Source organism: Chryseobacterium sp. UF-81, assembly GCF_058245105.1.
Map to the genome: position 1 here is coordinate 57,672 of NZ_JBSIBX010000008.1, position 57,671 is coordinate 115,342.

Annotated in this window: 39 protein-coding genes (1 of these 39 only partly in view); 4 read left to right on the plus strand and 35 right to left on the minus strand. The window is 40.2% G+C overall.

Annotated elements, in window-relative coordinates; translation table 11 throughout:
- Positions 1–357 precede the first annotated feature (357 nt).
- Positions 358–498, plus strand: coding sequence for a bacteriocin-like protein (locus tag AC4IFE_RS12440; protein ID WP_490757502.1), 141 nt, complete (start codon positions 358–360; stop codon positions 496–498).
- Positions 499–697: 199 nt separating this feature from the next.
- On the opposite strand, the gene AC4IFE_RS12445 is transcribed toward AC4IFE_RS12440, so the two are convergent.
- The 6 genes from AC4IFE_RS12445 to AC4IFE_RS12470 form a co-directional block, all read right to left on the minus strand.
- Entirely contained in the window at positions 698–904 is a 207-nt protein-coding gene (locus tag AC4IFE_RS12445; protein WP_490757503.1) for an ArsR family transcriptional regulator, read from the minus strand.
- Between the two features lie 26 nt (positions 905–930).
- On the minus strand, positions 931–1,731 hold the full coding sequence (locus AC4IFE_RS12450; protein WP_490757504.1) for an HAD family hydrolase: 801 nt from the start codon (positions 1,729–1,731) through the stop codon (positions 931–933).
- Positions 1,732–1,808: 77 nt separating this feature from the next.
- Positions 1,809–2,858 carry a UDP-glucose--hexose-1-phosphate uridylyltransferase gene (locus AC4IFE_RS12455; RefSeq protein WP_490757505.1) on the minus strand — a complete coding sequence of 350 codons (1,050 nt, stop codon included), beginning with the start codon at positions 2,856–2,858 and terminating at the stop codon, positions 1,809–1,811.
- Positions 2,842–4,026 (minus strand): galactokinase, encoded by a 1,185-nt coding sequence (gene galK / locus AC4IFE_RS12460; protein WP_490757506.1) that lies wholly within the window; start codon positions 4,024–4,026, stop codon positions 2,842–2,844. The genes AC4IFE_RS12455 and galK overlap by 17 nt, the downstream gene beginning before the upstream one ends.
- 59 nt (positions 4,027–4,085) lie before the next feature.
- Positions 4,086–4,703 (minus strand): fructose-6-phosphate aldolase, encoded by a 618-nt coding sequence (gene fsa, locus AC4IFE_RS12465; RefSeq protein WP_490757507.1) that lies wholly within the window; start codon positions 4,701–4,703, stop codon positions 4,086–4,088.
- Between the two features lie 88 nt (positions 4,704–4,791).
- A complete protein-coding gene (locus AC4IFE_RS12470; RefSeq protein ID WP_490757508.1) occupies positions 4,792–5,664 on the minus strand; it encodes an AraC family transcriptional regulator in 873 nt (290 codons plus the stop codon).
- Between the two features lie 156 nt (positions 5,665–5,820).
- Here AC4IFE_RS12470 and AC4IFE_RS12475 point away from each other — a divergent pair, with 156 nt between their 5' ends.
- Entirely contained in the window at positions 5,821–6,417 is a 597-nt protein-coding gene (locus AC4IFE_RS12475; RefSeq protein ID WP_490757509.1) for a hypothetical protein, read from the plus strand.
- 120 nt (positions 6,418–6,537) lie between these two features.
- Here the strand turns inward: AC4IFE_RS12475 and AC4IFE_RS12480 are convergent, their stop codons facing one another.
- From AC4IFE_RS12480 to AC4IFE_RS12505, 6 genes are read right to left on the minus strand one after another with little or no spacing between them, the layout of a single operon-like run.
- On the minus strand, positions 6,538–8,571 hold the full coding sequence (locus tag AC4IFE_RS12480) for an alpha-glucuronidase (RefSeq protein ID WP_490757510.1): 2,034 nt from the start codon (positions 8,569–8,571) through the stop codon (positions 6,538–6,540).
- Positions 8,572–8,598: 27 nt separating this feature from the next.
- Positions 8,599–9,573 carry a glycoside hydrolase family 43 protein gene (locus AC4IFE_RS12485; RefSeq protein WP_490757511.1) on the minus strand — a complete coding sequence of 325 codons (975 nt, stop codon included), beginning with the start codon at positions 9,571–9,573 and terminating at the stop codon, positions 8,599–8,601.
- A 21-nt stretch (positions 9,574–9,594) separates the two neighbouring features.
- Entirely contained in the window at positions 9,595–10,704 is a 1,110-nt protein-coding gene (locus AC4IFE_RS12490) for an endo-1,4-beta-xylanase (RefSeq protein ID WP_490757512.1), read from the minus strand.
- Between the two features lie 11 nt (positions 10,705–10,715).
- Complete coding sequence (locus AC4IFE_RS12495) at positions 10,716–12,161, minus strand: MFS transporter (protein WP_490757513.1); 1,446 nt, start codon at positions 12,159–12,161, stop codon at positions 10,716–10,718.
- 29 nt (positions 12,162–12,190) lie between these two features.
- Positions 12,191–14,095 carry a sialate O-acetylesterase gene (locus tag AC4IFE_RS12500; RefSeq protein WP_490757514.1) on the minus strand — a complete coding sequence of 635 codons (1,905 nt, stop codon included), beginning with the start codon at positions 14,093–14,095 and terminating at the stop codon, positions 12,191–12,193.
- A gap of 34 nt (positions 14,096–14,129) precedes the next feature.
- Positions 14,130–16,502 (minus strand): beta-L-arabinofuranosidase domain-containing protein, encoded by a 2,373-nt coding sequence (locus tag AC4IFE_RS12505; protein ID WP_490757515.1) that lies wholly within the window; start codon positions 16,500–16,502, stop codon positions 14,130–14,132.
- A 505-nt stretch (positions 16,503–17,007) separates the two neighbouring features.
- Between AC4IFE_RS12505 and AC4IFE_RS12510 the strand changes: the two genes are divergently transcribed.
- Together AC4IFE_RS12510 and AC4IFE_RS12515 are read left to right on the plus strand one after the other, a co-directional pair.
- The gene (locus tag AC4IFE_RS12510) at positions 17,008–17,694 is read left to right on the plus strand and encodes an NUDIX hydrolase (RefSeq protein ID WP_490757516.1); all 687 of its coding nucleotides are present in this window, start codon (positions 17,008–17,010) and stop codon (positions 17,692–17,694) included.
- 635 nt (positions 17,695–18,329) lie between these two features.
- Positions 18,330–20,054 carry an RICIN domain-containing protein gene (locus AC4IFE_RS12515; protein WP_490757517.1) on the plus strand — a complete coding sequence of 575 codons (1,725 nt, stop codon included), beginning with the start codon at positions 18,330–18,332 and terminating at the stop codon, positions 20,052–20,054.
- Between the two features lie 501 nt (positions 20,055–20,555).
- On the opposite strand, the gene AC4IFE_RS12520 is transcribed toward AC4IFE_RS12515, so the two are convergent.
- The 23 genes from AC4IFE_RS12520 to AC4IFE_RS12630 all read right to left on the minus strand — a co-directional run.
- On the minus strand, positions 20,556–22,283 hold the full coding sequence (locus tag AC4IFE_RS12520; RefSeq protein ID WP_490757518.1) for a sodium:solute symporter family transporter: 1,728 nt from the start codon (positions 22,281–22,283) through the stop codon (positions 20,556–20,558).
- A gap of 3 nt (positions 22,284–22,286) precedes the next feature.
- Positions 22,287–23,444, minus strand: a complete 1,158-nt coding sequence (locus AC4IFE_RS12525; RefSeq protein WP_490757519.1) for an aldose epimerase family protein — start codon at positions 23,442–23,444, stop codon at positions 22,287–22,289.
- Between the two features lie 27 nt (positions 23,445–23,471).
- Positions 23,472–24,968, minus strand: coding sequence for an L-arabinose isomerase (gene araA, locus AC4IFE_RS12530; RefSeq protein WP_490757520.1), 1,497 nt, complete (start codon positions 24,966–24,968; stop codon positions 23,472–23,474).
- Positions 24,969–25,007: 39 nt separating this feature from the next.
- A complete protein-coding gene (locus AC4IFE_RS12535; RefSeq protein ID WP_490757521.1) occupies positions 25,008–25,718 on the minus strand; it encodes an L-ribulose-5-phosphate 4-epimerase in 711 nt (236 codons plus the stop codon).
- Between the two features lie 33 nt (positions 25,719–25,751).
- Positions 25,752–27,452, minus strand: coding sequence for a ribulokinase (locus AC4IFE_RS12540; protein WP_490757522.1), 1,701 nt, complete (start codon positions 27,450–27,452; stop codon positions 25,752–25,754).
- Between the two features lie 128 nt (positions 27,453–27,580).
- Positions 27,581–29,572: an alpha-L-arabinofuranosidase C-terminal domain-containing protein gene (locus AC4IFE_RS12545; protein WP_490757523.1), complete on the minus strand. Its 1,992-nt coding sequence runs from the start codon at positions 29,570–29,572 to the stop codon at positions 27,581–27,583.
- A gap of 66 nt (positions 29,573–29,638) precedes the next feature.
- Positions 29,639–32,272, minus strand: coding sequence for a glycoside hydrolase family 3 C-terminal domain-containing protein (locus AC4IFE_RS12550; RefSeq protein ID WP_490757524.1), 2,634 nt, complete (start codon positions 32,270–32,272; stop codon positions 29,639–29,641).
- Between the two features lie 202 nt (positions 32,273–32,474).
- Entirely contained in the window at positions 32,475–35,213 is a 2,739-nt protein-coding gene (locus AC4IFE_RS12555; RefSeq protein WP_490757525.1) for a T9SS type A sorting domain-containing protein, read from the minus strand.
- A 125-nt stretch (positions 35,214–35,338) separates the two neighbouring features.
- Entirely contained in the window at positions 35,339–37,861 is a 2,523-nt protein-coding gene (locus AC4IFE_RS12560; RefSeq protein WP_490757526.1) for a glycosyl hydrolase 115 family protein, read from the minus strand.
- Between the two features lie 88 nt (positions 37,862–37,949).
- A complete protein-coding gene (locus tag AC4IFE_RS12565) occupies positions 37,950–39,887 on the minus strand; it encodes a glycoside hydrolase family 97 protein (RefSeq protein ID WP_490757527.1) in 1,938 nt (645 codons plus the stop codon).
- Positions 39,884–41,266 carry a glycoside hydrolase family 43 protein gene (locus AC4IFE_RS12570; protein ID WP_490757528.1) on the minus strand — a complete coding sequence of 461 codons (1,383 nt, stop codon included), beginning with the start codon at positions 41,264–41,266 and terminating at the stop codon, positions 39,884–39,886. Before AC4IFE_RS12570 ends, AC4IFE_RS12565 begins: the two co-directional genes overlap by 4 nt.
- A gap of 63 nt (positions 41,267–41,329) precedes the next feature.
- Positions 41,330–42,700 carry a glycoside hydrolase family 43 protein gene (locus tag AC4IFE_RS12575; protein WP_490757529.1) on the minus strand — a complete coding sequence of 457 codons (1,371 nt, stop codon included), beginning with the start codon at positions 42,698–42,700 and terminating at the stop codon, positions 41,330–41,332.
- A 16-nt stretch (positions 42,701–42,716) separates the two neighbouring features.
- Entirely contained in the window at positions 42,717–45,158 is a 2,442-nt protein-coding gene (locus AC4IFE_RS12580; RefSeq protein ID WP_490757530.1) for a glycoside hydrolase family 31 protein, read from the minus strand.
- A 45-nt stretch (positions 45,159–45,203) separates the two neighbouring features.
- On the minus strand, positions 45,204–46,076 hold the full coding sequence (locus AC4IFE_RS12585; RefSeq protein ID WP_490757531.1) for an alpha/beta hydrolase: 873 nt from the start codon (positions 46,074–46,076) through the stop codon (positions 45,204–45,206).
- Between the two features lie 356 nt (positions 46,077–46,432).
- The gene (locus AC4IFE_RS12590; RefSeq protein WP_490757532.1) at positions 46,433–48,076 is read right to left on the minus strand and encodes a glycoside hydrolase family 43 protein; all 1,644 of its coding nucleotides are present in this window, start codon (positions 48,074–48,076) and stop codon (positions 46,433–46,435) included.
- 51 nt (positions 48,077–48,127) lie between these two features.
- The gene (locus AC4IFE_RS12595) at positions 48,128–49,846 is read right to left on the minus strand and encodes a glycoside hydrolase family 43 protein (protein ID WP_490757533.1); all 1,719 of its coding nucleotides are present in this window, start codon (positions 49,844–49,846) and stop codon (positions 48,128–48,130) included.
- Positions 49,847–50,025: 179 nt separating this feature from the next.
- Complete coding sequence (locus tag AC4IFE_RS12600; RefSeq protein WP_490757534.1) at positions 50,026–51,300, minus strand: MFS transporter; 1,275 nt, start codon at positions 51,298–51,300, stop codon at positions 50,026–50,028.
- A complete protein-coding gene (locus AC4IFE_RS12605; RefSeq protein WP_490757535.1) occupies positions 51,301–51,936 on the minus strand; it encodes a bifunctional 4-hydroxy-2-oxoglutarate aldolase/2-dehydro-3-deoxy-phosphogluconate aldolase in 636 nt (211 codons plus the stop codon). It abuts the gene before it with no gap.
- The gene (locus AC4IFE_RS12610) at positions 51,933–52,946 is read right to left on the minus strand and encodes a sugar kinase (RefSeq protein ID WP_490757536.1); all 1,014 of its coding nucleotides are present in this window, start codon (positions 52,944–52,946) and stop codon (positions 51,933–51,935) included. The genes AC4IFE_RS12605 and AC4IFE_RS12610 overlap by 4 nt, the downstream gene beginning before the upstream one ends.
- Positions 52,936–54,354, minus strand: coding sequence for a glucuronate isomerase (gene uxaC / locus AC4IFE_RS12615; protein ID WP_490757537.1), 1,419 nt, complete (start codon positions 54,352–54,354; stop codon positions 52,936–52,938). The genes AC4IFE_RS12610 and uxaC overlap by 11 nt, the downstream gene beginning before the upstream one ends.
- A gap of 272 nt (positions 54,355–54,626) precedes the next feature.
- On the minus strand, positions 54,627–55,442 hold the full coding sequence (locus tag AC4IFE_RS12620) for an SDR family oxidoreductase (protein ID WP_490757538.1): 816 nt from the start codon (positions 55,440–55,442) through the stop codon (positions 54,627–54,629).
- A 32-nt stretch (positions 55,443–55,474) separates the two neighbouring features.
- Complete coding sequence (gene uxuA, locus AC4IFE_RS12625) at positions 55,475–56,650, minus strand: mannonate dehydratase (protein WP_490757539.1); 1,176 nt, start codon at positions 56,648–56,650, stop codon at positions 55,475–55,477.
- Positions 56,651–56,727: 77 nt separating this feature from the next.
- A protein-coding gene (locus tag AC4IFE_RS12630; RefSeq protein WP_490757540.1) for a RagB/SusD family nutrient uptake outer membrane protein crosses the window boundary here: on the minus strand, positions 56,728–57,671 show its 3' portion. 1,015 nt of this gene lie beyond the right edge of the window; only the last 944 of its 1,959 coding nucleotides appear in the window; its start codon lies beyond the right edge, outside the window; it ends in the stop codon at positions 56,728–56,730.

Below are 57,671 nucleotides of genomic sequence, written 5' to 3' on the forward strand. Positions count from 1 at the left end.
CACAAATGATAAAAAATATCTAGGATCTCTTATGTCCTTAATCATCTTTGAGCCTATACAACTCATTTTGATTACTGTCACAAAAATAGCTCCTAAAATCGAAATCATTTTGATAAAAAAACGTATAAAAAGGGTAAATATGCGAAATAAAGAAATAAAATTATGGTAAAAGCAATGGACGAAGAGAGTATAAGAAACACAAAAGGAATTTACGATTTTAAGAAGTCAATTACCGGTTTGTTGTTTACCGGACAACAATGAAAAACAATGTTTAATTCTTGAAGTTAAAATTTGTTAATTTTACTGTTATCTAATAATTATTTTTGAGATTTGTTTTACAAAATAAATATTATTAATATGAAAAATGTAAAAAAGCTTCAAAAAGCAGAATTAAAAAACATTCTTGGAGGTTCAAATTGTGTCAGGTTATGTTTTGTAAATGATAAATTAACATGCGTTCCGTATAATTCATGTGGAGGTCCTGGACTTGAGCCTTAAAAAGCAAGGAGTACAACAGCATTGTACTCCTTTTAACTATCGTATCAAAAATGGAATTTATCAGTTTAAATACTGATCTCTTTTAAAACACTAAAGATGAACCTTTAAAGTTCATCTTTTTCTGTTCAGAAAGGTACAAGGCATTTATACGCAATGTCTTTCTGGTTTTCCTGCAAAGATTTTTCTCTTCTACTGATGGTTATTCTGCTTTTATTTGTGAAAGGTCGAGACCGAGTTTCGTAAATTCCTCCACTACTTTATCAGTAATGTAATATTGCCGGTCTGCAGGATTATCCTTGGCAATCCACCCTTTCTCTACAAATTGTTCCAGCAGAAGCTGTCCTAATTTTCCGCCGATATGCTCATAGCAGGGTTTGGCGGGTTTTCTTCCGGTGGGTTTGTTCATATATGGGTTAGTTTTTAGAGAAGATATTAATTCAGATGAAGGTAATCCTTAATCGTTTTCAGAACTCCAAAGCTGTCATTGGTACAGGCCTCAAAATTGGCTACCTGCTTTACGTTCGGATGGGCATTCTTCATAGCGTAAGAATATTTGGCATTCTTCAGCATTTCTATATCGTTCATATAATCTCCGAAAGCCATCGTATTTTCAGGAGAGATTCCCAATGATTTCTGAAGGATTTTCAGCGCATTTCCTTTATTGATATCCTTATTCATGACATCCAGCCAATATTCTCCGGAAACTACCACTTCCAGACCGAATTCTTCAAATCTTTTAAGAGCCGGATACAGATATTTTTCAGCTCCTTCAGGATGATAGACTGCTATTTTAAAGGCTGTATCGTCAATTTTTTCCGTAAGATCATCCTTCTTCATGTTTTCAGTATAATACTTAGAGAAAAAATCCACAAACTGCTGATCTCCGGTTTCATAATAAGCCATCTTTTTAGCTGATAATACAGCTTTGGCTCCCGGTATTTCACGGATAGCCCTGATGATCTCGACAATATATTTGTATTCCAGTGTATCGGCAAAAAGCTCCTGATCTTTATAGACTACGTAGCCCCCGTTTTCAGCAATAAAGCCGATTTCGCTTTCAATTTCTCCGAAATAATGGGTAATGCCCGGCATCTGTCTTCCGCTTGCAGGTACAAACAAAATGTTTCTTTTCTTAAGTTCTTTGTAAATCTCCGAAAACTCAGGACTCATTTCATGGCTGGAATTGAGAAATGTCCCATCCATGTCCGTCACAATTAATTTAATCTGCTCCATAATTTTATTGAGAAATGCAATATTCCGTAGGTATCAGAATCACAATTTGCATATTCTTTTTCAAAGATATTGATTTATTATTTTTTTTTGTAATGAATCGTGGGAAGGTTTCTTAATATTGCGGCACTTTGTTCCGGGGTAATGTCCCGCTGAGGTTCTGCCAGCATTTCATATCCTACCATAAATTTTTTAACTTCCGCGCTTCTGAGCAACGGAGGATAAAAATGCATATGAAAATGCCATTCCGGATGTTCCATGCCGTCTGTAGGTGACTGGTGGATTCCTGCAGAATAAGGAAATGATGTTTCAAAAAGATTGTCATAAATCGTGGTCAGATCCTTGAGTACAGCGGCAAGAGATTCTTTTTCATCTTCAGAAAATGCCGCAATATTTTCTCTTTTCTGTTTACTGATAATCATTGTTTCGTAAGGCCACGATGCCCAAAACGGCACCAATGCGGTAAAATGTTCATTTTCTGTGACAATGCGCTCTGCAGCTGAAATTTCCTGTTGAAGATAATCTTCCAGCAATGTTCTTTTATTCTTTCCAAAATAAGATTTCAGCTGATCCTGTGTTTTCTGAACCATAGCCGGAATTGACGACTGTGCCCATATCTGGCCATGCGGATGAGGATTGCTGCAGCCCATGATGCTGCCTTTGTTTTCAAAAATCTGAATATAATTGATAGGGTCCAGTGCCGCCAGTTCATTGAACTGCTTCTGCCATACATCCACTACATTTTTTATGTCTTCCACAGGCATTTCCGGTAAGGTAAGACTGTGGTCGTCAGAAAAACAGACTACCCTGTTGATTCCGCGTTCCGGAAGAAGGGTAAAAAATCCGGAGGATTCTTCAGAAAAATCAACTTCTTCATTCAGCAATGCTCCGAAATCATTATCAAAAACATATGTTCCTTTATAGGCAGGATTCCGGGCTCCGTTAGCACGCTGATTTCCAGAACAAAGATAACATTCCGGATCGTAAGAAGGGCGGTTTTCTTCCGATGTTTCCTCTCTCTGTCCCTGCCATGGCCTGTTTGCCCGTTGTGGAGAAACCAGTATCCATTCATCCAATAGAGGGTTGTATCTTCTGTGGGGATGCTTATTACGGTCAAATGATGTATTCATTGGTATATTCTTTTATTCCGTCGGAAATTTTAACCTGATAAACTTTCATCCGGATGTTGAAATGTTCAAGATATTTTTCACTGATGGCTTTAATCACTTCTTCAGCTTTATTTTCCTGAATAAGGTTGATGCTGCAGCCTCCGAAACCGCCACCCATAATTCTTGCTCCCAATACCCCTTCCTGCTTTAATGTATTTTCCACTAAAAAATCAAGTTCATCACAGCTGACCTCAAATTCAGTTGAGAGCCCGACATGGGTTTCCGTGAGAAGAGTTCCCAGATACTCCATATTTCCTTCTGAAATAGCTTTTGCTGCTATTTCTACCCTCTGAATTTCTTTCAGCAGGTAAAGACATCTTTTGTATGAAATACTTCCCATTTCTTCTTTTACATGCTCAAGCATTGCCAACGTAAAATCTCTGAATTTTTCAATTTCCGGAAAGTTTTTCCATAAGACTTTTTTCCCGTGTTCAACATCTTTACGTCTTTCATTGTAGCCGGATGTCAGATGGCTATGCTTTACACAGCTGTCAAAAAGCAGCAGGCTATATCCTTTAAGATCAGCATCAAAATATTGATGTTCCAGGGAATGGCAGTCGAGCATGATCACTTTATCTTCCTTCCCGAAAACGGAAGCAAACTGATCCATAATTCCGCACTGGACTCCTGCAAAAGTATGTTCTGATTTTTGCCCGATCACTGCAATCTCTTTTTTGGACAGCTGAAGATCAAAAAGCTCATTGAGAATGTAGGCAAAACCACATTCAAGGGCTGCGGAAGAAGAAAGTCCGGCTCCCATCGGGATGGTACTGCTGAAAACAATTTCCATTCCGCAAAACCGGTTTTCCGGCTTCTGCAACTGGCTGAAAACGCCCAGAATATAGTTCATCCACATCTGCTGAACCGGTTTTACCTCCATCGTAACATCAAATGTATATTCTTCTCCGAGGTCTTTCGCGATGATCGTACAAAAATGGGTCTGTGGCAGCTTGCGGACAGCAAAACAGATGTATTTATCTATGGCAGCAGGAAGTACAAATCCGTCGCTATAGTCTACATGCTCACCGATAATATTGATTCTTCCGGGAGAAAGGAAAATATGTTCGGGTTCTGATTTGAACTCGTTTTTAAATTTTTCTACAGTGGGGTTAATTAACTGTTCATGCATAACCATCTTTTCTCTGCCTGGTCTTATTTCATTTTTTGTGAATCTTTGATGAAATGATCCTATCCTGAATCTGTCAGCGGATGTTTAAGCAGAGAAAGTATAGGAGCCAGCGGACAGGTCACGACATCAGCTCCGATCTTTGCACAGTTGATAATATGCATGCTGTGTCGGACTGAAGCAGCCAGTATTTGTGTCTGAAAAACATAATTATTATAAATCGTTCTGATTTCCGATATCAGGTGAAGACCATCTGTAGAAACATCATCCAGCCTTCCCAGAAACGGAGAAACATAGGTGGCTCCTGCTTTGGCAGCCAGCAATGCCTGCCCGGCAGAGAAAACAAGCGTACAGTTTGTCTTTATTCCTTTCTCAGAAAAATAACGGATGGCTTTGATTCCATCTTTCGTCATTGGAACTTTTACAACAATTCTTGGATGTAACGCAGCAAGCTCTTCACCTTCTTTAACCATTTCTTCGAAAGTAATTCCCAATACTTCAGCACTTACATCCCCGTCCACGATTTTACAGATTTCAAGGTAATGATGATGTATATTCTGTTTTCCGGAAATTCCCTCTTTTGCCATCAACGAAGGATTGGTGGTAACCCCGTCCAGAACTCCAAGGACATGAGCTTCCTCTATCATCGCCAGGTTGGCGGTATCAATAAAAAATTTCATAAATGTGACTATTATTTATAAGTGTTAAATTTACACTTATATTTTAATAAATCATCATGAGAATGTAAATTTTATTGCCTGTAGAAAATTATTCTGTGAAATAATTAAATTCTTTCCTGTATTGGGAAGGGCTTTTTTGGATATATTCTTTAAAAGTTTTATTAAAATAGCTGAAATTATTAAACCCGGATTCAAAGGATACTTCCGTAATGCTTAAAGGCTGTTCTGCAAGAAGCTTTAGAGCGTGGGTAATCCTGTACTCGTTCACAAACCGGGTGAAAGTTTTGTTCGTAATTTTTTTAAAGTAGCGGCAAAAAGACGGTACTTTCATATGGGCAAGATCAGCCACTTCTTCCAGCGTAATAGCTTCTTTGAAATGATCTTTCACATAATTAAATATCAGATTGATTCTTTCATTGTCTTCAATCTGGGTCTGCAGATAATATTTTCCTGCATTCAGGATCCTGTAATCCTGGGTAACGGACAGCTCATCTAATATCTTCAGAAATCTGCACAGCTTGTCCAGAGAGGAAGCTTCATGCATCTCAACAATCTCTTTCCCTATTTTTTTCTTCATCTCTTCTCCGAATACGATTCCTGCCTTTGACTTTTCCAGCAATGCCGAAATCCGTTGCATCTCCGGTATATCCCAGATCGGTTCTCCTAAAAAATCGGGTTTAAACTGGATCACCATCTCGTAATCATTATAAGTGTTTTCATTGGTGAGCCCGCAGTGGGGAAGATTACTTCCTATCAGAACCAGGTCTCCATCTGAAAAATAGGTAATGCTGCTTCCGATCTGTCTTTTTCCGGAACCTTTGCAGACAAAAATCAGTTCAATCTCGGGATGGTAATGCCAGACATGGGATTTTATATTCTCATTGGCTAGAAATTTCAGGCTGGTAAAACTGCTTCCTATAGTCGGCCTGATTGCTTCAAAAGAAGGATTTACATGTTTCATAGACCAAAAATAAATAATTTCATATGCAAAATTAACAAATAATACACCAATAACATTAAATAAAGTTAATATAGTGCATAAATATGGGAATTTAATTATAGCCTGAGAAGTATTGCTGCCATAGCTTTGCAATAGTAATTCTAAAAGCCTTAACCCATGAGCACATTATTAAAAGCCGTATTTTTTGCAGGAGCCTTATTGTTCTCAGCAAATGTAATGAGTAAGGACAGAGATTTTTCCCTTTCCTTTGGAAACGTACAAGCCAAAACTTTAAGCTTTGAGCTTTCAAATGCCAGAAGTGTATCTGTTTTTGTTTACAACAGTGCACATGACGAGTTATTTTCCGAAAATCTTGCCGATGGGGACCATGTGACAAAGACCTATGATCTTCAGAATTTTGAGCCGGGAACGTATTATCTGGTAGCAGAATCGGAAGTGAAAATAGAAAAATACAGAATAAAAATCACAGACGGAAATGAAATAGAAGTGGAAAAAACACCAGTAAGCGCAGTCAACAAGCCTGAATATTTCGTTTCTGGGCATATGGCAAAGCTGCGTATGTCTGATGTAAAAGGGCCTGTAAGCATTTCAGTATATGATCTTTCCAATACAACCTATTATACTTCGAACAAAGAATATGCTGACGGCAAAGTGGATCTTACTTTTGATCTGGATCCAAAAACAGCAGATCAATATATCATCCGTGTTGAAGAAAAAGGAAATGTTTTTAATAAAATAATTTCTCTAAAATAAATTCACATTTTCAGACTAATTATATACCCATTCCGTATTATACGGAATACAATTTTCACGTACAGTTTTTTTTATGAGGCAGCTCTCATTTCCGGTCAGGAAAAAGAGCTGCCTCATTTTTTAATTGTGATGGGTCATATCAAGTTTGATATTTTTCAGATCTTCCAGCTCATGAACAGGGCGTTCTATGTCATAAGGAATAGGCTTTTTTGAAAAAGTCTGGAAATACAGCAGGCAGGCATCTTTCCACCATACCGCGTCCCTGGACTGAATTCTGAGCTTGGACTGAACATCAGCAAACCGCTGTTCGTCTATATAAGGCTCCATCTTGTCCCATATTTTCTGATAGCCCCTTACCTTTTTCACTCCTGAATCATACGTATAGCACAATTCATCCCACAACGTTTTTCCGTCTTTCATTGTATAATCCCATGGAACATGATGAAACCACAGAATAAGGTTTTCCGGGCAGGTTGAGATATTTCCATACTTTTCATTGAGTGGCGGAAAATACTGTGAGACAGCATTACTTCCTGTTTTTGTTCTGTCAAATCCTACTCCCTGAGCATCAGCCTGATGGTAATAGACAGGTGACCAATCCGGTCTTCCGCCTTTATAATCTCCCCATGGTTCAGGCCCATAGTGATGTCCTCCGGCGAAAATATGGTGCAGTCCTAAAGGCATCATGTAATCCACGGCAGTTTCTCTGGACGAAAGCATGATTTCCCTGACCGGATTCAGGAAGTTCTGATCATCGGTAAACGTCATTTTAATCCATTCATCTGCAATCTGCTCTGAACTCAGCTCATGATTCCATGCTAATCTGCCGAATGCATACCAGTTGGCCTGGGCAAAATGATGCCCCGTCCAGTTTGTATCTTCCCCGATATTGGCAACGGCTGAAATGGCTGTAATTTCTGCTGGTCTTAATGTTCCGTCCGTAATTTTCGCAATCGTGGATCCCTGACCGTCAGAATAGGTATCACTTTCCAGTGTTTCTTTGAATAAAGGAGCCAGAAAAACAAGATGATTTGAAAAGCCCAGATATTCCTGTGTGATCTGAAACTCTACCATTTCTGAAGTTTTTCTCAAAGCACCGAAAAGAGGATTAAACGCTTCACGGGGCTGGAAATCAACAGGACCGTTTTTGATCTGGATAATCACATTATCTTTAAATTTACCATCCAGAGGAACAAATTCAAGATAAGCCTGTTTGGCTCTGTCGTCTTTGCTCGGACTATAGACAAAGGCTCTCCACATTACGATTCCATGGTAAGGTTTCAATGCATCAGCCATCATATTGGCTCCGTCTGCATGGGTTCTTCCATAATCCTGAGGTCCCGGCTGCCCTTCGGAATTGGCTTTCACCAAAAATCCGCCGAAATCAGGAATCAGTCTGTAAATTTCAGCAGCTTTATCTTTCCACCATTTTTGTACGCCTTTATTCAGTGGATCTGAATTTTGTAATCCTCCCAGAACTTTAGGTGAAGAAAAATTCACGGAAAGATATACCTTTATGCCATAAGGTCTGAAAATATCAGCCAGAGCCCTGACTTTTTTAAGATAATCTTCCCTAAGCATATTGGGAGATGCATTCACATTATTCAAAACAACGGAATTGATTCCCACAGAAGCATTCGCTCTCGCATATTCTTCATAACGGGGAGATATTTTTCCGGGTAAATCTTCCCATTTCCAGAGTGATCTTCCGGCATAGCCTCTTTCAATACTACCGTCCAGGTTGTCCCAATGGTCCAGAACCCTTACATCGTATGAAGGTTTTTCAACACTGTTCAGGTGAGACAGATCGGCTTTTGTCTGCTGTAACCGTAAAATATGATAGACACCATACAATAGTCCTATTTCCTTGCCTGCAGAAATAACGATTTTTTCAGACGTGGAAACAATTCTGTAACCGTCTTTCAGATTTTTCTCTTTATTTTCCGTACGAAGTTCCACCGCCTGCCCCTGCCAGTGGCTGCTCAGCTCTTTTCTGGCAATGTTCAGCGTAGGACTGTTCCCTTTAGAAATGATTTTATCTGCTGATATGCCGTTTTTTGCAGGAAACCGAAGCCATAGCTGACTTCCGTCCTCCGCGAAAACCAGTAACGGAATGGTCAGAAAAAATAGAATGTATAGTCTCAGATATTGCATTGAATAATTTTAAATGATTAAAGATGACTATGACTGTCCTTCCAGACCTTCAATCGTTTTGATTTTGCCTTCATGATCGTATTCCAGTTCAATCACTTTCATACTTCTGAGCCATGTTTTGCCTCCACTTGGCACAGAATCATGGAAAAACAGGTACCATTTTCCTTTAAATTCCACAATGCTGTGATGGGTAGTCCACCCTACCACCGGAGTGAGGATTTCTCCCTGAAAAGTAAACGGTCCGTAAGGATTATCTCCGGTTGCATAGCAGATCAGGTGGGTGTCTCCCGTAGAATAAGAAAAATAATATTTACCGTTGTACTGATGCATCCATGAAGCTTCAAAAAAGCGGTGCTTATCGCCATGAAGCAGTGGCTTCCCGTTTTCATCGAGGATGATAACATCTTTAGGCGCTTCCGCAAATTCAAGCATGTCATCACTCAGCAGAACCACCTTTGAATGAATCGCAGGTTCATCATTTTCAGGAATTACAGCAGATTCAAGGGCTTTATTATCTCTGTAGCGCTGCAATTGTCCACCCCAGATTCCTCCGAAGTACATATAGTATTTGCCATTATCTTCAAAAATGCATGGATCAATGCTGTAACTTCCCATCATCGGATATTTTTCAGGAATAAAAGGACCGTAAGGCTTATCACTTACTGCAACTCCTATTCGGAAGATATCATTCTGATCTTTCAGAGGAAAATACATATAATATTTCCCGTTTTTAAAGGCAACATCGCAATCCCAGAGCTGTCTTCCCGCCCATGGAATATCTTTTACCGAAAGTACTACGCCATGATCTTTAATTTCGCCGCCATCCACATCATCCATTGAAAAGACATGATAATCATTCATGTCGAAATGGTCTCCGTTATCATTTTCTTCAATTCCGCTTTCACGGTCATGAGAAGGATAGATATAGATTTTATCTTCAAAAACGTGAACGGAAGGGTCTGCCATATAATCTTCCGGGAATAAATATTTTGATTTTTTCATTAAGTAAAAATTCTATTGATTTTAATTTTTCTCTGCAAGCTTTATTATTTTTTGTACCACAGGTTTTTCGTGGTCTTTCCTGTCAAACAGTAATGGGTAATCTGTTCTTCCTTTCACCGGAAAATCGTTTTTCCAGGACTGCTTATCGGTAACACCCCATAAGGTTACCCTTCTTATTTTATCTTGGTGTTTCAAAAACAAATCAAAGAAATCAAGGTAACGTTTTTCCCATTTCATTTCTACCTCATTGGGAAGCCCTTTTGTGTAAGGGTTCATTTCTTTCTGATAGGCAACAGTATCTGAAACATTGGCGGAGCTTCCCCATGGAGAAGGCAGTGCACTAATTTCCAGCTCGGTAATATTAACTTTAACGCCTGCATTGGAATAAGCCAGAATTGCTTTCTCATATTCCTCCATGGAAGGGGTGTCCATGCCGACGTGGGCCTGCATTCCTACTCCATCAATACGGATTCCTCTTGATTTAAGATTTTCAACCATTTTGATGACCGTTTTCACCTTTTCAGGATACCATTCATTATAATCGTTGTAATATAATTCTGCATTGGGATCGGCTTCCTGTGCATACTGAAATGCCAAAGGAATAAAATCTTCGCCCAGGATTTCGTAAAATTTACTTTTTCTGTAAGATCCGTCTTCAAGAATGGCTTCATTCACCACATCCCATCCTTTTACTTTTCCTTTATAGCGGGAAACTACTGTTGTAATGTGGTTTTTCATGCGTTGTTTCAATACTTCCGGAGAAACATCTTTCCCACTTTTATCTGAAAAAAACCATTTTGGAAGCTGTGAATGCCAGATTAAAGTATGCCCGATGATGAACATATTGTTTTTCATCCCGAAATCGACAAACTTATCGGCATCATCAAAAAAGAACTTTCCTTCCTGAGGCTGCAGAAACATAGATTTCATGCAATTTTCGGCAACAATAGAGCTGAACTGTTTTCTGATGATCGCTACTGCCTTCTGGTCTGTCCCGTCAATCTGGGGAAGGCTCATGGCGGTTCCGATGTAGAATTTATCCTGAAAAGCTTTTTTCAAGGACCCGTCAGATTTCTGCGCCGACAGACCGGAGACGGCAAAAGCTGCCAAACCAATTAAAATACGTTTCATATTGATAGTTTTTATTTTCTTCTTTCCGCCAGATCCTTTTCAATCTGAACTTCCATTTTTTTGTTGATCTTATACCCTAAAAGCAGTCCGCAGGCAATAAAAAACGGTATGGACGGAAATATACTCACCAGCATTTTGGCTCCTGCAGCCACTGTTTCAGGCTGAATAACCTGTTCGTTCCCGTGTACCGAAATGTATCCGTATTTTCCTATGATCATAGCTACCAGAGAGCTTCCTATGCTGAGACCTACTTTCAGTCCTACCATCATCGCAGAGAAAATAATAGCTGTTGCTCTGCGGTTGTTCTTCCATTCCGAATAGTCGGCCACATCAGCAATCATAGCCCATAAAAGCGGAGTGCTGATTCCGTAAAAGAATCCGTGTAAAATCTGTGATAAGAACATGATTCCTACCGCTTTTGGCGGATAAAATATAAAAGCCAGGATAAACAGTGTAGAGATGAATAATGAGGCAATAAAAGTGTCACGTTTTCCAAATCTGTCTGCCAGTCTTTTAGAGAAGGTAATCCCGACGATCATCATCACAATTCCTCCTGCATTAAACAATCCGAATCCTGCAGACTTTGGATCTTCTCCGAAGAAATTCATTCCGGCAGCATTAAAAAATGCCGTAATGGGTGAGATCAAACTTTTCAGTGCATTTTCATCCACATAATTGTTAAAATAGTATACATAAGATCCTCCTTTCATGGCCAACGTGATAAATATAAATGCTGTCACAGTAAGCATAATAATCCATGGTCTGTTCTGGAATAAATCTTTTAAATCCTCTTTCAGACTTGATTTCTGTTCCGGCTTGGGAATAATTCTTTCCTTGGTGGTAAAAAAAGTGATTAACAACATTACTGATCCGATCACAGCCAACCATGTCATGACGGTTTCAATTCCCTGTGCCTTGTCTCCATGTCCTACATATAAAATAATGGGAAGCATAAATACCTGCACAAAAAACTGGGCAAACATTACTGCTACAAAACGGTAAGAAGAAATACTGTTCCTTTCCCCCATATCTCCCGTAATAACACCGCTCAAAGCAGCATAAGGTAAGTTATTGGATGCGTACAATAAAAGTAATAATGAATAGGTAACCGCAGCATAGATCATTTTACCCTGATAGGAAAAGTGAGGGGTACTGAATGCTAACAGTGCAGCAATACCAAGCGGTACAGCTGTAAATAAAATCCATGGACGGAATTTTCCCCATCGTGAGCTTGTACGGTCTGCCAGTGCTCCGATAAGCGGATTAAAGCCAAAACCGGCAATTAAACCTACGGTAAGAGTGATCACAGAGGCATCCTCTGCTTTGAGTCCGTAAATATCTGTGTAAAAATAGGTTAGATAGGTAACTAAGGTCTGAAAAACAAGGTTGGCCGCCAGGTCTCCCAGGCTGTACCCCACTTTCTCTATTACCGATATTTTTTGTGGCTGATTATCCATTGAATTTGATAAGGTTTTCTATGTTAAATTTAATTTTCTTCTGTTGTAAAAGGTGAAGCAGGAAGTCCGGTTTTGTTTTTAAGGTTTCCATCCGGGTTATCTGCCCAATCGTAGCGTACATTAGCCGGGCTGGTTACCTGATCATTCCATACAATGACTTTATTACCTTTTGCTTCTGCTTTTGCCCATTGGTACCTGCCGTCTTTCTGCTGTATGGCAAAACCTTTCAGTTCTCCCTGTACCAGGTTATCTGTTTCAGGCTTAAAGGATAGAATAATGGTGTTTCCTTCTGTTTTCATCGACTGGTAAACGGGACCGTCAGCAATTATTTTTTTGCCTTCCCCGATTTTCAGGGCCTGTAAAGCCAGCCTGTCACCCACTGCTTTTTTATTGAGCGGATGAATATCATTCCATTCTCCCAGATCAATGGTTACTGCCAGTCCTGCATAAGGAACATGGAGAGAAACCTGTCTCTGCTGTTCTCTCAGCTCAGCCCAATTGCTTTCAAGGGGTTCATCTTTTTTCTCCATGAAATTGGCCAGCTGTACAATGAAGAACGGCAGATCGTTCTTGTTCCATTTTGAACGCCAGTCTGAGATCATTGTTGACAGCAAATCTCCGTATTCTTTTGGTTTTCCTGTATTGCTTTCCCCCTGGTACCAGATAAATCCTTTGATTTTATAATTGATCAGCGGATGAATCATGGCATTATAGAGCCCTACCGGTTTCCAGCGGATAAATGTTTGCCCGGGAGCCATTTTTTCCATTTTGGCTCCGATTTTATATTTCCACTCGCCTTTAAGGTCTGTCTTTTGCCCGTCAATTTCCAGGTAATACGGCTTATCAGCGATAAACTGTCCTTTTCCGCTGCCATTGGTCACTCTTACTGTAATGATATTCTTTCCTTCTTTTAAAACACCCTTCGGAATGTCGTACCAACGTGGCGGATATTCATAGGTGACATTTCCTACTTTGATTCCGTTGATGTAAGTAACATCAGCATCTTTTATCCTTCCCAGATTTAAAAATGCTGTTTTCTGATCTACTCCTTTAGGCAGAATAATTTCTTTACGGAACCATACGGAACCGTCAAACGAACCTTCCTGATCCTCCCATGACCCTGGCACAATTGTGGTTTTCCATCCTGAATCATTTGCGTTATCTTTTTCCCAGTGCTGATTCAGTCCGATATCACTCTGATCAAGCTCTGCATACCATGCTTTGCTCAATGATCTTTCCTGGGATTCCGTAGATTGTATCAGTTCATCATTTTTCCATTTTTCTGCTTCAGCCAGATATTCCGGATATTTTTTCAGTGATTTTTCATCCATCCAGGCCTGAACCGGAGATCCTCCCAGACTGGTATGAATAATTCCTACAGGAACTTTATTTTTTTCGTTCAGTTCTTTGGCAAAAAAATAAGCAACTCCTGAAAAATTAAGAATGGTCTGAGGGTTTGTACTTTCCCATTTTCCTCCGTCAAGATCATTTTGCGGAGTTTTAAAATTATATTTCTGCGGAACCGTGAAGAATCTTATATTCTGATTATCCGCATTTTTAATTTCATTTTCATAAAGAGGCGTCAGTCTGCGCATCGGAAGCTCCATATTGGATTGTCCTGAAGCTACCCATACATCGCCAATAAGAATATCTTTAAGGGTGATCTCATTAATCGTCATGATAAACGGACCGCCGGCATTAAGCTTTGGAAGCATAAGGGTCCAGTTTCCGTTTTGATCAGCTGTGACATTATACGTCTTATTGATAAACTTAATGGTAATTTTTTCTCCTGCATCTGCATAGCCCCAGATCTTCAGGTCCTGGTTCCTCTGAAGGATCATTCCATCTGAAACCAAAGCAGGAAGCTTTACTTTTGCATGAAAACTGCAAATTGCTGTCAGAAAAAATAATAAGTATAGGGTTTTGTTTTTCATGGGAAAAATCTGTTTTTAGATTTTGTTTCAGTATTTATTTCTTTTCGTAATTTCCTGTCAGTAAACGGACTTCAATGACTTTAGCGGTCATTCGTTTTTCCTCTGCCAGGAATTTTACAGTAAGATTTTCTTTATTCTTCTCTGAATCCGGTATCGGAACGACAAGATATTGAGGTGAGCTTCCGGATTTTCCTTCCAGATTTTGAGCCATGACTTTTTTACCGTTGATCTCAATATTCAACGTACGACTTGTATTGGCATCAAAATAAAGCAGATAAAGGTATGAAGCATTTTTCCCGTTATTTTTCATCTGGTAGCTGAACCAGTCTTTGGCATCACGGAAATGGCGGTCTTCCATATACCCTGTGCCTGAGTCTTTGCTTTCTATAAAATGATCTGATTCCGGCTGCTGCTCTCCCAGCTGGATCTTATCTGCGGTGATTATATCCAGTTTTCTGGTTTCCGATTCCTCTTTTGCTCTCTGCTTCAATGTATTTTCTATTCCGTTTTTATCAGCCTGCGGCCAGTACAGGATATATCTTTTTGCCTGAATACTGTAAAACGGCACAAGACGTAAGCCTTCTTTAAATTTTTCAGACGGGTAAAGTCCTGTAAGGGTAAAATTCAGATTTTCATGATCCGGTTCAACATGATTGACAACCTCGGAAGGATTTCCAAGGATAACGGGAATTTCGTTTAAAGGGATCTGCGGACCGTGAGCAATATGGCCGCCTCTGCTGTCATCAGCAAGAAGTCCCTGCTGGTTTTCGGTTCCGTATTCTGCGGCAAGCACTACAGGTCCGTATTTGAATGCATAATAATTGGAGTGGTCAGGTAATTGTTCTGCGGAAAGATGCATGGGTAAAGCCATTTTCACAACATCTCCTTTTTTCCATTTTTTAGTCAGTGTAAAATAGCCGTCGGAACCACGTTGTACTTTCTCCTGTTTTCCGTTGATCATAATTTTCACTTCCGAAGGAGTGGTCCATTCCGGGCATCTCAGTTTTAAATCAAATTCTGACTTTCCTGCAGCATCAAAGATCAATGTTGTTTCAGGAACTTCCGGGAAGTTATTGACCTGACGGAGCACTACTTTTTGCTGTTTCCATGTCAATGTGGAAGGGATAAACAGGTTCACATATAAATCCTTATCCGACCGGGCATAAATCATTTCTCCATATTTCGCATGATTTTCCATTCCGGAACCTACACAGCACCAGAAGCTGGTCTGAGGCTGTGAATAAACACGGTAGTGTCCGGGACGCATCGGCGTAAAATAGACGAAACCTCCCTGATCATGATTTTCCGTAGAAAGGATATGATTGTATAATGCTTTTTCGTAATAATCTATATAGTAAGATTCGGGCAGCGTTGCATAAAGTTCTTTGGTCAGCTTGAGCATATTGTAGGTATTGCAGGTTTCCGGACCTTCAATACTTTTTATCATGCTGCTGAAATCATTGACGGGGTTAAAATGTTCACTGACACTGTTTCCGCCGATGACAGATGATCTTTTCTCTGTAATATTATGCCAGAAAAAATCAGCGGCATTGCTCCATAATTTATTGTTTTCAAGATCAGCAATACGTTTGTATCCGATTACTTTAGGAATCTGCGTATTGGCATGAAGACCTGTAAGCTTATCCTCTCCTTCCAGAAGAGGATTAAGGATAGCCTGATGGGAAAAGCAGTGAGCCAGCTGCAGATATTTTTTATTTTGAGTCATCTCATAAACATCAGCAAAAACTTCATTGAGGCCTCCATGTTCACTGCGCAGCATATCCTGTATCTGTTCATCAGAAAGGCCTGAAACTTCATTCGCCATCCAATCTGTAAGCCTGATAAGCATTGCTTTTGCTTTTTCACTTTTTGCATACCAATAGGCATCGCGTAATCCTGCATACAGCTTGTGAATATTATATAAAGGTACCCACCGGTCGTTCAAACCGAAACCTGAAGCACGTATGTTTCCCTGTTTAATCTCTTTCCATATTTTTTTTCCATCCGGAATTCCTGACATATATCCATCCGGAGATGCTTTCTGGCAGCGTTCCAGTTCACTGATCATATAATCAATCCTCTGTTTTATTGCAGAATCTCCTGTGGAAGCGTACATCAGGGATAAAGCGGAAATATAGTGCCCTCCTATGTGGCCATCAAGTCCTGTATTTTCCCAATTGGGATAATTTCCTGCCTTTGATTTCAGTCCGGCTTCTTTAAGGTAAGGAGCCAGCAATCTATCCGGCTCTATAGCCATGAGATATTTCCGGTCTGCCACCATGGCTTTATTGAAAACACTCTCTGATAACCTGACAGTTTCCAAAGGAAAATAATGAATTTTCTCCTTAACCTGGGCTGAGGTAAATGAAGCAAAACACAATAAAAGAACTGAAAGTTTTGGAGTCATGGATAAATGTTAATTCAACATTTCTAAAATAATAGAAAGAATCAATATACCAAACATTTTTTGAGCCCGTGCCATCCATTTTTTCATTTAAATCCTTTATTAAAGCCCTAAAAATAACAAAAAAAGCACACCCTTATCATAAAAAATAAGATAATCAACTTACAGAAAGATAAAACCATACAATCACGCAATTCCCTATGAAAATGATTTCAGGATACGTTTTAGCAAGAATTTCAACGATATAGCAAATACCTTATCGTATTTTTAACGCTAAGCTATTTTGTTTGATTATTATTAATTCTTATTTTAGTTTTAACACAATTTTAACATTCAATTCATATGCAATTAACCTGATTTCAGTGGTATTTTCCAGTTTTGATGACTGCTTCAACTCCCAAAATATCCTTTAACCATAATTTTAATGAAATAAATGATTCAGATTAAAAAGTGTATGAATCACATTTGTATATCCATAAAAGCTTTACCTTTGTATAAAATATAAAAGATGACTGAGGATTACTCCCAATATCCCAAACACCTTGTTGCCGTTGACTGCATCATTTTCGGTTTTGACGGTGAAAATCTTAAAATCCTTTTGGTAAAAAGAAATTTTGAACCGCAGATGGGTGAATGGTCGCTCATGGGTGGTTTTATCGGTAGTGACGAGACTTCTGATGAGGCAGCCAACAGGGTTTTGTATACATTGACCGGTCTTGAGAATATTTATCTTGAGCAGTTGAAATGTTATACGGAAATTAAACGTGAACCGACAGCGAGAATCATGTCAATTTCCTATTACGCGCTGATCAATATTGAGAAAGATATTCAGATCAATGAGCAGTACAGTGCAAAATGGGTTGAACTTCAGAAAGCACCTGAACTTATTTTCGATCATAATGAAATGGTAAAAGATGCTGTGGCAAGGCTGAGAAGAAGAGCTTCAACAGGGCCTATAGGGTTTGAGCTTCTTCCCGAAAAATTCACGATGAAGGATCTTCAGAATCTTTATGAGGCTATTTTTGATGAAAAATTTGATAAGCGGAATTTCACCAGCAAAATCAACAGCATGGATATCCTTGTCAATACCAATAAAAAGGACATGACCTCATCCAGAAAAGGTTCTTTTCTTTACCGCTTTGACGAAAAAAAATACAACAAAAAAATCTCACAGGGATTTATGTTTAAAATCTAACTGGTATAATCGGTTAAATTTCACAAAAAAGTTTCAGAAAATTAGCAATTCAGAATTGGAAAAACCTCCGAATACACCCTATTAACACTATTAAAAATCTCACTGATCTGAGATTTTTTTTGTGTTATTATAGAAAAATTTCACACAGGATCATAGTCATTCCACCTTTTTTTAAAAAAATCATAATAAAAATTTATGATAAGGTTTTTTATTTTCCCTACCACAAAAAGTATTATAACTATTCGGGTAATTAGTCTATTTATGATATCCAATTTTATGTTAAATTTTAATAAAATATTAATTTATATTTAAAAATATGTTTATTTTTATGCAAAACTAATAACCGTATTTAACTGAAAACCGAATTTTCACAAACTTCATACTTACATCCGTAAGAACCTCAAATGAATAAGAAGATTCCATTGTCCTCCCCAAACTAATGTTAAAGAATAGGTAAAGAAAGCCGGGAGACAAACAGGCAGTTGGTTTAATAGAAAATCGTAACATCAGGCCTCATTCAGATCCACCGTTGACAAAATCAAGAAGTTCACTTATCTGTCCAATATTTTTGTGCGGGATGGGAACCAGGATATTGGCGGCTAAAAAATTAAGACCAAACCTTTAAATATAACAATATGAAAACAAACAAAATGTGGCTACTTCTAGCCTCTCTTCTGTTAATCATCCTTTCAAGCTGCTCCCGGATGGAAGAAAAGTTTTTACAAGAAGAATCTGAACAAAACCTAAGTGCCAACGCCAGCGCAAGAGCATTGGCAGCAACACCAATGCTGCATGTTGGAGGCAGATACCTTAAAGATCCTTGCGACAATAATGTTATCTTACATGGTGTTGCTATAACTCCCAGCCCCTGGTTCAACGGCTGTCAGTATGGTGCTAATTCCGGCTACTGTACCTGGGATAATTACAATGTACAGGGTGCTCTGAACTATAATAAGGCTGTCATGAACAAGCTCAGCAGCGCTGCCGATGGCTGGTATCTCAATTACATCCGCCTTCATATTGATCCGTATTGGACCAATGATCCCGGACCGGCTATCCCTGAGAATGATATCTCAAGATTCAATTATAACCGTCTGGTTACTTATACAGATCAGGTGATAATCCCACTGATCAACCATGCCCGCAGCCTGGGAATGTATGTCATCCTACGTCCGCCAGGCGTATGTCCAAATCGTATTGCTGTGAACGATGCCTATCATAACTATCTTAAAACCGTATGGACCTTTTTGTCGCAACATCCGAGCCTAAAAAATGCTGACAATGTGATGTTCGAATTAGCTAACGAACCTGTTGAGATTCTGGGGACAAACGGCACATGGGGATCAACGGGGAACGAGCACTTTGCAGCACTTAAAAACTTCTTCCAGCCATTAGTCAACATCATTCGCAACAACGGAGCCAATAATGTTTGCTGGATTCCGGGTACAGGCTGGCAATCGCACTATCAAGGCTATGTCAACAATCAGATCACAGGTGGTAATATTGGATATGCTGTTCATATTTATCCCGGTTACTGGGGTGGTCTCAGCAACTATCAATCCTTTCAAAACGCATGGAATGTCAACGTTAAACCGGTTGCAGACATTGCACCGATCGCCATTACTGAAACCGACTGGGCACCGCAGGGATATGGTACCTTCGGCATTGGTAACACCGGTACGGCAGGCGGAAGCGGATTTGGCGCCAATTTAAAATATATTGTGAATCAATCCGGCAATGTAAGCTGGAATGTTCTTGCCTCGGATAATCTCCTCCACAAAGGCGATCCCAATGCAGGAACAGCCTACAACAACGATTGGGAAGCCTGCGCTGCCCCGGTTAAACAGTGGTTCCAGCAATATGCATCCTCCAATTATCCTGTTGGAAACTGTAATACAAACAGTAGCCTGGTCAACAATGGTATTTACGAGATCGAGTTTCAGACCGATGCCAACAAAGTGGTTGATCTGAAATCAGGAGAAGACGCCAATGGTGCAATATTAAGACCATGGACAAGGAATGGCGCTGCTGCACAGCGATGGGTTGCCATTGACGCAGGCAATGGATACTGGCGTTTTGTGTCTAAAGCTAGCGCAACAAACCGCTGCATTGACCTGGCCAGCAACAGCAATACACTGGGGACTTCAATCCGGCTCTGGCAGAACTATGGTAATGATGCACAGAGCTGGCAGGTAGTCGCTGCTTCCAATGGTTATTACAAAATCCTATCCAAGGTAGATGCCACGCGTGGCTGGGATATCCCCAACTGTACCATGGACGGCAATTCAAACTTACACCTTTGGGATTATTACGGTACATCCTGCCAATTGTTCAAGTTCAAATATATTGGGATGAACTGATATCAATAAAAAAACAGGATGCTTTTTAAGCATCCTGTTTTTTTATTATATGTGAAAAGTCAATTTTGCTTCGCAAGTCAATGGTGAATTCTGAAAATTGACAAGTGAAACGGATTCACAATTGACCATTCACTTTTCGTCATGTATTAAAAACTTCACTATACGACAAACACATTTTAATAACAAAATTATTTAAACTTTTTTAATGAAAGTCACAAAAGAAACATACAAAACTGAACACTTAAGTTGTTTTTAGGTAACAGGCTTAGTGCACAAAAGTCCACTTAAGTTTTGAAAATCTTCGATTTTCTTCTTAAGTGAACTTTTAATATAATTTGATTTTAAACTAACTTAAGTGAACTAAAGTGTTTAAAATAAATACTTAATGTTTTTTATGTGAAAAGTCAATTTTACTTCGCAAGTTAATGGTAAATTTTTTAAAAATTGACAAGTGAAACGGATTCACTATTGACCATTCACTTTTTGTCATATATTCAATTTCTACCAAAACCTCACATACAAGGCAGTCAGTAGAAGCAATGTCATCACAATCAAAACCAAAGTTCTGTTGTCCACTTTAAACATTGTTGCATCAATGGCAAAGGCTTTAGGGTTAATTTTAGGACCTGCTAGGCTGATCAGTATCATTGCGATTATGGTGATAAAAAACGACCATCCCATATTGATCAGGAAAGGAATTTCGGTAATGGTATGCACCACACCATTTTCAAGCTTTTCATAAGTAAATGCTGTATACATCCAGGTCTCTTTTCCGAAAATTTCTACGGCAAAGCTGTTGAAGAAGATTGCAAGGACAAATCCTAAAATTACTCCTACCAAAGCAGCCGTGCCAGTCGTTCTTTTCCAGAACATTCCCAAAAGGAACATGGCAAAAACTCCCGGGCTGATAAAGCCTGTATACTTCTGAATAAATGTGAATCCGCCTTCTCCTCCAATTCCCAAAACATCTGTCCAGGTAAAGGCCAATGCTGCCATCATTGCAATAATAATGACCCAGCGGCCTGTTCTCACCATCTGGATTTCGGTAGCATCTGTTTTAAGGTATTTCTTATAGATATCCAGGGTAAAAATGGTTGAGATACTGTTCACTTTTCCTGCCAGGGAAGCGACGATGGCTGCCGTCAATGCTGCAATAGCCAATCCTTTAAGGCCGGACGGTAAAAATCCTAATATGGCAGAGTATGCTCCGTCTTTCACTCCGTTGAATCCCGGAAGGTGTCCTTTGGAATATAATACATAAGCAGCGATCCCGGGAAGCATAACAATAACAGGCATGAATAGCTTCAGGAAACCTGCAAATAAAATCCCTGTTCGTGCCGTTTTCAGATCTGCTCCCAAAGCTCTCTGCGTAATATACTGATTACAACCCCAATAATTCAGGTTAACAATCCACTGACCGGCAAAATACATGGCCAGACCTGGTAACACCACATATTTCTGTACATCCAGATTCTGAGGCATTGCCAAAGTAGTCGTCGTGGTGGTCGGTTTTTCAAGAATCAGCTTAAAATGCTGCGGAGCCTCATTGATCAGGGTATTGAAACCAGCCAGAGCATTCCCGACAACTGCTCCGTTGATTCTCTGGTCCACAATCTGCAAAGCCATATAGACCGTTGCAAATCCGCCGATAATAAGGACTGCGACCTGTATAACATCTGTATATCCTATCACTTTCATTCCTCCAAGGCCGATCAGAAGGGCCATAAGCAAAAGGGCGATCATAATACCGTGAAGATGTTCTCCTCCCAACAAAGTATCAATGGCAAGAGCGCCAAGATAGAGGATGGAAGTAAGATTCACGATAACATACAGAAACAGCCAGAACACCGCCATAATCAGTGAAACAGATTTGTTATACCTTCTCTCCAGAAACTGGGGCATGGTATAGATTTTATTTTTAAGATAGATCGGTATAAACCATACTGCAATGATGATCAGTGCAACGGCAGCAATCCATTCGTAAGCGGCAACAGCAATTCCGACAAAGAAACCTTCACCGCTCATCCCAATAAACTGCTCAGCAGAAATATTAGAGGCTATTAAGCTGGCTCCGATCGCCCACCAGGTCAAAGATCCTTCCGCCAGGAAATAATCCTTGCTTCCTGTAGATTCAGATTTTTTCTTTTTATAGATCCATAATCCGTAGGAAGCGACCACTACAAAATAGATCAGAAATATGATGATATCAATAGTTGCTAATTTTCCCATAGTTTAGTTTTTAACGGAGAATTTATAGATGGTTTTAGACTGGTATTTCTGTCCGGGCTTCAGTTCTGTGGAAGGAAAAGAAGCCTGATTCGGTGAATCCGGGAAATGCTGGGTCTCCAGGCAGAATCCTGTTCTGAATTCATTCTTGCCACCAGTTTTGGTATCAAACTTTCCGTCAAGAAAATTTCCGGAATAAAACTGCACTCCGGGTTCATCCGTGAAGACCTCCATCAGTCTTCCTGTTCCCTGATGATACACTTTGGCGATACTTCTCAGACCTTTTCCATTCAGTATCCAGTTATGGTCATATCCTTTTCCTTTTTTCAGCTGATCGTCGTCTGCATTGATATCTTTTCCGATAGGTTTTGAAACCGTAAAATCAAAAGGAGTTCCTTTTACTGCTTTCTGCTCACCGGTAGGAATCAGGGTTTCATTGACCGGAAGGAAATGATCTGCATTGATCTGCAGTTCGTGATCGGTAATCGTTTTGGTAAAGTTTCCTGAAAGGTTAAAATAAGAATGCTGGGTAAGATTCACCACGGTAGGCTTATCGGTTTCTGCCTCATAGGAAATTTCCAGTGCATTGTCGTCCGTAAGCGTGTAGAAAACGGTTGTTGTTAATTTCCCCGGATATCCTTCTTCACCGTCTGCGCTGGTATAGGTTAATTTCAACGTTGGGAACTTTGCATCTTTTACCGGTTCAATATTCCAGAATCTGGTATGAAATCCTTCTTTTCCTCCGTGAAGGCTGTTGGGGCCATCATTTTTATCAATTTCGTATGCTTTACCCTCCAGTGAGAATTTTGCATTGGCAATTCTGTTGCCATATCTTCCGATCAATGCACCGAAATAATATGGATTGCCATTGAAATACCCTTCAGGTTTTGTAAAGCCGAGTACTACATCTTCGTATTTCCCGTTTCTGTCCGGAGGTGTTAAAGAAGTGATAATTCCTCCGAAGTTGATGACCTCAACTTTCATCCCGTTTTTATTGGTCAACGTGTATTTTTTAATAGAATCGCCTTTTGACGTAACTCCATAATCTGAAGTATGAATCTGCTCCATTTTTTCTGAAATATTCTGTTTATTATTTTCTTTTTTGCAGCCGAAAATAATTAAAAATAATAAAATAAAAATGCTATTATATATTGTTATTCTCATAATTATTTACATATTTTTTAAAATTAATTAACGATAATACATTTCATTCCAACGAAGTGTATTTTTAAAATCACGCATTCTGGTATCTTCATCAATGACTAATGATTCAATCCCTGCTATTTCAGCAAAATCTTCCAGCTGCTCTGCTGAAATATTTTCACTGTAACATGTATGATGTGCCCCACCTGCCAGTATCCAGGCTTCTGCAGCCGTATATAAATCAGGAAGAGGTTTCCATAAGACTCTTGCTACCGGCAGTTTTGGCAGCTCTTCTGTAATTTCCAATGCTCTGGTTTTGTTGATCAGCAGTCTGAAATGGTTTCCAAAATCCATCAGGGCAGCATTCAGAGAATCAATATTTCCTCTGGAGTTAAAAACAAGACGAACCGGGTCTGCTTTTCCTCCGATTCCGAGCGGGTGAATCTCACATGAAGGTTTCCCGGCTGCCAGAACAGGGTCTACTTCCAACATGTGGGAACCTAAAATGGAAGGATTGGAAGGGTCTAAATGATAGGTGTAATCTTCCATAAAAGCATTTCCTCCTTCAAGGCCCTGCCCCATTGTTTTCATGGCACGTACCAATGCCGCTGTTTTCCAGTCTCCTTCTCCTGCAAATCCGTATCCTTTCTGCATCAGGCGCTGAACTGCAATTCCCGGCAGCTGTTCCAGCCCGTGAAGGTCTTCAAAGGTATCTGAAAATCCTTTAAATCCTCCATCTTTTAAAAATTTCTCAAGCCCTAATTCAATTTTTGCAGCGGTGTGGAGTGAACTTCTGTTGGCACCTCCTTCCAAAAGGGATGCTGCCATGTGATAAGAAGACTCATATTCTTCGATAAGGCTTTTTATTTCTCCTTCACTTACAGAATTGATAACTCCGACAAGATCACCAATTCCCCAGGTATTGACGGAGAAACCGAACTTTGTTTCCGCTTCCACTTTGTCACCATCTGTAACGGCTACAAATCTCATATTATCTCCGAAGCGTGCAAATTTAGCACCCTGCCAGTCGTCCCAGCCGGCAGCAACACGGCTCCAGTCACCGATCTGCTTCTGAACTCTTTCTTCTGACCAGTGTCCTACGACCACTTTTCTGCTCTTTCGGAGCCTGCTTACCATAAAACCAAATTCACGGTCCCCGTGAGCGGCCTGATTAAGGTTCATAAAGTCCATATCCATGGTAGACCACGGAATATCCCTGTTGAACTGGGTATGCAGGTGCAAAAGAGGCTTCTGTAAAATTTTTAATCCTCTGATCCACATTTTAGCGGGTGAAAAGGTGTGCATCCATGTGATCACACCTATGCAGTTTTCTGCATGATTGGCGGCTGCAATGGTTTCAAATATCTCTTCGGTAGTTTTTACCGTTGGCTTTACAATGATTTTTACCGGGATGAAAGAAGATTTTTCAAGTTCTTCCACGATTTTTTTTGAGTGGTCCGCTACCTGCGCCAGTGTTTCAAGTCCGTATAAATGCTGACTTCCTGTGATGAACCAGATTTCTTTGGTATTGAGAGGTGTTAACATAATTTTGTTGATCGTTAATAGTTGTTTATGTTGAAGTGTTTAGTGTTTCAATTCCTGCCCGTAGTAGGCATTCTTGCCGTGTTTACGTTCATAGTGTTTTTTGATGAGTGAGTCTTTCAGACGTTCTGCATCAGGATTTATCTGCCTGGTGAGATAAGCCATTTCGGCAATGGTTTCAAGCACTTTGCTGTTGTAGACTGCTTTTTCTGCATTTTTCCCCCAGGTAAAGGGCCCGTGATTTCCAATAAGAACCATTTCCACTTCTTCAGGAGAGAGTTGTTTTTCTTTAAAACAATCCAGGATCTGTATTCCCGTATTGTATTCGTAGTTTCCCTCGATCAGATCATCACGCATGGGTGGTGCGCAGGGAATATCTGTCGTGAGATGGTCTGCATGGGTGGTTCCGAAAACAGGAATGTCCATTTGCGCCTGTGCCCAAGCTACAGAATAGATAGCATGAGTGTGGGAAATCCCACCGATATTTTCCCAGTTTTTGTACAGGTAAGCATGTGTTTTTGTATCGGAAGAAGGTCTGAGCCTGCCTTCAATGACATTAGCGTCAAAGTCTAAGATCACCATATCTTCCGGCTTTAAAATGTCATAAGGGACACCACTTGGTTTAATAGCGAAAATGCCCTTCTCACGGTCTACAGCGCTTACATTCCCGAAGGTATAGACAACAAGCTTCAGCGCATCCAACTGCATGTTGGCTTCATAACATTCTCTTTGAAGTTCTTTATAAGTATTCATTTTGAGTGTAATTCAAAAGGTTAAAATGGGAGATCAGGAGTTCTGAAGTTCTTTCCTGTTATTTTTCAATCGGGTATTATGTTCTACAAAATCAGCGAGCTTCTGGTATTGCTGCATTAATTCTCTGTAGTTCTGTACTTCATCAGCTTTCGGCTGGTATTCCGCTTCAAAACCGGAGCCCATTTTCATGCTGGCTTCCTGAACGGTCGGATAAATTCCTGCTGATACGGCAGCATAAACAGCAGCCCCAAGAGCGGGAGTCTGGTCTGAAGCGGCAACAGCAATTGGCATATCCAGAACATTAGCAAGTGTCTGCATGATAAACGGTGATTTCCTTGCTACTCCTCCGATCCCGATCACTTTATTGATTTTCACACCTTCTTCTTCAAAACGGTCAACGATCTTTTTAGCTCCGAAACAAATGGCATTGACCAAAGCTTTGAAAATATGAGGCGCCTTTGTTCCCAGAGAAAGCTGGCTGATGGCTGCTTTAAGCTCCTGATCTGCATCCGGTGTTCTTCTTCCGTTTACCCAATCCAATGCAACAGGTAAGGCATCTGACAGAGGAATTTTTTCTGCTTCAAGAGTTAATTTTCTGATAAGTCCGGCTTCCATTTCTTCTGCGAGCTTTGTCTTCTGCTCGTCTGAAATACTTTCGGAATGCATCATCACCTGGTGAACGGGCCACATCAGGATATCTTTATACCAGGCCAGCACATCTCCAAAGGCAGACTGCCCTGCTTCAAGTCCTATCAGTCCTGGAATTACAGAGCCGTCGACCTGGCCGCAGATTCCTTTTACTGTTGTATCTCCGATGGTTTCTTCTGAGGCTACCATGATATCACAGGTAGAAGTTCCCATAATCCTGATCAGGGTATTTTCTTCCACTTTTGCTCCCACTGCTCCTGAATGGGCGTCGAAAGTTCCAACTGTGATAATGGTATTGGTTGTCAGTCCTGTTTTTTCAGCCCATTCTTCATTCAGGTGCCCGGCAATTTCGTCTGAGGTATAGGTTTTTTCATATAATCTTTCTCTAAGTTCTCCCAGAGAAGGATCAAGCCTGTTTAAAAATTCTACTGAGGGCAAACCTCCCCATGACTCATGCCACATGGCTTTGTGGCCTGCTGCACAACGGCTTCTTTTGAAAGTTGCCAGGTCTTTGTGATCTGATAAAAGATAGGTCAGATAATCACAGTGTTCCATCCAGGTATAAGCAGCGTTTTTTACCCCTGCATCCACTCTGCTGATGTGTAGTATTTTAGCCCAGAACCATTCTGAAGAATAAATACCTCCTTCAAACCTTGTATAATCTTCCCCACCCCAGGTTCTCGCAAGAGTATTGATTTCTTCTGCTTCCCGAATCGCGGTGTGGTCTTTCCATAAAACCATCATGGCATTCGGATTCTCTTCAAATCCGGAAACCAGTGCCAGTGCTGTTCCGTCACTTGTTACAGGAAGCGGTGAAGAGCCTGTAGTATCAATACAAATGCTAACGATCTGCTCCGGCGGTACTCCGCTTTCTCTTACTACTTCTGAAATGGTTTTTTCCAACCCTTCAATATGATCTGAGGGATGTTGTCTGAAACTGTTAGTTGAGGGATTACAAAATTTACCTTCTTTCCATCTCTGGTAATAGCTGACTGAAGAGGTGACTTCGGAGCCGTTTTCCGTATCAATAAGGACGGCCCGTACGGAATCTGTACCATAGTCCAGCCCGATAACATATTTTTTCATGGTGGTGAAACGTTTTTGATGGTTGAGATTTTAATTTCTCCTGATGAGATAAAAACAAATATAAGATTCTATTTTAAATAAATGTAAAAAACACACTTATTTTTTATAACCATATGAAATACAATGAATTAAATTGTTTTCACTTTTAAAACCACTAAAGAATTGGCAGGAATTTCCGCTGAGATTTCACCATTTTTGGCTTCGGAATTCTCTTCTTTAGGCTTCACAGGCTCAGCATCGAAACTATTTTCACTGGAAAGTTGTGGTGCAGTCAGAAATATTTTGGTTATTTTTTTACCTATTTTCAGAGTTCCGGGTTTGATATTAACCGTTTTAGCCTGAGTATCAGTATTGACTATTTTAATAATGATCTCAGTTGTTTTTGCATCCTTCACTGCTGTAGCATATAACTTTTCCTGACCGGATAAAGCCTTTCCGTTACTTTCTATTTTCAGCAAATCCGTTCCTTTATTGTTGGAAAATAATTTCTGAACATAATAGTTTGGGGTGGCGTAAGATTTCAGATTATTGAACCAGATCAGGTCAGGTGTCCACTGCCAGCCATCAGCATGGGCAAAAAGTGGTGCATAGGAAGTCATATAGACCACATCTGCATTTCTTTCAAGACCAGTCATAAAAGCGGCTTCTGAAAGGGCAGTCAGCCAGTTATTCTTATTATCAGGCTTTACCACTCCTACAGATTGAGCAGCATATTCTCCGGCAAACACTTTGGGTCCGGAACGGTCATAATGGTCATATCTGCCCGCATTTTTCATGAACCAGTCGGGAGAATTGTAATAATGCTCATCTACCATCTGCGCGTTAAGCTGCTTCAGTTCTTTCCAGCCATATTCAAAGAATTCGCCATCGGGTGACGGTCCGCTTCCGGAGATAATCTTAATATCAGGGTATTTTGAGTGAATGACTTTTTCAAACACTTTATAACGTTCAATATAATCCGCTCCCCACTGCTCATTTCCTACTCCTATAAACTTTAAATTAAAAGGCTGCGAATGCCCCATTTCAGCACGGAGTTTCCCCCATTTTGTTGTTTTGGGATCTCCGTTGGCAAATTCAATCAAGTCCAGAACATCCTGAACATAAGGATCGAGGTCTTCCATTTTTACCAATTCTGCTGTATTGAACTGGCATGCCATTCCACAGCTCAGAATAGGAACGGGTTCTGCACCCAGATCTTCGGAAAGCTGGAAATATTCAAAAAATCCTAATCCAAAAGACTGTCCGTAATCCGGTGTAAGGCGATGCGGAAATCCTGTACTCCATTTATTGATGAGATATTCACGGTCTGCCACATTTCCTACTGTTTTTTTCCACTGATACCGTTCTGCCAAAGTTCTTCCTTCTACAATACAGCCGCCCGGAAACCGTAAAAATCCCGGCTGCATATCGTATAATTTCTGAACGAGATCTTTTCGTAAGCCTCCTTTTCGGCCTTTCCAGGTATCCTGGGGAAAAAGTGAGATCATATCCATATTCACGATACCGTTTCCGGTAAATGTGATACGCAATTTTGCTTTTTCAACGGTTTGCGGTAATTTGAAAACTACTGTATATTTCTGCCATCCCTTTCCTCTTACAAGGGTAGAGGCGGAAGTGATTTCCTTTCCGTTTTCATCAACAAGGCTTGCATTGACCGCTGAAATATTTCCTGAAACATTTTCCAGATCAAAACTGAAATCATATTGCTCTCCCTGATGAAGCCCTATTCCCCTGAAACCTTCATTCTCCAGAAGATAATTTTTATCATTCTGCACGGTAATTCTCGCGTAATTTTTATTGGATTTGGAAGGATCGGAATAAATGGTCAGAAATCCGGAATCCAGGTTGGGAGAAAGCGTTTTTGTATTGGGCTGTTTCCATCCTGTGAAAGGTTCGTCAAATTCAAAACTACGGTTTTTAATCAGTTCAGCATATATTCCTCCGTCTGCTGCGAAATTGATGTCTTCAAAGAAAATCCCGTACATGGTGGGTTGTATTTTAATATTTGCAGGATTTTCTTTCAGATCCAGATTATAGGTACGGATGGTATTATTCTGAGCCGAAAAAAAAGCGGCACTGAGGGAAATCGCGATTGAAAATATTTTATTTTTTGTTGTCATAGATATCGTATTTTGAAAACTATAGCCTCTAGGCAACGGTTTCAATTCTGTTCTGGATTAATCTTGTTATTTTACTTTTAGCGGAATGCTTTTCAACCCTGCATCATCAGAAGTTCCTCCGTAAAAGATGGTATAATCGCCGGGCTTTGAAACCAGATCATCAGCTTTTTCATCATAGAAGGCAAATGATTCTTTGGAAAGTGTCAGCTGAATATTTTTTGTTTCTTTAGATGTAATCAAAGTTCTTTCAAAAGCTCTTAAAGTTTTTACCGGTGCCTGAGCATCATTATTTCTTTTGATATAGACCTGAACGACTTCTTCACCATCCTTTTCTGAAAAATTGGTTACGGGAACTGTAATCGTCACGTTTTCGTTGGTACTGATCGTATTTTTACTCAGTTTTGAGTCTCCGTAAACAAATTTTGAATAACTCAGACCGTGCCCGAACGGATAAAGAGGTTTTTCCGTCATATAGCGGTATGTTCTCCCCTGCATATCATAATTTTCAAATCCCTGGTGCTTACTTGTCTTTGAAAGGGAATTGTCCAGCTGTTCAATATTTTTGTAAAAGGTAACGGGTAATTTTCCGGAAGGATTATAATCTCCTGCCAAAACATCTGCTACAGCCGTTCCTCCTGATTGTCCGCCATACCAGGCGTTTAATAGGGCATCATAATTTTTCTCATCCTGATCCAGTCCCAGTGCACTTCCTGTACAAAGAACAAAAACAACAGGTTTTCCCGTTTTTCTGAGTTCCGCCAATAGATCCCGCTGGACTTTAGGAAGGGCAATCGAAGTTTTGTCACCTCCTTTGAAGCCTTCTGCATTCACCATCATCTCTTCACCTTCCAGACTTGGTGAAAGTCCTCCCGCAAAGACAATGACGTCTGCATTTTTTACCTTTTCTCTTACCGAAGCAAAATTAACAGGGTCTTTTCTGTAGACTTCAAAGGTGATGCTTACATATTTTCCTTTTTGTGTATGGCGCAGCTCTATCTGGTATTCTTTTCCTTTTTCCATTTTTACAGGAAACTCTGAAGGATGTCTGGCATCAGGTCCTTTTCTTGTCGCGATTTCTTTTCCGTCCACGAAAAGGGTATAGACATCAGAGGTGGAAGCAGAAAAAACGACATCTCCCGTATAAGTACTTTTGAAAACTCCTGAAATGATCGCTGAAGTATTTTCTCTTCCTACATTGGGCGCAAGCTGGGTTCCGCCAAAGCTGTTATAGCTGATTGCGGTGGAATTCACTGAAGTATTTGCCGGCTGGCCTTTGAATTCATTGTTATTGAAAAACGCTACTTTCATTCCCTTCGCACCGTTTTTCTGACTGATAAAATTCTGATAGAGTGACGTTCTGGACGAAGGATCTGCCACTTCACTTCCTTTTTCGTAAATAATTTCAGCATTCGGGAATTTGGCTTTTATTCCATCCAGAATGGTTACAATTGAAGAAGGGGTTCCGTTATAGTTTCCTAGCTGCATCAATCCGTCATCAGCATTCGGGCCTACAACTGCAATTTTTTTAATATTCCTGCTGAGAGGCAGGACATTCTTTTCATTTTTCATCAGCACCATTGATTTTTGGGCCATTTCCAGTGCCTGTTTCTTATGATCCTCTGAGTCTACCACAGAGTACGGAATTGTATTCCAGTGAACGGAAGATTTCGGATCAAGCATTCCCAGTTCAAACCAACCTTTCAGAATTCTGCGCATTGATGCATCGATATCTTTTTCGGTAATCAGTCCGCTAGCAAGAGATTTGTTCAGATTGTTATAGGTATCTCCGCATTCCAGATCTGTGGAATGTTTTAGGGCATCTGCTGCGGTTGTTTTTTCGTCAGCATGAGTACCATGGTATTTTTTCTGAAAGAAATCAGCCAGTGCCCAGCAGTCTGAGACCACCATTCCGTCATACTGCCATTTTCCGCGGAGAATTTCGGTAAGCAAAGTATTGTTTGCACAACACGGCTGGCCGTCAAAAGCATTGTAGGCACACATCACTTCTCTTACATTTCCCTCCTGAACCAATGCTTTGAAAGCAGGCAGATAGGTTTCATACAGATCCCTTTTTGAAATTTCTGCATTATAGGAATGGCGGTTCCATTCCGGTCCGCTGTGTACCGCAAAATGTTTGGCGCAGGCATGGGTCTTAAAATATCTGGGATCATTTCCCTGCAGACCTTTTACTGCTGCAACGCCCAGGACAGAGGTAAGATAAGGGTCTTCACCATAGGTTTCCTGGCCTCTTCCCCATCTCGGGTCGCGGAAAATATTGATATTGGGTGTCCAGAAGGTCAGCCCTTCGTACCGTCCTGTTTTTTGAGTTTCATCAAAAGATCTGTTGTATTTTGCCCGTGCTTCATCGGAAATCATCTCGAAAGTTTTAAAATGTTCCGGAACATCCCATGTGGCTGCCATCCCGATCGCCTGGGGGAAAACAGTAGCAGTTCCTGCTCTTGCCACCCCATGCAGCGCTTCATTCCACCATCCGTAAGCAGGAATTTCCAGGCGGGGAACTGCCTGGGAGTTATCCATCATCATTCCTATCTTTTCTTCTGTTGTCAGTAAATTAAGAAGGTTTTCTATTCTTTCACTAACCGGAAGATCCGGATTCCTGAACGGGTATTTATAATGGCTCTGAGCGAATAATAAAGGTGCAGCCAGTGTTGCATATAGGGTTAATATAAGTCTTTTCATAAATAATATGGTTTCAATAAAGTCCCAAAAACTTTGTGGCTTTTTCGGTTAATAATTTCTAACCACAGATTTCACGGATTTTCACAGATGACTGTGTCTATTTTTTATGCTTATCTGTTTCAATCTTTTATTATTAATCCATCATCAAATGGATATTAATAAAGCCGGCATAAGCTAGTCTTATGCCGGCTTTGGATTCAGTTTACTCTTTGACAAATTTTTGTTTTACCACCGCATTATTTTTATGAGTAACCTCAATAAAATAAATACCGGCCGGGAAATCTCCCACATTCATATGGTTTTTCCCTGAGTTTATTTTCAATCCGGACCTGATCACACTTCCTCTTCCATCAAAAATGATTGCAGTAGCTTCTGAAAAGTCAGAATCAATGAAAAGATCTGCTTTTACAGGATTCGGATATATTTTAACTTGCTCTATTTTTGCCTCAGCAGAAATATTTCTGGTGCTTAACGATCCGAAATTTAAGGGAAGAACATTGGCAGAATAAGTGTTTTCTTCTGTAAGATAGGCTTTGAAAGAACCTATTACAGGCTCACTTCCGGCTGTTACTTTATAGAAGCCTGTTACTCCGTTTTCTGTTTTCAAAACATAGGCACTGGCCGGAACCTTAATGCTCTGATAAACTCCATTCATCTGATTAACAGTGATCGCTTTAGGTGTGGAAACATTTCCTGAACCGTTGAAAGTAATATTCCCTGTTGCATTGATGATGACCGGGGTATTCGCAGGAATGATTCCGTTTGAAATTGCGGTACAGTTGATATTGCCTGCTCCGGGTAACATCGTATAAGCAGTAACTCCGGATGGTATATTGGCCTGAAATGGCAAGATCAGCACATCGTAGCCATTAAATGTACGGCTATAAGAAGCAGTATTCGCTGTGAAATTAAAAGGCACCTGAAAATCCATACCCTGTCCGGAAAGGACAAGATTTGAACAGGCTGTACCTGAAATCAAGTTATTGGCAGATGAACTTACATTCGAACTCACATAATAAATACTGTTGGTATTGACACTCATAGGCTGCCAGTTATTGGCAGAAGTAACCCCTGCTGCAGTTCTGAAATCTACTGAGGTATAGTAACCATTTTCCAATGCATCCATCAGATAGCTGTCACTTGCGGAATAGGTTCCTCCGAATTTAGAAGCAATTTCATTTCCCACATTGAAATAGACATCTCCGAGATTCAATGTAAGCACAGAGCTGTAGTTGGAGTTTCTCAGTCCTAAAATTCCTTTGCAGCCGTCTGTAAGAACCTGTCTTGAAATATCGAATGTGATATCAAAATTTCCTCCCTGCGGAAAATTAATCTTTCCGTAATTATAAAATTTCGTTACGCCCTGGCTGTTGATATAGTATAAGGTTGTATTGTCCGAATAGCTTTGTCCCGCCGTTGTATAGCTGTTTACATGCAGGATCAGTTTATTGTACCTGTCATTAAGCTGAAGGTATCCGTTAGCCGCTGTCATATTATTACTGATAAGAGGGCTTGGATTGGAGAACGTCACCGTTGTGTTGCTGATATTGAATCCTGTACCAAATGCTGCACTGGTGGCCGTCTGTGTTTCAATTTTATTATAATGAATATCACCGCCTGTCATCAGAGAGGCAGGTCTGTCGCCGCTTTTATTAAAAACAAAGGTCATGACACTGGAAGGGCTGATATCAGCAGCAGGCCGGAATGTTGCCGTGCTCATAGAAATGGGTGTACTGACCATATTGGATTGTGTATTGGTCAATACTTTTGTTCCTGAAGTGGTGTAAAAAGGCAGATCAACCTTTAAACTGTAAGCATTCTGAGAAGGATTGATAACCATAAGAACGACCTGATTTCCATCCTGGGAAATATAGGAAGAGCCTTGTAAAACACCCGTTTTGTCATCCCATTTCGCCTCTATTCTCGTTTTTCCTGTGGTATACTTGGCATAATGCGAAAGGATATAGCCTCTTTTGGTCATTACGCCTGCGGCAGTTCCGTAGGTTCCGTCACCCATTAAGCCATAATACCTTTTGGCAGAATAATGGATCCATGCATTGATATTTCCCAATAATGCATTGTTGACGCTGGTGACAAAAGTAAATGCATCTGTATTCCAGCTGAAATCTCGTGCCGGCTGGGTAGATGAAGAATTCCAGTTGATCAGATATTCTGTCTGCCAGATTTCTTTGTTATAATTTTGAAATTGTTTGTAGGTAGACTGGATGAGTCCATACTGATGGCCGCCATACACTTCAAAATTGGCCATTGCTGCAGGATCCAGCAAAGCACTGGCAAAATTATCCGTAAATCCAACGCTTTCCGGGGCAATCACTTTACAGTTGATGAGCTGTCCGTAATTCTTGATAAAATTGGCAATTTGTGCAGGCGTCCAGATACATCCCTGATACTGGGCCATTTCATCCGGTTCATTTTGAATGGAAATATAATCAAGCTCTACTCCATTGTTCTGAAGATAGGTAACAAAACTGTTAAGGTAAAGCGCATAATCCTGATAATTTTCCGGCTTTAAATATCCTATCTGCTGTACTCCGTTGGCATCCGTATAAACAGCATTGACATGATTGTTGGTTTTCCAGGCTGCAGGCATGGTCCACGGGCTGGCAAAAATGGTAAGTCCCATTGATTTGGCAAGCTGCGCTGTAGCCAGTACAGAACTCCAGTTGTTGCTGTTTTCGGGAATATAGAGTCTCATAATATTATATCCGCCTTCACTGGAAGCTCCCCAAAGCGTCTGAATCTCAGATGTTGTCATATGATTATAGGCAAACTGAGGACTGCAGACAAATCCCCCGAACCCTTTTATTTTCTGATAAGGAATATTCTTATCAATTTTTACGGTAGTAAGCTGTCCATATAGCATACAGCTGAAAAACAAGCATATAGAATGAATGGTAACAAGGGTTAAAAGTTTTTTCATAATGTTTTGGTTTAAATATTTGTGATTTTGAGTGTAAATAATTGAAATAAAACTGTATTTCAGATTGATGAATTAAGATTATTGCTTCATAATTAAAGTGTTGTTTGTGATGAGTATTTGGTCATTTAGTGAACCATTTCACTTTCCGGGGCGCCCAGGTAAGAAGGTTTTAAACCTCCGGTGTTGATCAGTATTTTTTCCAGGACAATTCCGGGCTCGAGCACTCTGAATCGTAAAGTATGTTTTCCTGACTGCGGCACCGAATGTTTGGTAACAGATTTAATGATATGTTCGGACTGCCATCTTCCTAATTCTCCTTTGTAATGGCCATTGAAATTCACAACCTGTGCAGGTTGATCATCAAATGAAATTTCGTACCGGAGTCCTTTATTGTGATTAAAATTTAAAGTAGGTGCTAAAAGAAGTTCAACCCCAAATTCCCCTTTGGATTCAAAGTTAATATCATATTCCAGCCAGATATTTTCCTCGCTTTTTGGATAGGCATTCTGCGGAAATATAGTCACCCCGGATTTTGTTTTTCCGAAATCAGGAATCACTTCCCAATGGATTCTGTCTGATTGATGCATTCTTGCAAAATTTTCCGCTTCTATGGACACATAACCCTCTTTCTCCTGAAATACTTTTTCTTTGGGAACCTCAGCTTCGGAAATATAGGTGACTTCGGGCATTATATTTTCTTTCCCGTCTGCCCAGCTTTTGTACCCGATTCTCATCTGATCCATCATATGTTTCCATTTCCCTCCGGCGATCACATTATTGTACTGATTGTCCAGATAGGCGTTTCTTTCAAAGCTTGCCTTCACTTTATCCGCATAGAAATTGGCTTCCGGATCTTTTTTTGCTGCCAATTCCCTGTTTTTTGCTACTGCATAGTACATTTCATACAAATTGCTGCATGCATCGATAGGATAAAGAACCAGCTGATAATAAGCATCCTGGTATTCAGCAGGAATCTGTTCTTTTAACCGTAAAGCTTCTACGGCTAATGCTCTGTAATCATTTAAAACCGTTTCAAATTCATGATAATTTTCAAGGCTGTACGTTTTGCTGTCAAGGGTTTCAGGCGTTACTCTTCTGTTGTATTTGGAATAGAGATTAATCATCCTGGCAATTTCTCCGGCGTGTTTTTCACCGAACTGCTGGGCAGCCCATTTTTCAATATATTCCAAAAGGTTTTTAGCGTTAAACTGCTTTGGATTCCAGGCCATTTCCAGAAAAAAGCTGATCGGAAACTCCATAGGTTTTAAATCTCCTACATTGACAACCCAAAGCTTATCCACCTTGTGTTCATAGGAAAGGTTCATCTGTTCCCAGACTCTCTGGATGGGACTGATATTGATCCATTTGGAGTTTCTAGGTCCGCCTACATAATCGAAGTGGTAATAGATTCCATAGCCGCCTTTATGCAAAGGTTTTGAAAGATCCGGAAGCTTCCTTACATTCCCCCAGTTATCGTCACAGAACAGCAGGATAACATCATCAGGAACCCGCATTCCTTTATCATAATAGTCCTGAACTTCTTTATACAATGCCCAGACCTGAGGTGTTTTCTCAGCTTTTTTCCCGGTAACCTCAGCAATGATCTTACGCTGGTCTTTTACGATTTTTTCCAGCAGGGAAATATTGGTTCCCTCTCCCATTGCTTCATCACCATCGCCTCGCATTCCTACTGTTACGAGCTTTTCCCAGTCTTTGCTTCTTTCGAGGCCTGATTTCCAGAATTTCTGTAAAACTTCCGCATTTTTAGCATAATCCCAGACATTCGGAAGGTTATTTTTTTTGATATACCTGTGCCAGTCGGTTTGTGCCAAAGCCATAGGCTCATGGTGGGAAGTTCCCATGACAATACCCATCTCATTCGCTAACGGTCCGCTCAGAGCGTCATCGTCATAGAATGCTTTCCCCCACATTGCTGGCCAGATATAGTTTCCTTTAAGGCGCAGGATCAGTTCAAAAACTTTCTCGTAAAATTTGCTGTTTACTCCGCCAAATGTGGCTCTGGCCCAGCCTCCGAGTGAAGGTTCCTCATCATTAAGGAAGATTCCGCGATATTCTACAGCAGGCTCTCCATCGGTATACATTCCTTTTTTGAAATATAAATTTTCTTTTACCGGAACCGGAACATCTGCCCAATAATACCATGGGGAAACGCCTATCTGCTGGGACATTTCATAAATCCCGTAGATCGTTCCTCTTTTATCACTTCCTGCAATCACAATGGCTTCAGAAACTCCCGGAAAAGGATTGCTGACATTCTGAATGATATATTTTTCTCTTTTTCCTGTTAATGCTTTTCCATCAAGCTTTTTCTGTCTGATCAAATCATCCACAACTGATTTTGTTCCGACAGTTCCGATTATAATTAAAGGAGACTGCAATCCTGAAGCCTGGTCAAGAATAACAGGCTGCTCTCCTGTCACTTTCTGAAAATCAGTCTGCAGGTTTCTCACAGCTCTCATAATCCCCTGATCTATTCCGGAATTGGTAAAAATCGAAAGATTGAGCGCTTTTTCTTTTAAAACAATATTTTCGTTTTTTTTCTCAGTGCTGATGAAGGGTTCTGTTGCAGTGATCTGTAAAGAAAACCCTAGCAATGTGACAAGAAAAAATATTTTTAAATGATTCATAATCAGTTTTTTTAAATTTTTAAAACCTTTGTATTCTTTACTCAATTCAAACCTTATAGGTTTTGAAAACCTATAAGGTTTACTCCGGTTAATTTTTCATAACAAAACCTCCCTGCGGCTGCAGTTCAATGCTGAAATCTCCTTTTGCGTTTACTTTTACTTCTTTCTCTGAAGTGTTTCCTTTTGCATCATCATTGATGAGTTTTACGGTCTTCCCGGCCAACGTTGGAAGCATTATTTTCAGTTTTTGGGATTGTTTTTCAGCATTTACACCAGCTACATACCAATGATCTGCATGTCTTCTCGCAACCACTGCATATTTCCCGGGATAGCCTTCGATAAAAACCGTTTCATCCCAGAGTGTCGGAACTTCTTTCATGAAGCTGAGCTGAAATTCCGGTGCATCGGTCAGGTTATTCGGCATGATGCCAAACATCTGAACCGGGTTCTGAAACAGTACTGCTGTAGCCAGCTGAAAACCATCCGTGGTATGTCTTTTATTTTTATCCCTGTTGGATTCCGTTAAGTATTTATTGAGAAAAGTTCCTCCGAATTCCATACTTCCCACTGTATTTCTGATGAATGGATGAAGTGTGGCAAAAAAAGCTTCCTGCTTACGTACATCTTCTGAAAAATAGAGCATTTCTGAGGCAAGAACAGCTTCGCTTCCTGCATAATTCGGATACATTACTTCCCAGCCTCTCGGTACAGTAGCTCCATGGAAAATAATCGTTAATCCATAATCATTGGCATCTGATAAAATATCTTCGTAAAGACGCATGGTTTCCTGTTTGTCTCCTCCGAAGAAATCTACTTTCAGTCCTTTTACGCCTGCTTCTTTCAGCCATTTCATTTCCTTTTTACGCTCAACGGATGAGCTCATTTTATTTCTCGGTCCCATGGGTGCATCATTGGCTGCGCCGTTGGAATTGTACCAAAGCAATACTCCTACACTTCTGGATTTTGCATACTGAATAAGCTCTTTCATGCGGTCTTTGCCTATATTTTTATCCCAAAGCGCATCCATAAGAATAAACTGATATTTCAATGCTGCAGCAAGATCTATGAATTTCACCTGATCATCATAGTTCATACTTTTATCCTGCCAGAGAATCCAGCTCCAGGTAGATTTTCCGAACTGATAATCCTGTGAAGGCTCATACACCGGATCTACCACATCAAAAGGGATGGTGGTTTCTACGATGGGTTTCAATGAACTTCCCACCGTAATAGTTCTCCACGGTGTTTTTCCTGGAAGTGACACTGCTGCTCCGGTACTTCCGAAACCGTTATTTTCAGCAATGTTCGGATAAGCTATTTTGTAAAGGCTTTTTTCTGCTGTGGTTTCAAGATGCGAGGCACAATACATACTGTTCACTCCTGTCTCGGAAAGTAATACCCAGCCCTCATTTCCGATATGGAAAAGACCAGGGAAAACGTAGCCGTAATCAGATGGCATTCCCATTTCAGCATCAGCTTTATAACCGCTTTCATAGCTTGGTGCCGTGCGGGCAAAGCCTGTCATCGGTTTCATCATGGGGGAAAGAAAAGTAGTCGTCTGGTACGGGAACCTGTAACCGGTAATTTCCGACTGTACCACAACACTCAACCTTTCTTTCATGGGTGGGATATTGTATCGGAAAGCAATATTGTTGTTGCTCACCTGGAATTCAATGCCTATTTGATGCTGGTCTGCATTGGTGAAATGAACCGTTAAGGTGTTGGCGTTATAATTAACTTCAGATTTTTTGATTTTTCCGTTCGTGTATTTCTTAGAAACTGCATCTTTTTGGCTGTCGGTAAATTTCAGATCCTTTGAAAAATCGGATTCGTTGGTTATCAATCCCAAAGGAGATTTTTCAAGCATTGTTTTTCCCTGAAGGATCACATTATACATTGTTTTTCCATCTTCTGAAAAAACATGAAGCTTTAATTGGCCATCAGGACTTGAAACTTCCGCTACCTGTGCAAAGCTTTTGCTGATCAGAAGTAAGCTGAATACGATATATAAAAAAATTTTTCTCATAACTCATTATTTTCAAGAAAGGTCCAGTAATCGAAATACATAATATCTGTTGAGGCTTTTCCATTGAATACAAAATACAGATCATGAACACCGGTAATCTTTTCAGCAATCTGAACTTTTACCGTTTCCCAGCGGTCATCCCCACCCGTCATCGGAACTTTTACCGTTGCGGCAACCGGGCCGTTCACAGCATCCAGATGAATGATCATTGTTACCTCACTGTTATGAGTGGTTCCTACCCTTGCGGAGAAAACACTGGCCCCTTTTTTTCGGAAATCCACATTTTTCACTCTGGTATAAGCGCCATTTTTCTTTGCTTTGATGAAAACACCGGCCTCTTTGTTCTGATAAGATTTTACATTCTCCGACCATGCAATCATTTCTGCCTGATTGAATGAGTAAGGATTAACTGCTGCAATAGCTTTTGTAATTCCGCTGGTCATTTTAAACGGCGAAATGGAACCGTCTTTATTGAAAGTAAGCTCTTCCAGACTTACCGATCTTGTAAACCCGCTTCCGCCCGGCAGTGCTCCGTTGTGATAAAAGAAATAGGTTTTTCCCCGGAAATCAATAACACCGGGATGATTGGTAAATGATTTCCCTTCTGTAGGCATCACAATTCCGCCATATTTCCAAGGGCCTTGTGCCGTTTTACTTGTAGAATATCCTATGAATTCAGGAAGCGGACCTCCCGGCCAGAAAAGATAATAGAGATTTTTTCTTTTGTACAGCCAGGGCCCTTCCTCATATTTTGAAGGTCTTTCCGGATTAGGTTTACCATCTCTTTTGCCAAATGATTCTTCGGTCATCGGGACTTCTACAATATTTCCGGAATAGGAAATCATATCCTCATTCAGCTTTACGTATTTAAGCTTAGGATTTCCCCAATACATATGAGCCTGACCGTCATCATCCACAAAAACCGTGGGATCAATATCACCCCATTCACTCTGTACAAGAGGTTTTCCCAGCGGATCATGAAAAGGACCAAACGGACTGTCTCCAACAGCAACGCCGATAGCACCTTTGTTATTGGTTTTGGACCACATCGGAACATACATAAAAAACTTTCCGTTCCTCTCTATACATTGTCCTGCCCAAGCGTCACGTTTGGCCCAATCGAAATCTTTATACGAGAGAATTGTTCCGTGGTCTGTCCAGTTGACCATATCATTCGTGGAATATACTTTCCAGTCGTTCATGGTGAACCAGGTAGAATCGTCTTCATCGTGTGTGGTATATACGTACAGTCTGTCATTATAAACCATCGGCGCAGGGTCTGCAGTGTAATTGGTCTGAATGATAGGATTCTGGGCAGAAATACCCAAGCCTGCCAATAGAAATGATAATGTAATATATCTTAATTTTTGCTGAATCATAAATATATGTTGTTATTATAACGGTATTAATTTATAGTAAGCAACGCCATGTGCCGGAAATCACTAATTTTTAAACCTCCACCAGTCGAAATAGAAAAGATCTCTATCTCCTCTGAATACAAAATACAGATCATGAATACCTGTGACAGGTTTAACAGGTGTTTGGATGGTTTTGAAAATGTCACCTTCTGCTTTTCCTGTTACTTTTACAATGCCTAAAACCGGTCCGTTAAGCGCATCGGTATGAACTTCTATATTGCCGCCGTACAATGCCGCGACTGAAACCTCTATCGATTGAGCTCCTTTGGAAGATTCCACCCCCTGCACTTTGATGTAATCACCATTATTGATGGATGAAACTACCATACGGTCGGCAATTTTCTTACCTGTATCGTAAGGGTTGTTTCTTTCCCATTCAGTCTGTTTCTCGGTTTTCAGCCCTTCACTGAATGCAATGGTCTCCGCTTCTGTTTTATTGTAAGGATTGAGCGTCGCGATTCTTTTTACGCCCTCAGGATTCCAGAAAGGCAGTTTCTGAATGGTCCCGTCGGCATTATATTTCATTTCGCTTACGCAGACAGAACGTCGCTCATAATGCTTGCTCATAGTCTGTTTTCCTATATTATAATTAAATCCGAAAACATAAGTTTTTCCTTTATAATCAATGATTCCCGGGTGGTTTCCGTTGGAACGCCTGTCACTGTCCATGATCATTCCTTTGAATTCCCAGGGGCCGGTTGCAAATTTGCTTATGGCATACCCGATTCCTTCAGGGCAGCAGGTAGAGGCATATGCCATATAATAAAGGCCGTTTCTTTTCCATGCCCAGGGCCCTTCCTGATAATGAAACGGATCCGGAGAACCTTTCACTTTAGCTATTGAAGGATCTTTTACGACATTTCCATTTACAGAAATCATATCTTCATTCAGCTTTACATACCAAAGATTGGGGTTTCCCCAATAGAGGTATGCCTGTCCGTCGTCATCAATCAGAACAGTAGGGTCTATATCATCACTTGAATTTTTAACCAAAGGTTTTCCTATAGGATCTTTGAAAGGACCATACGGACTGTCGGCCACTAAAACTCCGATTCCTCTTTGTCCCGGCATCGGGCAATACATATAAAACTTACCGTTTCTTTCGATCACCTGAGGGGCCCAGGCTCCGTTTTCAGGATCTGTCCATTTGAAATCTTTTAAAGAAGCCACTATTCCGTGATCAGTCCAATTGACCATATCAACAGAAGTGTAAAGCAGCCAGTTTTTCATTTTAAAACCAAACGCATCATCTTCGTCATAGCTGGTGTAAAGAAAAACGGTGTCTTTATAAACCATCGGCGCCGGATCGGCAGTGAATTTGGTCTGGATGATTGGATTTTGGGCGAAACAAATCTGGAAAAATCCCAATGCTATTATTAAACTTAAATTTCTCATATTCAATATTTTAAGCTTATTTAAAATGGACGTTTGTTTTTTTACCGGAATAACTTATTGTTTTCTGCTGCCCATCGGGAAGAACCAGATTAAAACTCCGCGTCTCAATCATTCCTTTGTATTTCCCTTTCCGGGTATCTATCGTCAGTGTTTTTGATTTTTCGTTCCAGTGAAAAGGTATTTCCGTATAGGCGCCTTTTTCGTAATTATAATTATCGAACTCATCTTCGTATAAAATGAAATCGGTATCGCTTCCCGGATAAACTCTTATGGTAAGATCATCCCATTTTTTTTCAGTTGCATATTGTACATCGGGACCCAACGGAATGATACTTCCTGCTTTTACATACAATGGAATGCTTTGAAGATTCACGGTTTTGTCAATTTCCCGGCCGCCATTATGCTTTTCATTATTCCAGAAGTCAAACCAATCTGCTCCTTCCGGAAGATACACTTTCACCCTTTTATTTTGGGTAAAATCTATGTTGGAAACCGAATTTTCTTTAGTGTCGCCGGTTTTATTCCAGCCTTCATTTTCATCGGTTTTGATAAGCTTTTCAGGGGTATATTGGGCATTGAGAACCGGTACCACTAAAAATGATTTTCCAAAAAGATACTCATGATTCACATCCCATGTTTTTTTGTCTGAAGGAAAATCCATGGATAGGGCTCTCATAAAGCTTGACCCGTTTTTTGAAACATCCCGGGAAACGGAATAGATATAGGGTAACATACTGTAACGGAGCCTGATGAACTTTTCTATCGCATCATATACAACATCTCCTTTATTCCCAAACTGGTAAATTTCTCTCGCAACATCAGTTCCGTGTGAACGCATCATCGGCGTAAAGGTTCCATACTGCAGCCATCGGACATACAGTTCCCGGAACATTGGATTATCCGGGCCTCCATTTCTTTTATAAACACCGGCAAAGAAACCACCGATATCGGAATTGAAATTCGGGTTTCCGGTAAGACTGAAATTCAATCCTGCAGGAACCTGATTACGCAATGTCTCCCAGGAAGAGTTGACATCGCCTGACCATGTATTGGCTGCATATCTCTGCTGGCCTGCAAAAGCTGATCTTGTTAAAATAAAAACTCTTTTATCATTAGAAGTTTCACGCTGATGGTCGTAAACACCACCTACCGTCATTAGCGGATAAGCGTTTCTTACTTTTCTGAATGAGCCTAGATAGGTTTGGGTATCCAGATCTCCCGCTTTCTGGCTGAGATGATCGGGCTCTGTTGAATCCATCCACCAGGAATCCACTCCCAGGCTGAAAATACCTTTATTCAGATATTTCCAGTATATATTTCTGGCTTCAGGATTGTAAGCATCGTAAACACGGACACCGGAAGGATAATTCAAATCCGGAGGCCAGACTTCCCTGCCTGATTCCGGCCAGGTGTTGATATTGAAAAGCATTCCCTTTGAATTCATTTCACGGTACTGTTGGGTCATTGGCCCGAATGACGACCAGATGGAAACCGAAAGATGGGCATTCATGTCATGGATATCCCGTATCATTTTTTTAGCATCCGGGAAATCGGGACTGATGAAATCCATTGCGTTCCACTGATAATTGTTTCCCCAGTACTGCCAATCCTGTATAATTCCGTCTAAAGGAACTTTCAGATCACGGTATTTTTTAACCACATCTACCAGTTCATCCTGGCTTTTGTAACGTTCTTTGCTTTGCCAGTAGCCATATGTCCACAAAGGAAGCATCGGTACATTTCCTGTAAGATCACGCATTCCTGCAACTACCCCATCTGCATTTTTTCCGTAGATAAAATAATAATCAATACCATCTCCCACGTCAGATGAGAAGGATGTTTTCTGGGGTGTATCCGTAAATTGTGTCGGTGAATAGTTATCCCAAAAGATACCGTAACCCTTTACAGACTGGAAAAAAGACACGAAATCCCAGGTATTATTCTGAATCATTTTTACATTGGTATTCCGTTGGGACATTTTTCCGTTTTGCAGAATGCCCAGGCCGTAAATAGGTTCGTCTTTTTCAAGCTGAAAATCCTGTACTACGGAATAGGTCTGCGTTCCGGCGTCATTAAATGGTTTGAAATTACTTCCGGTTTCTTCCAGAAGTTCTTTCCCCAATGACGATTTATAAGTGATTACTCCATTTTTAGCATTAATGGAAAGCTGCAGGTCATTCGTTTTTAATGAAATAATATTATTTTTTTCTGAAACTGAAAATTTAATTTTTTGTTCCTGTTTAATGACCGACAAACTATTTTTCACCCATGGTTTTCCGACAGGATATTTAATCACCCTTATCATATTTTCTCCATACAATTTTATTTCAACAGCCATATTTTCTGCAGAAAAGCTCAATCCGGAATCTGTTTTGCTGTAGGACTGGGCATAGGTATTTCCCGATAGTATTACCACCGTGATGACGAATGCTTTACTGGTTATTTTGTTGAAAATCATTGTTTATGGATTATGGTGAGATCAAATTTTTAAAGTCATTAATATTTATTCTGACTTCAGAATAAGGTTAACTTCTTCCTGATTGACTGGTTTGAAAAGCAGTTGCGAAAACAGATACAGATCATTTTTCCAGACTTTGAAATCATGGCCGCCCGGCTCTACATAAAAAATATGTGGTACTTTATTTTCTGTCAGATAATCGCTTGTTCGTTTGCTGAAAGGCATCAACCTGTCCTGATCTCCGCATGAAATCCAGAGAAGCTTTAATTGTTTAGCTTTTGTGGGATCAGGAAGAAGCTGCTGAGGCTCTTTGGTATTCGGAGCAGCGGAAAAAGCTCCTATCCAGCCGAACCTGTCAATATTTCCCAATCCGAAATTCAGGGTCTGTCCGCCACCCATGGAAAGCCCGGCAATGGCTCTGTCATTTCTGTCTTTTTTAACCGGATATTTTTTTTCCACAAAGGGAATCAGATCATCCAACAGGTCTTTTTCAAAGGTTGCAAAAGCCTCTACTTTATCTTTTGCCATGATATCGCCGGTTGCCCTGTCATCTTTCATGGCCCGTCCGTTGGGCAGTACAACAATCATTGGACTCACTTTTCCTTTGGCATACAGATTATCCAAAATAATTTGGGGAGTTCCGTTTCTGAACCATTCTTTTTCATCACCTCCAATGCCGTGAAGAAGATATAAAACAGGATATTGAGTGCCTTTTTTAAATCCGGGAGGTGTATATACCAGGGCTTTACGCGTAGTTCCAACCGTTGCTGAGGAATACTGTATGGTGTCAATTTTTCCGTGTGGAATTTCTTTTTTCTCAGTATCAAAATCCTGCGGTACTTTTTTCTCAAATGCCTGTGCAGCAATAAAAACTCCTGACAGCATGAAACCTAATGCTAATACAACTGATTTATTCATTACTTTTTATTTGTATTTTTAACACTTATTATTTTGAATAAAAAAATAATAACGAAACTGTTTAAACTTTTATATTGATTCTTTTTAACCACAAAAGGCACAAAAGTTTTAACACTTAAGTTTTTTTAGAGCCAAGCTTTATGCATAATAAGTACACTTAAGTTTTGGGAAAATCTTTGATTTTCATCTTATGTGAACTTTTCTGCAGAATCATTTTAAACTTACTTAAGTGAACTCAAGTGTTTTAAAATAAAGCTTTTGTGACTTTTGTGGTTTTGTAAAGTCCAAACAACTTAATATTTATTTTATTTACCTATTTACAGCAGACTTTTCCCTGCTAATTTTTGTTACTATTTTTATTTCCTGGCTTCATTGATTTTGAAAAAATCCACATCTACGAAGCCTCCGGTATTTTTAGTGGCATAATTAAAAACCGCGAATTTTGATCCCATAAAAAATCTCCGGTAATCAAAGATCATTTTATAATCTTTCGCCATCTCTGTCCAGTTCTTCTGATCGGTGCTGTAATAAAAATCTGCCAGATCTTTCCCAAGGTTAAAATTGGCATCGATACGAAGGAAAACCTTATCTGAATTGAGAGGAATCCGTTTTTTCTCTTCTTTTTTAACCCCTGTAATCGCTTTTGTCTTATTGTCCAGGCTTACTTCATTGGTTGAAAAAACAATGAATTTCTCATTACCTTCCTTCACTATTGACAAGATCCCGGAATCACCGTTGAAAGCACTGAAACCGGCAACATCCCCATCTTTCATTCCTTTGAGATCCATTGCAACAACTGCTGACGAAGTTAGGCCTTCCATTCTCTGGGTCAAAGTATTGGGTGCTGCGTAAAGATTGTCTACCACTCTGCTGGTTTTCAGTCTCAGAAATCCTTTTCTTTCGGATAAAGACCATGCTTCATTCACAGGATTATGATTCCACTGCCACTGGATCTTCATTTTTTTATCAGAAAACTCATCGCTTTCCACCAAATGATTTTTTGCTTTGAATGGCGGAAGAGGAACTTCTCCTTTCAGAGGAACTTTTCCGTTGTCTCCCAACACCGGCCAGTCATTTTCCCAGTGTACGGGCAGCAGCAGCGGAACGCGTCCTACTCCGTTTCTGTCCTGGAAAATAAGGGAATACCAGCTTCCGTTTTTATCATCTGTCAAAGCGCCCTGACCTGCATAGGAAAATCCTAAAAAATTGTCTTCCAGAATTACTTTTTTCTCGTAAGGACCTGATACTTTATCTGCTCTGTAGACGACCTGACGGCGTTTTCCGTTTCTTGGCCAGGAAATCATCATCATATAGTATTTTCCGTTTCTTTTGATGATCTGATTTCCTTCCAGGAGCCCGGTTTCTGAATCATCTTTCTGAAATACCTCAGTTCCATCCGGATTTCCGATAACTTCTTTAAAATCAGGGCTCAGTTCAAAAACTTTGTTGGAAGTGAAAACATAGGTCCTGTCATCATCATCGAAAAACAGTGAAGCATCATGAAAATGACGTGTTCTGGTGATGAGTTTCCATTTTCCTTTTTCCGGATGATCAGTCACGTAGAAATAAGATTTGAAAGGTTCATCATTCGGAGAAAACAAGACATAGTATTTCCCTTTGTGATAGCGGATTGAAGAAGCCCATTGACCTCTGCCATAAACGGTTCCGTTCAATAAATCATATTTTGAATTGTCATTCAGGGTATCAAAAACATACCCGGACATTTCCCAATGTACCAGATCTCTGGAATGCATTACCGGTGCTCCTGGCATCAGATGCATGGTGGTACTGATCAGGTAAAAATCATTTCCGTTTCTGGTAATGGATAAATCCGGTGCATCTGCCCAAATGATGGGATTGGTAAATGCTGTACCCTGCTTTCCGGAAGGATTTACCTGGGCTGAAAGAAGATTCAGCCCGATAAACCCCAATAAAGAAACTATATAAGATTTTTTGATTTTCAAAATGTACTGTGATGTTTTGGTTTTACTCTTTTTCAATTTTAAAAGGAAACACTTCGACAAGCTCAGTGTGACATTGATAATACTGACTTAATTCGGTATAATATCATTGGAAGAAGTACTGTACAGCCCGATAAGGCTTCCTGTAAAACCTCCCGCCACATCAGTAGAAAGTATATCTCCTGAAACCGGTCCACCTAGATTTTTATAGCTCTTGCCATCCAAAGAATAATTGAAGCTGATTTCATCTTTTCCTCCTGTAACCTGAAATTTGATACTCTTTGAAAGTGAAATTTTTTCGCTTGCTATTAATTTTGATTCGCCTTTTTCCGTTCTTTCCAAAACGATGTAGAAATCTTTATCTTTTTTCGTGATTCCAAAAACATAATTGAATCTTTCACTTTGATAACAGGTAATTCCTGCAAGCTCTTTTTCTGATTTAGGCTTAAAATCCAGGGTTACAGAAGTTTCAAAATCTTCGTGCTGCAATCTGTAGAATAATGCCGAAACTGGAGCCAACGCTTTGATATTAGTCTCCATAGGATTCACTTTTACGCCATTTTTTGTGGCAGTAATGAAATTCTCACGTGGTCCGCGCATCGCAATCCATCGGAAATCAAGATTTTTATCGGTTAATTTATCGTTATAGGTAAAGTTTCCGTTCGGAAAAAATCCGTTTTGTCCAGTTTGATTCTGAACACCTTGTGGCATTTTCAATTTTGGTTTCATCGGAACCAGGCCATTTTGGAAAACCGGGTATTTTCCGCTCCAGTCAACCGGGAGGATAAATGTTTCACGACCTTTATTAACACGGTTTTTTTCATTGGGGCGTATCGCCAGAAATACTCCGTAATATTGGCCATCCGGTGTTTCTACCAGATCTGCATGACCTGCCCAGTCTACCTTTTCTTTTCTGTCTTTCGGGAAATAGCGCTGTGTCAGAATCGGGTTATTGCCAGCCGGAACGTAAGGCCCTTTCGGAGAATCAGACATAAAAATAACTTCACTGTGATTACCGCCGGTTCCTCCTTCTGCACACATCAGGTAATATTTGCCATTCTTTTTATAAATATGAGGACCTTCAATCCAGATGGGTTTTTGGGAAAGGTCTACCCCACCGTTTACAATAATCTTATCTGAGCCCGCAACTACCTGATCTTTTTCGAGATCGTAATCCCAGATTTTAATCACGCGGTGACCGTTGTATTGTTCGGTTCCTTTTGGTGGAGCATCGTTATGAACAATATATGCTTTTCCATCATCATCAAAGAAAATGGAGGGATCAATACCGTCAAAATTCAGCTTCTGAACTTCGCTCCATCCTTTTGCCGGATCTTTTGTTTTTACAACCATATTTCCGATACCGCCCGCAATCTGGGTAGTGATCATATAAAAAGTATCGTTGTGTTTATTGTATTTGATATCAGGCGCATAGATTCCCTGCGAAACACCTCCTTTTTCCACCTTAAGCTGAGAAGGTCTGTCCAGGACATGCCCTACCTGCTTCCAGTTCACCAGATCTTTAGACGTGAAAATCGGGACTCCCGGAAACATTGAAAACGAGGAGTTTACAAGATAGTAATCTTCTCCTTTTCTGGTAATGCTGGGATCGGGGTAACAGCCCTGTAAAATCGGGGAATAGAACTCGTCCGGTTTAAGAGGGTTGTCATTATATATTTTATCGTTTCCACGGTAGTTGAAATCTGAGAAAGTCTGGGCAGAAATAGTAGTCACTGATAGCAAAGCTGCTGCTGCAATGACATGGGTTTTATTCCTGAGAAAAGCTAAATTCATTATATTCTGTTTCATTGTTATTCTTTTTTATAGTTTTTAGTGTGTATTTTTTTGAATGGGTGTTATTTCTTTTTAACGCTGAGTCCGCAAGTTTTTTAAACTATTATCTTTATAAGGTTCGCAAGGGCGTTACACTCAGCAATGGGTATTTCTATTTAATTATTATAATCGATTACAGATCATTATAAATATTTTTAAACGGTTTTCTTCCGGTTGATTATTTTAATCAATCCCCAGGCTGTAACGTACGATATCCCGGCTATGAAAAATATGATGTTGTAACCACCGTTAATATTTCCTGATTTTTTAAAGGCATCGAGAATGATTCCGATAAAAAGCGGAAAAATAATTCCTGCTGCTGAGCCCAGCATACCGCCAAAGCCTATCACAGAGCTTACATAATGGTTAGGCAGATGATCTCCGACCGTGGTCATAAGATTGGCTCCCCACCCCTGATGTGCCGCTGTGGCAAGGGCAATAATAAGGGTAATCACCCACATATTATCTACATATTTTGAGAACATTACCGGAACCACCATCAGGGCAAACAGCAACATTGTAAAGCTTCTGGCTCTTCCGATCGCCCAGCCTTTTCTGATCAGGAATGATGAAAGATAGCCTCCGCCAATACTTCCGATTGTAGTACCACTGTAAATAATGATCAAAGGAATGGAAGGTTTTGTTAAATCCATTTTGAACACATCTGAGAAATACGCCGGTAACCAGAACATGAAGAAATACCAGATAGGATCGGTCAAAATTTTACCGATAGCGAATGCCCATGTTACTTTATATTTGAGTAATTCCGATAAAGGAACTTTGGTTTTTTCCTGGTTTTTTTCATCCTGATCACTTTTTATATACTGCAGCTCTTCCTTGCTGAGTTTTTTGGTTTTTTCCGGTATGGTGTAGAATTTCCACCAAAGGATAATCCAAACCATGCCTAAAGCGCCGATCCATACAAAAGTCTGCCTCCAGCCGTAATGTCCCAGAATGAACGGAACCAGCAGCGGTGCTAAAATAGCTCCCACAGTTGCTCCGGAATTGAAAATACCCGTTGCCAGTGCTCTTTCTTTTTTCGGAAACCATTCAGCCACTGACTTGATGGCGGCAGGAAAGTTTCCGGCCTCACTGATGCCTAATGTACTTCTCGCCATGATAAACCCAATGGTACTTTTCACAAAACCATGTCCTATAGAAGCAAGACTCCATACAATAAGGGAAACGGCATACCCGATTTTGGTTCCCACCCGGTCTATAAACCTTCCCATCGCCATATAACCGATGGCATAAGTGGTTGTAAAGGCCATTACGATATAGCTGTAATCTTTTTCGTCCCAGCTGAATTCTTTTTCCAGAACAGGTTTCAGCAAACCCATTACCTGACGGTCAAGATAATTGATCGTAGTGGCAAGAAAAACGAGAGACAGCATCCACCATCTTATATTGCGGTTTTTAGGGGCCTGCATTTAGTTATGATTAAGTTGTTGTAGTAAATTTTTTGTTTTCAGAGTCAGTTCTTCTTCATTAACATCTTTTCCGATGAGTGAACTTCCTAAACCTGCAGCCACCGCACCACCATTGAGCCATTCTATTATATCTTCAGGCTCAGCATGGATTCCTCCGGTGGGCATGAAATTCATTCCCGGAAAAACAGGCTGTATCGATTTGATGTAGTTCTTACCTAAGGCATCTGCCGGAAATATTTTAACCAATGTTAAACCATTCTGATAGGCAATATTGACATCAGAAGGGGTAAAACAGCCCGGAATCAGAAGGATATTTCTTTCAAGAGCATGTTTTACCAATGCTTCACTGATGACCGGTGTAATGATGAAATCTGCTTTTGCATAGGCATAATTATCCATTTCTTTTATATTTTTCACCGTTCCGATTCCTAACAGAAGTCCGGGAAATTCTGTGTGGGAAATTTCTTTCAGTCTGATAAAATTCTCCAATGCCTGATGACCGCGGTTGGTGTATTCTATCACCCGGATTCCTGCTTCGTATAAAGCTTTTATGATATTTTTTGAGACTTCAAATGATTCGTTATAAAACAACGGAACTATTTTCTGGTCTTTTATTTTTTGTAGTATTTCACTCATAATTTTTCGATATTAATGCTGCCATCAATGGTATCTCCTTTTACAAAAAGCTTTTTGAAAGCAACTTTTGTGGCATCTTCCAGAGTCTGTTGTTCCGAGTTACCTTTTAAAATTCCATGGATTAAAGCGGCCATAAAAGAATCACCGCTTCCTACTCTTTCTTCAATTTTTTCTGAATCATATTTTTCTGAAACCAAAAGCTGTTCATCAGTAAATAAGGTGGCAAAATAATTGACCTGTTCCCCGTTTGTGAAGCGGAACGTATTGGCAATTTTTTCCACATCCGGAAACTGTTTCCTAATTTCTAAAGCTGTTTTTTCGGCCTGTTTCAGAAGATTTTCATCATCAAAATTTCCGTTTAGCTCATATTCAACAGGAATATTCAGGAACTGCTCAACAGACCAGATATTTCCCATAAGAACATTCACAAAAGGCATCAGCTCTTTAATTTTATGAGGATTCTGGTTTTGCCAAAGCAACGCTCTGTAGTTCAGGTCGAGAGAAACCGTAATATTTCTGGTTCTGGCTTCTTTCATGATATGCAGGCATTTCCGGAATGCATTGTCACTCAGAGCCGGTGTGATGGTGCTGATATGCAGCCATTTTACTCCTGAAAATATTTCATCATCACTGAACGTTTCAAAATCCGATTGGGTAAAAACAGACGGAAAGCGATCGTAAACCACTGAAGCATTCTGCATGTCGCCATCGGAGGAAAGGTAAAATGTTCCTATTCTCCCCTGAGTTTTTTCTGCAAGGATTTCTATTCCTTTGTTTTTAAGCTGAAATTCCAGCTGGTTTCCAACAAAATTTTCAGGCAAAGCTGATAATAGCTTTACAGAATTCTTCCACTGGGAAAGTGCCGCCGCTACATTGTATTCAGCACCGCCCACGTAGATCTTCAGAGACTGCTCACTGAGCCAGTTTCCTTCGGAATCCGGGGCAAAATGGAGAAGCAGTTCCCCAAAACATAGTATTTTAGCTGAATCCTGCATGGTATTAGAGTTCAAAGTAGTTTTTTGTATTGTGATAACAGATATCCTGAATAATCTTTCCTACCCATTTTTCGTCACCGGGAAGAAGACCTCTTTCCATCTCATTTCCGAGCAGATTGCATAAAAGCCTTCTGAAATAATCGTGTCGTGAGAATGACAGTAAGCTTCGGGAATCGGTAAGCATTCCGACAAAAGTACTGATCAGACCGATATTGGAAAGTGTATTCATCTGTTTGGTCATCCCGTCAAGCTGGTCCAGGAACCACCAGGCTGCCCCAAACTGTACCTTGGATCTGATTCCGCCTTCATTAAAGTTTCCGGCAAGAGCTGCCAGAACTTCGTTAAATGCCGGATTCAGATTGTAAATAATGGTTTTAGACAGTTTTCCTTCCGTATTCAGTGCATCAAGCAGAATGCTCAGTCTTTGTGCATAATATGGTTCTCCAATGGCATCATAGCCTGCATTGGCACCTATTTTTCTAAACATTTCTGAATTGTTGTTTCTGGTTGCCCCTACGTGAAACTGCTGTACCCAGCCTTTTTCTGCGTACATTTTGCAAAGTTCTTTCAACATATAACCACATAAGGCTTCCGGATCGGAAAATGTTGAAAGATTGCCCTTCAGGAATTCTGAAAACTCTTTTTCAAGGCTATGATTCCATTTTGTAGTATCCGGGAAATATTCAAAGCCATGATCGGCTACTTTTGCTCCAACTTCCACAAAATAATTGATCCTGGACTGAAGAGCATTCAACAGATCAGATACTGATATGATTGAAAATCCGCAGATTTTTTCAAGCTTTTTAATTCCTGAAAGATACTGTTCGGGATTAATCGTATTAATATAGGAATCAGGGCGGAAAGCCGGAAGAACAGCTGTTTTAAATCCACTGTTTTTTAAAGCCTTGTGATGAACCAGATCATCAGCAGGATCATCTGTAGTACATAAGGCTTCTACCTTAAAATTCTGAATGATGGCTTGTGGCAAAAAACCGGATGTCTGAAGACTTTCATTCATCTGATGATACAAGGAATCTGCATTATTGGGTGATAAATATTCGCTGATTCCAAAAGGATTTTTAAGTTCCAGATGAGTCCAGTGAAATAAGGGATTACGAAGCGTATAAGGCACCACTTCTGCCCATTTCATAAATTTTTCGTGATCTGGAGCATTTCCGGAAATAAACTGTTCATCAATGCCAAAATTTCTCATGGCTCTCCATTTGTAATGATCGCCATCCAGCCAGATAGCCGTCGGAGATCGGAAATTCTGATTGGCAGAAATAACGTCCGGCTCAAGATGATTATGATAATCTATTACCGGCATGTCTTTAGCATAGCCGAAATACAGGTTTTCCGCCTTTGCTGATTCCAGCAGAAAAGATTCTCCGAAAACTTCTTTATTTTTAATGGAATTACTCATTATATACTTTTACAATCCTGGATTTTAATTCTAAACTTGTTTAACCACAAAAGTCACAAAAGCTTTATTTTATAACACTTTAGTTCACCTAAGCAGGTTTAAAGTGATTCTGCAGAGAAGGTCACATAAGATGAAAATCAAGGATTTTCACAAAACTTAGATGTACTTATTATGCATAAAGCTTAGCTACTGGTCAAAGCCTTACATTTTAAAAACAGGGCCATGAATGAAACCATTACGGCCCTGCTCACTGCATATGAAGAAATTAATTTTTATACTCCGCTGAATGCGCTAAAACCTCCGTCAACAGGAATCAAAGCTCCTGTGATAAAGCTTGCGGCATCCGAACACAGAAACTGCACAACACCATTCAGCTCTTCTACTTCCCCAAATCTCTGCATGGGTGTTTTAGCCATTACTTTTTTACTTCTCTCCGTTAAGCTTCCGTCCGGATTCAAAAGGATAGCACGGTTCTGATCTCCAATGAAAAAACCTGGCGCCACTGCATTTACCCGTATTTTGTCTCCGAATTTCAATGCCAGATCAGATGCCAGCCATTGGGTAAAATTGGTGATCGCAGATTTGGCGGCAGAATATCCTGCCACTCTTGTAATCGCTGAATAAGCGGCCATGGAAGAAATATTAATAATGTTTCCGCTACCCTGCTCTGCCATTACTTTTCCGAAAACATAGCTCGGATAAACGGTTCCGTTGATATTAAGATCGGTAACCTCTGCCCATCCTTTCATATCCATATCAAAAAATGACTGTTCGGGAGATAAAGTAGCTGCCGGAACATTTCCGCCGGCTATATTGAGCAGAATATCAATGCTTCCGTACTTTTCTTTTATTTTCCCTGAAGCCACTTCAAGGCTTTCAATATCCATCACATTGGCTTCTACAGCGAGTGCATCCCCTCCTAAATCTGTCAGTTCTTTTACACGGGCATTCAGTGTTTCCTGGTTTCTTCCCAGTGCGACAACTTTTGCTCCGGCTTCTATAAAGCTTTTCGCCAAGCTGCCTCCTAAAACACCTGAAGCCCCTGTAATGACTGCTACTTTGTTTTTAATACTAAACAGGTCTTTCATTTTACTTTTTACTATTTTATTACAAACGCAGATTAATTTTTTTGTAGTTCTGACTGAACTGTGGCCATTACTCCTTCGATCTGACCTAGTGCCAACATTCTTCCCAGAAATGAATAGCCGGGATTATACCCTTTGTCGATATCTTCTGTTAACAGCCTTCCGTGGTCAATTCTCATCGGAAGATCAGGGTTTTCTTTTTCAAAAACACGGATCACTTCAATGAGCTTTCCTCTTCCTCCCAGATGATGAGCCTCAATGAAATCCCCATTTTCAAAGACATTTGTACTTCTCAGGTGAACGAATTTTGTCCGGTGGGCAAATTTCTGAGCCAGTTCCGGAACGTCATTCTGAAGATTCGCGCTTAAAGATCCGGCACAGAATGTCAATCCGTTATGGGGATTATCAACAGCTTTCAGAAGCCATTCAATATCTTCTTCATTGGTTACTATTCTCGGTAAGCCCAGTAATGAAAACGGCGGATCATCAGGGTGTACACACATCCGGATATTCCATTTTTCACAGACAGGCATTATTTTTTCAAGGAAATATTTCATGTTTTGGCGAAGCTGGTTTTTATCTATACCGTCATACAATGCCAGTAAATTTTTGAAAATAGCCACCGGATTCTCATCTCCTTCCTTGATATTTCCGTTAACAAACCCTTGTGTTTTTACAATAACTGAGTCTATCAGGTCATTGTCATCTTTTTCCGTTAAGGTATTTTTTAACTCTTCTACCTTTTGAAGAATTTCTGAGGAATAATCATTTTCTGCTCCTTCTCTTTGAAGGATATGAATTTCGAAATACGCAAACTTTGCTTTATCAAAATAAAGTGATGAAGAACCGTCTTCCCATTCATGAAAGAGGTCAGTTCTTGCCCAGTCGAGGACAGGCATAAAGTTGTAGCAAACTGTTGTAATGCCTGCTTTACCCAGATTTTCAAGGCTTGTGATATAATTTTCTATTAAAGAGTCACGGTCTTCACCTCCGTATTTGATGCCTTCGCTTACGGGAAGACTTTCCACAACAGACCAGCGAAGTCCGTGGCTTTCTATATAGTTTTTATAATCATTGATGGCCTCCAGATTCCAGATTTCTCCGTTTGGGATATCATGCAGGGCAGAAACAATTCCTTCCACTCCGATCTGACGGAGTGTGTTCAGTTCTATTTTGTCTTTTTTGCCAAACCAACGCCATGTTTTTTCCATAGATCTTAAATTTAATTCAGTTAAACAAAGCAGGTGCTTTCACACCTACTCTGTTACTGATATGAATGTAAAATGAATTAATTGTATCCGGGGTTCTGGTATTTTGCCTTAATATCCGCCGATACTTCCATCGCATCAATCTGGTTCTGAGGAATCGGTCTCAGATAGTGAAATGGTTTTATCGTTCTTGTAACCGTTTGTGGCGCGTGATCACCATAGGAAGCTCCTCCGATCTGATAACTGGTCGCATAATCTCCCCACTTCTGCGTACGCACCAGATCATACCATCTGTAGAACTCTCCGTAATATTCACGGGATCTTTCTGCAAGGATATAATCTATGGTAATCACGGATGGTGTAGCAGCTGTCATTGCTGCACTATTATCTGCTACATAAGCAGTATTTTGGGCATTATTGAATTTCCATTTTCCGGCACGTGCACGGATGACATTGATAAGGTCCCGGGCAGTCATCGCTCCTGAAGCTCCTTTTACTGCTGCCTCAGCCGCAATAAAATAGAATTCTGAAAATTTGGCTACGCTGAAAGGACGGGTTAATCCTGCATTCGGATATCCTAAACCGTTTGGATCATCGGTACGGTAGGATCCTATTTTCCATAATCCAGGGTATACAATTCTGCTTATTCCGTTCGGTGCAATTACCCAGTCTGCTCTTCCTGAGAGAGTACCCGCTCCCACACCGCTTTGTCCGGCTCCTGTAGGATAAGAAGGAGTCTGGCTGTCATCACTGAGGAAGCTTAGAATGGCTCCTCCCGGCTGTACAGGCAGATTATTTGCATTATAAAGCACAGGTACCGATGTAAGGCCTGTTCCATTTTTATTCCAGTTTCCTCTGTATGTGGTTACAAAAGTCCCATCATAACGGGAATCGTTGGTTTTATCTGCAAAAGTATTTTTAATCACTCCCAAAGTAGGACACATACGAACCCACGGACGTCCGAGTGACTGTGCCGCTTCTCTCTGTACTGCACTTACAACGTCTGCCCCGGCCCATGCTGTTG

Bases quoted from the DNA above. Each gene is read 5' to 3' on its own strand.
- AC4IFE_RS12580 (WP_490757530.1), bottom strand. From the start codon at position 45,158: ATGATTTTCAACAAAATAACCAGTAAAGCATTCGTCATCACGGTGGTA.
- AC4IFE_RS12535 (WP_490757521.1), bottom strand. From the start codon at position 25,718: ATGAATACTTATAAAGAACTTCAAAGAGAATGTTATGAAGCCAACATG.
- AC4IFE_RS12515 (WP_490757517.1), top strand. From the start codon at position 18,330: ATGAAAACAAACAAAATGTGGCTACTTCTAGCCTCTCTTCTGTTAATC.
- AC4IFE_RS12605 (WP_490757535.1), bottom strand. From the start codon at position 51,936: ATGAGTGAAATACTACAAAAAATAAAAGACCAGAAAATAGTTCCGTTG.
- AC4IFE_RS12545 (WP_490757523.1), bottom strand. From the start codon at position 29,572: ATGACAACAAAAAATAAAATATTTTCAATCGCGATTTCCCTCAGTGCC.
- AC4IFE_RS12490 (WP_490757512.1), bottom strand. From the start codon at position 10,704: ATGAAACGTATTTTAATTGGTTTGGCAGCTTTTGCCGTCTCCGGTCTG.
- AC4IFE_RS12500 (WP_490757514.1), bottom strand. From the start codon at position 14,095: ATGAAAAACAAAACCCTATACTTATTATTTTTTCTGACAGCAATTTGC.
- AC4IFE_RS12595 (WP_490757533.1), bottom strand. From the start codon at position 49,846: ATGAAACAGAATATAATGAATTTAGCTTTTCTCAGGAATAAAACCCAT.
- uxaC (WP_490757537.1), bottom strand. From the start codon at position 54,354: ATGAGTAATTCCATTAAAAATAAAGAAGTTTTCGGAGAATCTTTTCTG.
- AC4IFE_RS12470 (WP_490757508.1), bottom strand. From the start codon at position 5,664: ATGAAACATGTAAATCCTTCTTTTGAAGCAATCAGGCCGACTATAGGA.
- AC4IFE_RS12555 (WP_490757525.1), bottom strand. From the start codon at position 35,213: ATGAAAAAACTTTTAACCCTTGTTACCATTCATTCTATATGCTTGTTT.
- AC4IFE_RS12520 (WP_490757518.1), bottom strand. From the start codon at position 22,283: ATGGGAAAATTAGCAACTATTGATATCATCATATTTCTGATCTATTTT.
- AC4IFE_RS12560 (WP_490757526.1), bottom strand. From the start codon at position 37,861: ATGAATCATTTAAAAATATTTTTTCTTGTCACATTGCTAGGGTTTTCT.
- AC4IFE_RS12600 (WP_490757534.1), bottom strand. From the start codon at position 51,300: ATGCAGGCCCCTAAAAACCGCAATATAAGATGGTGGATGCTGTCTCTC.
- AC4IFE_RS12455 (WP_490757505.1), bottom strand. From the start codon at position 2,858: ATGAATACATCATTTGACCGTAATAAGCATCCCCACAGAAGATACAAC.
- fsa (WP_490757507.1), bottom strand. From the start codon at position 4,703: ATGAAATTTTTTATTGATACCGCCAACCTGGCGATGATAGAGGAAGCT.
- AC4IFE_RS12620 (WP_490757538.1), bottom strand. From the start codon at position 55,442: ATGAAAGACCTGTTTAGTATTAAAAACAAAGTAGCAGTCATTACAGGG.
- AC4IFE_RS12445 (WP_490757503.1), bottom strand. From the start codon at position 904: ATGAACAAACCCACCGGAAGAAAACCCGCCAAACCCTGCTATGAGCAT.
- AC4IFE_RS12540 (WP_490757522.1), bottom strand. From the start codon at position 27,452: ATGAAAAAATATGTTATCGGGCTGGACTATGGTACAGATTCCGTACGG.
- AC4IFE_RS12495 (WP_490757513.1), bottom strand. From the start codon at position 12,161: ATGGATAATCAGCCACAAAAAATATCGGTAATAGAGAAAGTGGGGTAC.
- AC4IFE_RS12485 (WP_490757511.1), bottom strand. From the start codon at position 9,573: ATGAAAAAATCAAAATATTTATTCCCGGAAGATTATATGGCAGACCCT.
- AC4IFE_RS12525 (WP_490757519.1), bottom strand. From the start codon at position 23,444: ATGAGAATAACAATATATAATAGCATTTTTATTTTATTATTTTTAATT.
- AC4IFE_RS12480 (WP_490757510.1), bottom strand. From the start codon at position 8,571: ATGCAATATCTGAGACTATACATTCTATTTTTTCTGACCATTCCGTTA.
- araA (WP_490757520.1), bottom strand. From the start codon at position 24,968: ATGTTAACACCTCTCAATACCAAAGAAATCTGGTTCATCACAGGAAGT.
- AC4IFE_RS12585 (WP_490757531.1), bottom strand. From the start codon at position 46,076: ATGAATAAATCAGTTGTATTAGCATTAGGTTTCATGCTGTCAGGAGTT.
- galK (WP_490757506.1), bottom strand. From the start codon at position 4,026: ATGCATGAACAGTTAATTAACCCCACTGTAGAAAAATTTAAAAACGAG.
- AC4IFE_RS12575 (WP_490757529.1), bottom strand. From the start codon at position 42,700: ATGAGAAATTTAAGTTTAATAATAGCATTGGGATTTTTCCAGATTTGT.
- AC4IFE_RS12565 (WP_490757527.1), bottom strand. From the start codon at position 39,887: ATGAGAAAAATTTTTTTATATATCGTATTCAGCTTACTTCTGATCAGC.
- uxuA (WP_490757539.1), bottom strand. From the start codon at position 56,650: ATGGAAAAAACATGGCGTTGGTTTGGCAAAAAAGACAAAATAGAACTG.
- AC4IFE_RS12505 (WP_490757515.1), bottom strand. From the start codon at position 16,502: ATGACTCCAAAACTTTCAGTTCTTTTATTGTGTTTTGCTTCATTTACC.
- AC4IFE_RS12450 (WP_490757504.1), bottom strand. From the start codon at position 1,731: ATGGAGCAGATTAAATTAATTGTGACGGACATGGATGGGACATTTCTC.
- AC4IFE_RS12475 (WP_490757509.1), top strand. From the start codon at position 5,821: ATGAGCACATTATTAAAAGCCGTATTTTTTGCAGGAGCCTTATTGTTC.
- AC4IFE_RS12570 (WP_490757528.1), bottom strand. From the start codon at position 41,266: ATGATTCAGCAAAAATTAAGATATATTACATTATCATTTCTATTGGCA.
- AC4IFE_RS12510 (WP_490757516.1), top strand. From the start codon at position 17,008: ATGACTGAGGATTACTCCCAATATCCCAAACACCTTGTTGCCGTTGAC.
- AC4IFE_RS12440 (WP_490757502.1), top strand. From the start codon at position 358: ATGAAAAATGTAAAAAAGCTTCAAAAAGCAGAATTAAAAAACATTCTT.
- AC4IFE_RS12550 (WP_490757524.1), bottom strand. From the start codon at position 32,272: ATGAAAAGACTTATATTAACCCTATATGCAACACTGGCTGCACCTTTA.